55 protein-coding genes (2 of these 55 cut by a window edge) are annotated in these 54,677 nt (G+C 73.4%); 30 read left to right on the top strand and 25 right to left on the bottom strand.

What is annotated here, in order from left to right; all coding sequences use genetic code 11:
• Positions 1-432, bottom strand: the start of a protein-coding gene (locus tag ACIBQ6_RS06085) for a LysR family transcriptional regulator (protein WP_397210462.1). Its footprint begins 465 nt before the window's first position; the window shows 432 of its 897 coding nt (coding positions 1-432); the start codon lies at positions 430-432; its stop codon lies beyond the left edge, outside the window.
• A 105-nt stretch (positions 433-537) separates the two neighbouring features.
• On the opposite strand from ACIBQ6_RS06085, the gene ACIBQ6_RS06080 reads away from it, so the two are divergent.
• From ACIBQ6_RS06080 to ACIBQ6_RS06070, 3 genes are all read left to right on the top strand, one after another.
• Positions 538-966: a hypothetical protein gene (locus tag ACIBQ6_RS06080; protein ID WP_397210461.1), complete on the top strand. Its 429-nt coding sequence runs from the start codon at positions 538-540 to the stop codon at positions 964-966.
• Positions 959-2,569 carry a multicopper oxidase family protein gene (locus tag ACIBQ6_RS06075; RefSeq protein ID WP_358294996.1) on the top strand — a complete coding sequence of 537 codons (1,611 nt, stop codon included), beginning with the start codon at positions 959-961 and terminating at the stop codon, positions 2,567-2,569. The genes ACIBQ6_RS06080 and ACIBQ6_RS06075 overlap by 8 nt, the downstream gene beginning before the upstream one ends.
• A 100-nt stretch (positions 2,570-2,669) precedes the next feature.
• The gene (locus ACIBQ6_RS06070) at positions 2,670-3,929 is read left to right on the top strand and encodes an NAD(P)/FAD-dependent oxidoreductase (protein WP_397210460.1); all 1,260 of its coding nucleotides are present in this window, start codon (positions 2,670-2,672) and stop codon (positions 3,927-3,929) included.
• 16 nt (positions 3,930-3,945) lie between these two features.
• Here the strand turns inward: ACIBQ6_RS06070 and ACIBQ6_RS06065 are convergent, their stop codons facing one another.
• A complete protein-coding gene (locus tag ACIBQ6_RS06065) occupies positions 3,946-6,234 on the bottom strand; it encodes a polysaccharide lyase 8 family protein (RefSeq protein ID WP_397210459.1) in 2,289 nt (762 codons plus the stop codon).
• A gap of 190 nt (positions 6,235-6,424) precedes the next feature.
• On the opposite strand from ACIBQ6_RS06065, the gene ACIBQ6_RS06060 reads away from it, so the two are divergent.
• Positions 6,425-6,655, top strand: a complete 231-nt coding sequence (locus ACIBQ6_RS06060; RefSeq protein ID WP_397210458.1) for a DUF6289 family protein — start codon at positions 6,425-6,427, stop codon at positions 6,653-6,655.
• Positions 6,656-6,683: 28 nt separating this feature from the next.
• Here ACIBQ6_RS06060 and ACIBQ6_RS06055 read toward each other — a convergent pair whose 3' ends face one another.
• Both ACIBQ6_RS06055 and ACIBQ6_RS06050 read right to left on the bottom strand, forming a co-directional pair.
• Positions 6,684-7,688, bottom strand: coding sequence for an NAD(P)-dependent alcohol dehydrogenase (locus ACIBQ6_RS06055; protein ID WP_397210457.1), 1,005 nt, complete (start codon positions 7,686-7,688; stop codon positions 6,684-6,686).
• 8 nt (positions 7,689-7,696) lie between these two features.
• Positions 7,697-8,080 (bottom strand): nuclear transport factor 2 family protein, encoded by a 384-nt coding sequence (locus tag ACIBQ6_RS06050; RefSeq protein ID WP_358294991.1) that lies wholly within the window; start codon positions 8,078-8,080, stop codon positions 7,697-7,699.
• A gap of 91 nt (positions 8,081-8,171) precedes the next feature.
• Here ACIBQ6_RS06050 and ACIBQ6_RS06045 point away from each other — a divergent pair, with 91 nt between their 5' ends.
• Positions 8,172-8,735: a TetR/AcrR family transcriptional regulator gene (locus ACIBQ6_RS06045; protein ID WP_397210456.1), complete on the top strand. Its 564-nt coding sequence runs from the start codon at positions 8,172-8,174 to the stop codon at positions 8,733-8,735.
• A gap of 32 nt (positions 8,736-8,767) precedes the next feature.
• Here the strand turns inward: ACIBQ6_RS06045 and ACIBQ6_RS06040 are convergent, their stop codons facing one another.
• The 6 genes from ACIBQ6_RS06040 to ACIBQ6_RS06015 form a co-directional block, all read right to left on the bottom strand.
• Complete coding sequence (locus ACIBQ6_RS06040; RefSeq protein ID WP_397210455.1) at positions 8,768-9,640, bottom strand: MaoC family dehydratase N-terminal domain-containing protein; 873 nt, start codon at positions 9,638-9,640, stop codon at positions 8,768-8,770.
• Between the two features lie 96 nt (positions 9,641-9,736).
• Entirely contained in the window at positions 9,737-9,943 is a 207-nt protein-coding gene (locus ACIBQ6_RS06035; protein WP_358294988.1) for a hypothetical protein, read from the bottom strand.
• Positions 9,944-10,024: 81 nt separating this feature from the next.
• Complete coding sequence (locus tag ACIBQ6_RS06030) at positions 10,025-12,025, bottom strand: sensor histidine kinase (RefSeq protein ID WP_397210454.1); 2,001 nt, start codon at positions 12,023-12,025, stop codon at positions 10,025-10,027.
• Between the two features lie 96 nt (positions 12,026-12,121).
• Positions 12,122-12,487, bottom strand: a complete 366-nt coding sequence (locus ACIBQ6_RS06025; protein ID WP_397210453.1) for an antibiotic biosynthesis monooxygenase family protein — start codon at positions 12,485-12,487, stop codon at positions 12,122-12,124.
• 79 nt (positions 12,488-12,566) lie between these two features.
• The gene (locus tag ACIBQ6_RS06020; RefSeq protein ID WP_397210452.1) at positions 12,567-13,469 is read right to left on the bottom strand and encodes a TIGR03620 family F420-dependent LLM class oxidoreductase; all 903 of its coding nucleotides are present in this window, start codon (positions 13,467-13,469) and stop codon (positions 12,567-12,569) included.
• A 135-nt stretch (positions 13,470-13,604) separates the two neighbouring features.
• Positions 13,605-13,919, bottom strand: a complete 315-nt coding sequence (locus ACIBQ6_RS06015; RefSeq protein ID WP_397210451.1) for an ArsR/SmtB family transcription factor — start codon at positions 13,917-13,919, stop codon at positions 13,605-13,607.
• 216 nt (positions 13,920-14,135) lie between these two features.
• On the opposite strand from ACIBQ6_RS06015, the gene ACIBQ6_RS06010 reads away from it, so the two are divergent.
• Together ACIBQ6_RS06010 and ACIBQ6_RS06005 are read left to right on the top strand one after the other, a co-directional pair.
• On the top strand, positions 14,136-15,359 hold the full coding sequence (locus tag ACIBQ6_RS06010) for a cytochrome P450 (RefSeq protein WP_358294978.1): 1,224 nt from the start codon (positions 14,136-14,138) through the stop codon (positions 15,357-15,359).
• 71 nt (positions 15,360-15,430) lie between these two features.
• Positions 15,431-16,096: a helix-turn-helix domain-containing protein gene (locus ACIBQ6_RS06005; protein WP_358294976.1), complete on the top strand. Its 666-nt coding sequence runs from the start codon at positions 15,431-15,433 to the stop codon at positions 16,094-16,096.
• Here the strand turns inward: ACIBQ6_RS06005 and ACIBQ6_RS06000 are convergent.
• Both ACIBQ6_RS06000 and ACIBQ6_RS05995 read right to left on the bottom strand, forming a co-directional pair.
• Entirely contained in the window at positions 16,016-16,600 is a 585-nt protein-coding gene (locus ACIBQ6_RS06000) for a phospholipase (RefSeq protein ID WP_397210450.1), read from the bottom strand. The two genes, ACIBQ6_RS06005 and ACIBQ6_RS06000, sit on opposite strands and share 81 nt — an antisense overlap.
• 161 nt (positions 16,601-16,761) lie before the next feature.
• Positions 16,762-17,286 carry a hypothetical protein gene (locus ACIBQ6_RS05995; RefSeq protein ID WP_397210449.1) on the bottom strand — a complete coding sequence of 175 codons (525 nt, stop codon included), beginning with the start codon at positions 17,284-17,286 and terminating at the stop codon, positions 16,762-16,764.
• A 350-nt stretch (positions 17,287-17,636) separates the two neighbouring features.
• On the opposite strand from ACIBQ6_RS05995, the gene ACIBQ6_RS05990 reads away from it, so the two are divergent.
• Together ACIBQ6_RS05990 and ACIBQ6_RS05985 are read left to right on the top strand one after the other, a co-directional pair.
• Positions 17,637-17,942 (top strand): hypothetical protein, encoded by a 306-nt coding sequence (locus ACIBQ6_RS05990; RefSeq protein ID WP_397210448.1) that lies wholly within the window; start codon positions 17,637-17,639, stop codon positions 17,940-17,942.
• Positions 17,939-18,433: a hypothetical protein gene (locus tag ACIBQ6_RS05985; RefSeq protein ID WP_397161846.1), complete on the top strand. Its 495-nt coding sequence runs from the start codon at positions 17,939-17,941 to the stop codon at positions 18,431-18,433. The genes ACIBQ6_RS05990 and ACIBQ6_RS05985 overlap by 4 nt, the downstream gene beginning before the upstream one ends.
• Before the next feature lie 24 nt (positions 18,434-18,457).
• Here ACIBQ6_RS05985 and ACIBQ6_RS05980 read toward each other — a convergent pair whose 3' ends face one another.
• From ACIBQ6_RS05980 to ACIBQ6_RS05965, 4 genes are all read right to left on the bottom strand, one after another.
• Positions 18,458-18,904, bottom strand: a complete 447-nt coding sequence (locus ACIBQ6_RS05980) for a hypothetical protein (RefSeq protein WP_358294966.1) — start codon at positions 18,902-18,904, stop codon at positions 18,458-18,460.
• Positions 18,905-18,958: 54 nt separating this feature from the next.
• On the bottom strand, positions 18,959-20,221 hold the full coding sequence (locus ACIBQ6_RS05975) for an alpha/beta hydrolase (RefSeq protein WP_397210447.1): 1,263 nt from the start codon (positions 20,219-20,221) through the stop codon (positions 18,959-18,961).
• A 160-nt stretch (positions 20,222-20,381) separates the two neighbouring features.
• Positions 20,382-21,947 (bottom strand): sulfatase, encoded by a 1,566-nt coding sequence (locus ACIBQ6_RS05970; RefSeq protein ID WP_397210446.1) that lies wholly within the window; start codon positions 21,945-21,947, stop codon positions 20,382-20,384.
• A gap of 373 nt (positions 21,948-22,320) precedes the next feature.
• Positions 22,321-22,893 carry a TetR/AcrR family transcriptional regulator gene (locus tag ACIBQ6_RS05965; protein WP_397210445.1) on the bottom strand — a complete coding sequence of 191 codons (573 nt, stop codon included), beginning with the start codon at positions 22,891-22,893 and terminating at the stop codon, positions 22,321-22,323.
• A gap of 94 nt (positions 22,894-22,987) precedes the next feature.
• Between ACIBQ6_RS05965 and ACIBQ6_RS05960 the strand changes: the two genes are divergently transcribed.
• The 11 genes from ACIBQ6_RS05960 (at position 22,988) to ACIBQ6_RS05910 (ending at position 36,293) form a co-directional block, all read left to right on the top strand.
• On the top strand, positions 22,988-23,398 hold the full coding sequence (locus ACIBQ6_RS05960) for an organic hydroperoxide resistance protein (RefSeq protein ID WP_397210444.1): 411 nt from the start codon (positions 22,988-22,990) through the stop codon (positions 23,396-23,398).
• A gap of 70 nt (positions 23,399-23,468) precedes the next feature.
• Positions 23,469-25,706: an immune inhibitor A domain-containing protein gene (locus ACIBQ6_RS05955; RefSeq protein WP_397210443.1), complete on the top strand. Its 2,238-nt coding sequence runs from the start codon at positions 23,469-23,471 to the stop codon at positions 25,704-25,706.
• A gap of 114 nt (positions 25,707-25,820) precedes the next feature.
• The gene (locus tag ACIBQ6_RS05950) at positions 25,821-26,492 is read left to right on the top strand and encodes a hypothetical protein (protein WP_397210442.1); all 672 of its coding nucleotides are present in this window, start codon (positions 25,821-25,823) and stop codon (positions 26,490-26,492) included.
• A gap of 65 nt (positions 26,493-26,557) precedes the next feature.
• Complete coding sequence (locus tag ACIBQ6_RS05945; protein WP_352355886.1) at positions 26,558-27,088, top strand: PadR family transcriptional regulator; 531 nt, start codon at positions 26,558-26,560, stop codon at positions 27,086-27,088.
• Positions 27,085-27,765, top strand: a complete 681-nt coding sequence (locus ACIBQ6_RS05940) for an ABC transporter ATP-binding protein (protein ID WP_358294952.1) — start codon at positions 27,085-27,087, stop codon at positions 27,763-27,765. Before ACIBQ6_RS05945 ends, ACIBQ6_RS05940 begins: the two co-directional genes overlap by 4 nt.
• The gene (locus ACIBQ6_RS05935; protein WP_397210441.1) at positions 27,762-29,981 is read left to right on the top strand and encodes an FtsX-like permease family protein; all 2,220 of its coding nucleotides are present in this window, start codon (positions 27,762-27,764) and stop codon (positions 29,979-29,981) included. Before ACIBQ6_RS05940 ends, ACIBQ6_RS05935 begins: the two co-directional genes overlap by 4 nt.
• Positions 29,982-29,988: 7 nt before the next feature.
• Complete coding sequence (locus ACIBQ6_RS05930; protein WP_397210440.1) at positions 29,989-32,301, top strand: penicillin acylase family protein; 2,313 nt, start codon at positions 29,989-29,991, stop codon at positions 32,299-32,301.
• Between the two features lie 42 nt (positions 32,302-32,343).
• On the top strand, positions 32,344-33,126 hold the full coding sequence (locus tag ACIBQ6_RS05925) for a hypothetical protein (protein ID WP_397210439.1): 783 nt from the start codon (positions 32,344-32,346) through the stop codon (positions 33,124-33,126).
• Positions 33,127-33,208: 82 nt separating this feature from the next.
• Positions 33,209-34,546 carry a PP2C family protein-serine/threonine phosphatase gene (locus tag ACIBQ6_RS05920; protein WP_397210438.1) on the top strand — a complete coding sequence of 446 codons (1,338 nt, stop codon included), beginning with the start codon at positions 33,209-33,211 and terminating at the stop codon, positions 34,544-34,546.
• Positions 34,547-34,629: 83 nt separating this feature from the next.
• On the top strand, positions 34,630-35,613 hold the full coding sequence (locus tag ACIBQ6_RS05915) for a GlxA family transcriptional regulator (protein ID WP_397210437.1): 984 nt from the start codon (positions 34,630-34,632) through the stop codon (positions 35,611-35,613).
• A gap of 71 nt (positions 35,614-35,684) precedes the next feature.
• Positions 35,685-36,293 (top strand): cysteine hydrolase family protein, encoded by a 609-nt coding sequence (locus ACIBQ6_RS05910; protein ID WP_358294943.1) that lies wholly within the window; start codon positions 35,685-35,687, stop codon positions 36,291-36,293.
• A 17-nt stretch (positions 36,294-36,310) separates the two neighbouring features.
• On the opposite strand, the gene ACIBQ6_RS05905 is transcribed toward ACIBQ6_RS05910, so the two are convergent.
• The gene (locus ACIBQ6_RS05905) at positions 36,311-36,748 is read right to left on the bottom strand and encodes a hypothetical protein (protein ID WP_397210436.1); all 438 of its coding nucleotides are present in this window, start codon (positions 36,746-36,748) and stop codon (positions 36,311-36,313) included.
• Between the two features lie 235 nt (positions 36,749-36,983).
• Between ACIBQ6_RS05905 and ACIBQ6_RS05900 the strand changes: the two genes are divergently transcribed.
• Positions 36,984-37,370, top strand: coding sequence for an STAS domain-containing protein (locus ACIBQ6_RS05900; protein WP_397210435.1), 387 nt, complete (start codon positions 36,984-36,986; stop codon positions 37,368-37,370).
• 28 nt (positions 37,371-37,398) lie between these two features.
• Here the strand turns inward: ACIBQ6_RS05900 and ACIBQ6_RS05895 are convergent, their stop codons facing one another.
• From ACIBQ6_RS05895 to ACIBQ6_RS05885, 3 genes are all read right to left on the bottom strand, one after another.
• Positions 37,399-37,761 carry a cupin domain-containing protein gene (locus tag ACIBQ6_RS05895; RefSeq protein ID WP_352360762.1) on the bottom strand — a complete coding sequence of 121 codons (363 nt, stop codon included), beginning with the start codon at positions 37,759-37,761 and terminating at the stop codon, positions 37,399-37,401.
• A gap of 124 nt (positions 37,762-37,885) precedes the next feature.
• Positions 37,886-39,424: an alpha/beta fold hydrolase gene (locus tag ACIBQ6_RS05890; RefSeq protein WP_397210434.1), complete on the bottom strand. Its 1,539-nt coding sequence runs from the start codon at positions 39,422-39,424 to the stop codon at positions 37,886-37,888.
• Between the two features lie 154 nt (positions 39,425-39,578).
• Entirely contained in the window at positions 39,579-42,689 is a 3,111-nt protein-coding gene (locus tag ACIBQ6_RS05885; protein ID WP_397210432.1) for a S8 family serine peptidase, read from the bottom strand.
• Between the two features lie 122 nt (positions 42,690-42,811).
• Between ACIBQ6_RS05885 and ACIBQ6_RS05880 the strand changes: the two genes are divergently transcribed.
• From ACIBQ6_RS05880 to ACIBQ6_RS05870, 3 genes are read left to right on the top strand one after another with little or no spacing between them, the layout of a single operon-like run.
• On the top strand, positions 42,812-43,396 hold the full coding sequence (locus ACIBQ6_RS05880; protein WP_397161828.1) for an RNA polymerase sigma factor: 585 nt from the start codon (positions 42,812-42,814) through the stop codon (positions 43,394-43,396).
• The gene (locus ACIBQ6_RS05875; RefSeq protein ID WP_397210431.1) at positions 43,389-44,510 is read left to right on the top strand and encodes a CU044_5270 family protein; all 1,122 of its coding nucleotides are present in this window, start codon (positions 43,389-43,391) and stop codon (positions 44,508-44,510) included. The genes ACIBQ6_RS05880 and ACIBQ6_RS05875 overlap by 8 nt, the downstream gene beginning before the upstream one ends.
• Positions 44,511-44,569: 59 nt before the next feature.
• The gene (locus ACIBQ6_RS05870) at positions 44,570-45,229 is read left to right on the top strand and encodes a transglutaminase domain-containing protein (RefSeq protein ID WP_397210430.1); all 660 of its coding nucleotides are present in this window, start codon (positions 44,570-44,572) and stop codon (positions 45,227-45,229) included.
• A gap of 17 nt (positions 45,230-45,246) precedes the next feature.
• Here the strand turns inward: ACIBQ6_RS05870 and ACIBQ6_RS05865 are convergent, their stop codons facing one another.
• From ACIBQ6_RS05865 to ACIBQ6_RS05855, 3 genes are all read right to left on the bottom strand, one after another.
• On the bottom strand, positions 45,247-46,335 hold the full coding sequence (locus ACIBQ6_RS05865; RefSeq protein ID WP_358294933.1) for a serine hydrolase domain-containing protein: 1,089 nt from the start codon (positions 46,333-46,335) through the stop codon (positions 45,247-45,249).
• A gap of 122 nt (positions 46,336-46,457) precedes the next feature.
• Positions 46,458-47,195 carry a 3-keto-5-aminohexanoate cleavage protein gene (locus ACIBQ6_RS05860; protein ID WP_397210429.1) on the bottom strand — a complete coding sequence of 246 codons (738 nt, stop codon included), beginning with the start codon at positions 47,193-47,195 and terminating at the stop codon, positions 46,458-46,460.
• 89 nt (positions 47,196-47,284) lie between these two features.
• A complete protein-coding gene (locus tag ACIBQ6_RS05855; RefSeq protein WP_397210428.1) occupies positions 47,285-48,271 on the bottom strand; it encodes an aldo/keto reductase in 987 nt (328 codons plus the stop codon).
• 132 nt (positions 48,272-48,403) lie between these two features.
• Here ACIBQ6_RS05855 and ACIBQ6_RS05850 point away from each other — a divergent pair, with 132 nt between their 5' ends.
• The 6 genes from ACIBQ6_RS05850 to ACIBQ6_RS05825 all read left to right on the top strand — a co-directional run bounded on the left by ACIBQ6_RS05850 (position 48,404) and on the right by ACIBQ6_RS05825 (position 53,482).
• The gene (locus tag ACIBQ6_RS05850; protein ID WP_397210427.1) at positions 48,404-49,192 is read left to right on the top strand and encodes an SDR family NAD(P)-dependent oxidoreductase; all 789 of its coding nucleotides are present in this window, start codon (positions 48,404-48,406) and stop codon (positions 49,190-49,192) included.
• Positions 49,189-49,767: a TetR/AcrR family transcriptional regulator gene (locus ACIBQ6_RS05845; protein WP_397210426.1), complete on the top strand. Its 579-nt coding sequence runs from the start codon at positions 49,189-49,191 to the stop codon at positions 49,765-49,767. The genes ACIBQ6_RS05850 and ACIBQ6_RS05845 overlap by 4 nt, the downstream gene beginning before the upstream one ends.
• A gap of 203 nt (positions 49,768-49,970) precedes the next feature.
• On the top strand, positions 49,971-50,729 hold the full coding sequence (locus ACIBQ6_RS05840) for a fluoride efflux transporter FluC (RefSeq protein ID WP_397210425.1): 759 nt from the start codon (positions 49,971-49,973) through the stop codon (positions 50,727-50,729).
• Positions 50,726-51,091, top strand: coding sequence for a fluoride efflux transporter CrcB (crcB, locus tag ACIBQ6_RS05835; protein WP_397210424.1), 366 nt, complete (start codon positions 50,726-50,728; stop codon positions 51,089-51,091). Before ACIBQ6_RS05840 ends, crcB begins: the two co-directional genes overlap by 4 nt.
• A 110-nt stretch (positions 51,092-51,201) precedes the next feature.
• Positions 51,202-51,657 (top strand): ATP-binding protein, encoded by a 456-nt coding sequence (locus tag ACIBQ6_RS05830; protein ID WP_358294920.1) that lies wholly within the window; start codon positions 51,202-51,204, stop codon positions 51,655-51,657.
• A 76-nt stretch (positions 51,658-51,733) separates the two neighbouring features.
• On the top strand, positions 51,734-53,482 hold the full coding sequence (locus ACIBQ6_RS05825) for a SpoIIE family protein phosphatase (RefSeq protein ID WP_397210423.1): 1,749 nt from the start codon (positions 51,734-51,736) through the stop codon (positions 53,480-53,482).
• 28 nt (positions 53,483-53,510) lie between these two features.
• Here the strand turns inward: ACIBQ6_RS05825 and ACIBQ6_RS05820 are convergent, their stop codons facing one another.
• Both ACIBQ6_RS05820 and ACIBQ6_RS05815 read right to left on the bottom strand, forming a co-directional pair.
• On the bottom strand, positions 53,511-54,359 hold the full coding sequence (locus ACIBQ6_RS05820) for a phosphotransferase (RefSeq protein WP_397210422.1): 849 nt from the start codon (positions 54,357-54,359) through the stop codon (positions 53,511-53,513).
• Positions 54,356-54,677, bottom strand: the final stretch of a protein-coding gene (locus ACIBQ6_RS05815; RefSeq protein WP_397210421.1) for an alpha/beta fold hydrolase. 1,574 nt of this gene lie beyond the right edge of the window; the window shows 322 of its 1,896 coding nt (coding positions 1,575-1,896); its start codon lies off the right edge, out of view; its stop codon occupies positions 54,356-54,358. The genes ACIBQ6_RS05820 and ACIBQ6_RS05815 overlap by 4 nt, the downstream gene beginning before the upstream one ends.

The raw sequence follows: 54,677 nt of genomic DNA, 5'->3' as shown, positions 1-54,677 counted from the left end.
CTGGGAGGCGACGCACAGGTCGAACTCCTGGGCGCGCAGGCGGCGGGTCATGTCGTCGGCGGGGGCCCAGTGGAGCTCGATCTCGGCGGCGGGATGGGCGCGCTTGTAGGCCGCGAGCGGCCCGGTGAGGGTCAGGAAGGTCTCCGAGGCCAGGCGTACGGTGCCGAACCCCTCGGCGGCCTCGGCGACGGCTCGCCGTCCGGCGTCGAGCTCGCCGAGCGCCCTTTCGACGAAGCCGCGGAACAGCGTGCCCGCGCCGTTCAGGCGGAGCCGGCCGCCGCGGTCGAACAGCGGCGTGCCCAGCTCGCTCTCCAGGCGGGCGATCGTCCGGCTCAGGGACGGCTGCGCGACGCGCAGCTCCTCTGCGGCGGCGCTGAGGTGTTCCAGCCGGGCCACCACCAGGAACTGGCGGAGGGCGTTCAGATCCATCATGCCTCCCAACGCATAACACCATAGCAATATAGATCTTGGACAAGATAACTCAGGAGCCATAGCGTCGGAGGCGTTCCACCAGGACGGACATGAGGAGGACCCCCGATGCTCAGCGTGGTCGACGGACCGCGAGCCGATGCCACGCGCCGCACGGCACCCGTGGGCTGGACGTTGCGGGCGACGGTCAGCGCCCACATGGCGGCGATCGCCGGGCAGCCGGTGTTCGCCGGCGTCTACCTGACCGGCGACTACGACAGCCTGCGCTGGCACTCCCTCGGCGCCGACGTGGTCACCTCCATCGGCTACCTGCAGCTGATCGTGACGATCGTGGTGTGGGCGCGCCTGCGCCGCAGCGGGCCGTTCCTGGCCACGGCGGCGGTGGTGGCGGCCGAGACGGCGCAGTACTTCGCCGGGCTCGACGGCGCTTTGTGGCTGCACATCCCGCTGGGGGTGGCGACCGTCGCCGCGCTCACGGTGCAGTTCATCGACGTCTGGCGCCGCCCCTTCCCGCGTCGGGCGGCCCGCGATGCCTGAGCTCGACCGGCCGGCGCGCGGCGTGACCAGGCGGCAGGCGCTCGGCATTGGCGGCGCGCTCGGGCTGATGGCGGCCACCGGGCTGGGCGCCTCGGCCGCGATGGCCCGGCGGCCCTCGATCACCGGCGCCGAGCTGCGCAGCGACCTGCCGCTGCCGCCGCCGTTCCAGGTGCCGTTGCCGATCCCCGCCGTGCTGGCGCCGTCCGGCACCGCGGGCGGCGCCGACCGTTACGAGATCGTCCAGCGCGAGACGACCCTGGAGATCCTGCCCGGCGTGCGCACCCGGGCCTGGACGTACGGGGGCACCTTCCCCGGGCCGACCATCGAGGCCCGCCGGGGCCGGCCGATCACCGTGACGCACCGCAACGACCTGCCCGTGCCGACCGTCGTCCACCTGCACGGCGGGCGCACCCCGGCCGCCTCCGACGGCTACCCGACCGACCTCGTGCTGCCCGAGGGCTGGACGGAGCCCACCATGCACATGGCGCACGGCTCCGGCATGGGGAACATGCGCGACCCCCGGGCCGTGCTGAGCAGGCGGACCAGGGACTACACCTTCCCGCTGGACCAGCGGCCGACGCTGCTGTGGTACCACGACCACCGGATGGACTTCACCGCCCCCGCGATCTGGCGCGGCCTGGCCGGGCTGCAGATCGTCCGCGACGACGCCGAGCAGGCGCTCGGCCTGCCCGCGGGGCCGCGCGAGCTGCCGCTCATGATCGCCGACCGGGCGTTCACCGCCGAGGGCGAGCTCGCCTACCCCGCCCTCGACCCCACCCTGCGGGAGCGGCCTGGCGTGCTCGAACCGTACCTGGCCGGGGTGCTCGGGGACGTGATCCTGGTCAACGGCGCCCCCTGGCCCGTCCACGAGGTGGACGCGGCCCGCTACCGGCTGCGCCTGCTGAACGCCTCCAACGCTCGCCACTACGAGCTCGAAGCCGTGCTCGACGACGGGCGGCGGCTCGACCTCGTGCAGATCGGCGCCGACCAGGGGCTGCTCGCGGCCCCCGTCACCCACCAGGTCCTGCCGATCGCGCCGGCCGAGCGCTACGACGTGGTCGTGGACTTCGCCCGCGTCCCGGTCGGCGGGCGGGTCCGGATCGTCAACCGGCTCGGCTCGGGCCGCACCCGGGACGTGATGGCCTTCCGGGTCGCGCGCGCCGCGGCCGACGACAGCCGGGTCCCGCGGGTGTTGTCCACCGACCTGCCGGAGTGGCGGCGGGCGGACGCCGTCCGGGTGCGCGAGCTGTCCTTCCGCGCCGGCCGGATGCACGACGGCCGCGGCTGGCTGATCGGCGGGCTGCCGTTCGACCCCGCCCGGTCCGACGTCACCGTGGGCCTCGGCGACGTCGAGGTGTGGCGGATGGTCGCCGACGTCCACCACCCCGTCCACCTGCACCTGGTCGGCTTCCGGGTGCTCGCGCGCAGCGGCCGGCCGCCGTTGCCCCATGACGCTGGGCTGAAGGACACCGTCTCCCTGCGTCCGGGCGAGTCGGTGGAGATCATCACCCGGTTCGACGGCTACCGCGGCCGCTACCTCTTCCACTGCCACAACGCCGAGCACGAGGACATGGCCATGATGGCCAACCTCCAGGTCGTCTGACACCCCCGCGCCGGCCTCCAGGTCGTCTGACATCCCCGCGCCGGCCTCCAGGTCGTCTGCCCTCCGCGCCACCCCGGTCCCGTTCACAAGGAGTGTCTCCATGCCCGCCGATCCCGGCATCGTCATCATCGGCGCGAGTCTCGCCGGCGCCCAGGCCGCGCGGGCCCTGCGGCTCGACCACGGCTACGACGGGCCGCTCACGCTCGTCGGCGCCGAGCACCACCTGCCCTACCAGCGTCCCGCGCTGTCCAAGGGCTACCTGCTGGGCACCACCGAGGCCGCCGAGCTCGACGTCCTGGACCCGCGGTTCTACGCCGCCCAGGACGTCGCCCTCGCCCTCGGCGCCCCCGCCACCCTGCTCGACCTCGACGGCCGGCGGGTGAAGCTGGGGCGCAACGTGGAGTTGCCGTTCGGGCAGGTGCTGATCGCCACCGGCGCCCGCCCGCGCCGCCTCCGGGTGCCGGGCGCCGACCTCGACGGCGTCCACTACCTGCGCGACCGCGAGGACAGCGAACGCCTCGGCGCGGCCCTGCGCGCGGCCTCCGCCGTCGTCGTGGTCGGAGCCGGCTGGCTCGGCTGCGAGGTCGCCGCCGCCGCCCGCGCGCTCGGCGTGCGCACGACCGTCGTCGACCCGCTGCCCACGCCGCTCTACCACGTGCTGGGCGACCGGATCGGCGGCGCCGTCGCCCGCCGGCACCTCGACCACGGCGTCGAGCTGCTCACCGGCGACGGCGTCGAGGCCGTGCTCGGGACGCGCTCGGTCGAGGCGGTGCGCACGGTCGCCGGGCGGCGCGTCCCGGCCGACCTCGTCGTGGTCGCCGTGGGCGCCGTCCCCCGCACCGAGCTGGCCGAGGCGGCGGGGCTGCGCGTCGACGGCGGCATCGTCACCGACGGCTGCCTGCGCACCTCGCACCCGGCCGCGCTGGCCGCCGGCGACGTCGCCCGCCACCGGCACCCGCGCTACCTGAAACCGGTCCGGATCGAGCATTGGGACAACGCCGTCGTCCACGGGACCGCCGCCGCGGCCACACTGGTGGGCGAGCCGGTCACCATCGACCACGTCCCGTACTTCTTCTCCACGCAGTACGGGTCCACCCTCGAATACGTCGGCCTGCCCACCACCTCCGACCGCGTCGTCACCAGGGGCGAGCCGGGGGAGCCCGGGTTCACCGCCTTCTGGCTCGACCGCGGCGTGCCGGTGGCCGCCCTGACCATGGACGGCCAGACGGACGGCCAGGACGCCGCCGGCCACCTCCGGGCCCTGGTCGCCGCCGGGCACACCGCCGATCCGCGCCGGCTGGCCGACCCCGGCGTCCCGATGACGGAGCTCCTGCCGCACGCCCCCACCGGCGTCTCCTGAACGGCGACGCCCCTGCTCAGACGCGCAGGACCGCCGCGCGGGTGTGCCCGCGGCTGCCGCCGACCTCGACCTTGACCGCCCGCTTGGACCGGCGCACCCCCCGGTCGCCCTCCTTGACCGACCTGACCGGCCACGGCAGCTTGATCCGCACCTCGTCGGCGGTCCTGGACGGGTCCGCGACGGCCAGCCGGACCCGGTGACGGTCGTGGCGGAGCAGCACGGCGCACGGCCCGTCGGCGGCCAGCGGCCCGTGCGGGGTCTCGACGGTCCCCGCGCGCCAGAACACGGCGGCGATCAGGTCGTCCCGGCTGACGGCCTGCACCGTGCGGGAGTTGGCCAGGATCTGGACCCGGTCGCGGTAGGCCGCGGTCTGCTCGGCGGTGGCGTCGGGCAGCACGGCGTAGGCGTAGCGGGCCCGGCGCGGATCGACGCCGTGGTCCACCAGGATCGTCGTGTAGTGCCGGGTGACGGGGGTCCGGTCGCCGCCGGTGGTGGCGCCGGTGTCGATGTCGCGCCAGCGCCCGGTGCGCCGCTCGCGGATCACCTTGGCCTCGGCGCCGTCGAGCAGCGCGTACCCGGCCACGCCGGACAGGTGGATCCAGCCGTCGCCGCGGGTCAGCGGGGGATGGGCGCCGTGGGTGTTGCGGTTCTCCACGACGGTCTCGACGCGGCGGCCGTCGGAGGCGGTGATGCCGGCGCCGAGGGCGATCACGCCGTCGTCGAGCAGGAACCACGCCTTCCTGGCCCGCAGCGAGGAGCCGTCGGCGATCAGCCTCATCGCCGCCACGCCGTACTCGCCGTCGAGCGCCGCGCCGCCCGCCCACGGGGTGGGCGGCAGGCGGCGCGCGCCGTGCGGGAGGTCGGCGCGCCCGCGGGTGTCGACCGTGGTGCCCGGCAGCCGGTACGGGTCGATCGTCGGCCACAGGTCGTCGTTCCAGTGGGTCAGGTCGGCGGTGTAGAGGTACGTCATGCCGTCGCCGGTGTACCAGCCGTGCAGGTTCTCCTGGTTCATGCCCTCGGCCGCGCCGATGCGCTCCGAGCTCATCGCGATCGCGTACGCCCAGGTGGGACGCCGGTGCACGACCCGGTCCATGTCGGCGAAGACGTACGTGCCGGTCGTGCGGGGGCCGACCGGCACGGACGCGTCCGCCAGCAGCGCCTCCGCCCGCGCGACGCTCGCCAGCGGGGCGACCGCGGCGTACGGGACGGCCTGGTTGCGCGTGAGCCAGCCCTTCAACATCGGCCGCCAGCGCCGGGCGTGGCGCTCGGGCGCCGTCTCCAGCAGCGTCAGGATGGCCTCGACCGCCTTCTGCCCGGAGTGGTGGTCGCGGTGGCCCTGCACCGAGATCTGCCGGCCGCGCACGCAGTCCATCATCAGCCCGTCGAAGATGAACGGCGTGAACGAGCGGTCGACGATGTCGTAGACGTTCCCGACGTCGCGGATCTCCCACGGCGACCTGGCCAGCATGGCGATCAGCTTGGCCACGCTCTCCAGGTAGTCCACGCCGTAGCTGCCGTTGTAGGGGAACACGCCGTGCTGGATGAAGGAGCCGTCGCGGTAGAAGCCGTCGCCCGGCCCGCCGGTGCGGCGCAGCAGGTCGGAGACGGCCTTCCTGGCCCGTTTGAGCAGGCGGGCGTCGTGGGTGAGCAGCCCGCGCATCGCCACCGCCATGGCCTTGCTCGCCCGGTTGGCGCCGGTCTCGACCACGCCGGGGTGGCTGACGCGGCGCTCGGGGTCGGGGCACCAGTGGCGCAGCGGGCGCAGCCAGCGGCGCAGGTCGTCCTTGGGCAGGCCGTCGTAGAGCAGGGCGCAGGTGTCGGTCAGCGCGCGCGGGACGCCGATCTCCCACCAGTACCAGTTGCTGCCGCGGCGGTCGAGGCCCTCGCGGTAGGCGTGCTCGTACAGGAAGTCCAGAGCCCTGGCCGCGGTCTCGGCGACCCGCTGGTCCCGGTGCATGTCGGTGCCCGGCGTGGCCCAGCCGAGCGCCAGCGTGCGCATGCGGTTGTAGGCGCGGTTGAAGTTGCCCGTACGGGGGTCGTCGAGCGGCAGGTCGGGCCACAGGCTCGGCCGGCCGGGAGCGGGGTCCATCTTGCGCAGCACCGCGTTGGCCGAACCCTCGACGGCCTGCGTCTTGTCCAGGTACGCCGGGTCGTACGTGGCGCCGGCCAGCAGGCTCACCCATCGCTCCCGGGCCGCGTCGAACGCGGCGGCGCCGGTCGCCTCGGCCGGCTTCTCCCACAGGGCGATACCGGCCACGGCCGCGGCCCCCAGCAGGGCGGACCGGCGGCTGAGGGGGTGGGTCATGGAAGCCTTTCGACAATCGGCCATCTACCAGATGAAAAGATCCTATGTCGGTGACAGGGGCGATCATTTCGCCTTCGCGACGGGTACCCGGCATCTGGTGCATTGAACTGTGATGAACCGTATTGAACTGTTCGCTCCGGCGATCGATCATCAGGGGCAGTAGCGCTTCCTCGCGTCAGAGAGGATCTCCATGATTCGTCGCGCATCGCTCGCCGTCATGCTCGCCCTCGGCACGCTCACCGTCGTCGGCTCCCCCGCCCAGGCCCGCGCCTGCCAGATCGACTACCACTGCGAGACGTACTACTACAGCGACTCCACCCGGACCACGGTGGTCGGCGTCAAGTACGAGAACTGCGTGGGCGACGTGACGTGGGTGGGCACCCGCGGCTCGTACCCGGAGTTCCACGAGACCCCCTGCTAGGGCGAAGTCGCGCGCGGCTCCAGCAGGCTCACACCGTGATCACGACCTTGCCGAACGGGCTGCCCGACGCGTAGTGGCGGTAGGCGTCGGGCGCCTGGTCGAAGGGGAAGACGCGGTCGATGACCGGGCGCAGCCGGTGGGCCTCGATGAGCCGGTTCATGGCCAGGAACTGCGCGCGGCTGCCGACGGCGATGCCCCGCAGCGTGGCTCCGGCACTGAAGACCGCCCGCGCGTCGAGGGGCGGCGGGTCGCCGAGGACGAACCCGACACTGGCCACCTGGCCCCCGATCGCGGTGGCCGCCAGCGACCGCCCGAGGTCGCCGGCGACGTCGATGACGTGTTCCGCGCCCTCGCCCCCGGTCAGCTCGCGCACCCTGACCGGCCAGTCGGGGGTGGCCCGGTAGTCGACGACCTCGTCGGCGCCCAGCGCGTACAGGCGTTCGGCCTTGGCCGGGCTGCTGGTCGTGGCGATCACCCGGGCGCCCAGCGCCTTGGCGAACTGCAGCGCGAACAGCGACACCCCGCCGGTGCCCTGGGTGACGACGGTCCGGCCGGGCACCGGGCCGGTGCCGTCGCCGGTCAGGGCGTTCCAGGCGGTGACCGCGGCGCAGGGCAGCGTCGCGGCCTCCTCGTAGGACAGGTGGGCCGGGATCGGCACGAGCGCGTGCTCGTCGAGCAGCGCGTACTCGGTGAGCATGCCGTCCAGCGAGCCGCCGAGCTGCGGCAGGTGCCGCAGCGCGAACGGGCCGTCCTGCCAGCTCGGGAACAGGGTGGCGGTGACCCGGTCGCCGACGCCGACCGACTCGACGCCGGGGCCGGTCGCGACGACCTCGCCGGCGCCGTCGGAGACCGGCACCACGTCCGGTTTGACCGGGAGCACGTAGGCGCCGCGCAGGATCATCAGCTCGCGGAAGCTGAGGGAGGTGGCCCGTACCGCGACCACCACCTGCCCGGGGCCGGGAGTGGGGACGGGGTGTTCCTTGATCGACAGGCCCTCGATGCCGGCTCCGCTGTCGACGTGGTAGCTGCGCATGACGTTCATCAGGCGGTCGCCAGGGGAACTTCGCCGGCGGTCTTGCTGAAGCCGAGCGCCTCGACGATCTGCCCGTCGCGGACGCGCATGAGGTTGACGCCGCTGACCCAGTCGGAGGGGCCGGTGCCGTAGCGGTAGTGCCAGTGGATGGTGGCGCGGTCACCGGCGACGATGACCTCCTGCGGCTCGAACGCGCTGGTCAGGTCGTCCACGAGCGCGCCCCACCAGTCCAGGCACGCCTGGCGGCCGGTGACGCGTTCGCCGGTGGGGGCCGGCTGCACGGACTCCATCACGCAGTCCTCGGCGACCAGGTCGTCGAGCAGGTGGCGGTCACGCTCGACGAAGGCCCGGTTGAAGCGCTCCATGACGTCGGCGGTGGATGGGAAGGACACGGTTCCTCCAGAAGAAAGCGGGTAGATCGATCGGTCTATCTATGTATATCGACCGGTTGATCTACTCGTCAACCCGTGGCAACCTGAATCCATGACTGTTCGTACGGGGCCGGGCCCCCGGGAGCGCCTGCTGACGGCCGCCGACCAGCTGATCTACAGCCAGGGGGTCAATGTCGGCGTCGACGCGCTGCTCAAGGCGGCCAACGTGGCCCGGCGCTCGCTGTACGAGCACTTCGGCGGCAAGGACGGCCTGATCGTCGAGGTGCTCAGGTCAGCCGCCGACTCCGACGCCGCCGACTACCGCCGCACCATGGACGCCGCCGGCCACGACCCGCGCGAGCGCCTGCTGGCCGTCTTCGACCGCATCGGCGAGATCGTCGCCACGCCCGGCTTCCACGGTTGCCGCTACCTGGCCGCCGACCTCGGCCTGACCGACCCCGCCCATCCCGCGCACGAGATCACCCGCGACTACCGCCGGCAGGTGCACGAGCTGCTGGCGCGCGAGCTGACCGCGCTCGGCCACCCGCGCCCCGGCCACGCCGCCGACCAGCTCCTCATCCTCATCGACGGCACCCTCGCCGTCGGCGCGACCCGCCCCGGCACGAACCCGGCCGCCGCCGCCCGCGAGCTGGCCGAACACGTCATCACCCCCTGACGGGCGGTCGCGGCGCAGCCCCCGAGCGGCGCCTACCGGGCCGTCACGGTCAGGGTGGTGTGCGGGCCGGTCGTCGCGGCCGCCGGGCCGGTCAGGTCGAGCGCGAAGCCGTCCGCCGTCCTGCGGCCGAGCAGCCGGGCCCGCTGTCCGCAGAACAGCGGGCGGTTGTTGCGATGCGCGATGCGCGTCACCCGCTCGGGACGCCCCTCCAGCCGCAGCGTCTCGGCCAGGGCGAGGGTCATCAGCGGCCCGTGCACCACCAGGCCGGGATAGCCCTCCACGCGGGTGGCGTACGGCCAGTCGTAGTGGATGCGGTGGGCGTTGGCGGTGGCCGCCGAGAAACGCATGAGCAGGGTCGGATCGGTGTCGAAGTGCCACTCCCAGGCGCCCGCCCTGCGGAACGGGGAACCGGCGGCCCGCGCCGCCACGGCCTCCTCGGCCGCCGCCGCCGCCGGGCCGGCGGGCGCCACGGCCTCCCGGTAGATCAGGTCCTGCCGCTCCTCCAGCCCGGGGCTGCCGTCCTGGCCGGTCAGCCGGGTGCGCACGACCACCACGACCAGCCGTCCCGACCGCCCGGACTTCTCGGTGACCGACTCCACCGCGCTCTGCCTGCGTACGGTCTCGCCGACCCGCAGCGGCCCGTGGAAGACGACCTCGCCCCCGGCGAACATCCGCCGCGGCAGGCCGACGGGCGGCAGGAACGAGCCGCGTACGGGATGCCCGTCGCCCCCCAGCACGGACGAGACGGGCCAGCGCGCCAGCGCCGCCCAATGCCACAGCGGCGGCAGCTCCGAGCCCGGTCCCGGCGCCGGCACACCGTCGTCGAACAGGGCCGCGAGCGCGGCGACCGGCGTCGGGTCGACCAGTTCGTCACTGACGACAGTGGACGGCTCCCACCCCTGCACGTTGCTCCCGCCCTCCGCCGTGACCGCCGCGAACCACGGTACGCCCCGGCCGGGCCCGCAGGGCGGTGCGCGGTCGCCCCGGGGGGAGGGCGAGCGTCAGCGGGCGGAGATGATGCCGCCGGGCAGCAGGGCGCCGAGGGTGGACGTGTCGTTGACCATGTTGAACACGTCCAGCACCGGCTGGAGCAGCGCGCCGACGGGCCCGCCGGCGGCCAGCGAGTCGGCCGCGGCCGGAGTGGTGAGCGCGACGGTCAGCAGCGCGCCACCGGCCACGGCGCAGGTGAGACGGCCCTTGAGCTTCATGGACACCTCCATGGGAGTTACCGAGAGTGATCGTCCAGCACTCTACGTGACAGGAGGGTGTCCGGCCGGTAAGGCGCACGGTCAGGGCTGGACGGGGAGCATGACCTCCACCGTGGTGCCCGTCCCCGGCGCGCCGCCGACCAGGCAGATGCCGCCCAGTTCGGCCGTGCGCTCGCGCATCGAGGTCAGGCCGACGCCGGAACGGTGCTCGGGCGGCAGGCCGCGGCCGTCGTCGGCGACCAGCAGGCGCAGCGCGCCGGGCTCGCGGCGCAGCTCGACCCGGACGCGGGTGGCCCGCGCGTGCCGCCGCACGTTCGTCAGCGCCTCCTGCGCGATCCGGTAGACGGCCACCTCGACGGCGGCGGGCAGGCCGGTCAGGTCGCCCTCGGCGATCACCTCCGCGGCCGGGCCGTCCGGCGCGGCCAGCGCCCGCACGGCGGCGGCCAGGCCCAGGTCGTCCAGGGCGGGCGGGCGCAGGCCGTAGACGAGCTGCCGCAGGTCGCCGGTGACGGCGTCCATGCCGGTACGCAGCTCGCGCAGCAGCCCGTCGGCCGCCTCCGGCGAGCTCTTGAGGCTGAGACGGGCCATGTTGACGGTCATCGCCAGCCCGCTGAGCGTCTGGCCGAGGCCGTCGTGCAGGTCCCGGCGCAGCCGGCGGCGCTCCTCCTCGCGGGCGGCCAGCAGGCGTTCGCGAGAACGTTGCAGGTCGGCGGCCAGGCGGACCGCGTGGGCCACGTCGGCCGCGTACGGGACCAGCGTGTCCAGCACCCGCTCGTCGTGCGCGGCGGGGAAGCGCCGCGCGGCGGGCGGGCCGACCAGCAGCCGGCCCACCCATTCGCCGTGCCAGATCAGGGGCACCTCGCGCGGTGAGTCGCCGAGCTGCCCGCGGTCCGTGCTGGCCACGCTGACCGGGTTGCCCGGCTCGCCGCTGGTCACCTCGACGGCGACGCCGCGTACCGCCAGGCCCTCGCGCAGCACGCCGATCACCGCCGCCAGCGCCTGCGCCGGATCGCCCCGGCGCACCTCCTGCGCCAGCCGCTCGGCCAGCATGCGCGGATCGCCCACCGGCCCGTAGAGCAGGCGGTCGACCGCGCGTTGCAGCGCCCGCCGCAACGGCTGGAAGAACGCGCCCGTGAGCAGCGCGGAGGCGAGCCCGGCGACCTGGTGGTACCCCGACACCAGCAGGCTCGACAGCGTGGCCACCCCGAAGTAGACCCCGCCGACCACGGCCAGCAGCCCGGCGGCGACGAACGTCCGGCTGACGACGGTGTCGATGCCGTAGAGCCGGTAGCGGGTCACCGAGATCACCATCGACACGGGGATGACCGCCGCCCACCCGATCGACAACCAGTACAGCTCCGGCACGACGACGCCGGCGAGCATGAAGACGATGTACCCGCCGAAGGAGAACAGCGGCCAGCCGATCTGCCGCCGCACGACCGGGTCGGCCCGCCGGAAGCGCAGCAACATCGACCACGCCGCCAGCGGCAGCGTCGAGAGGATCCCGGTCCAGGCCACCACCGTGACCACCGGCCAGATCGGCGCCAGCTCCGGGACCTGTAACGGGTTGGGGATGACCGCGGGCAGCGGATAACCCTCGGCCGGTGGGTCGGGACGCAGGAACATGTGGGCCAGCTCCACCGCGGTCGACACCGCGCCGAGCAGCACCACCAGACGCCAGCGCCGCGAGGGCAGCCTGCCGTCGGGGGAGTACAGCGGCAGCAACATCTCCAGCAGCAGCCCGGACACCGCCCAGCCGACCTGCGCGGGGAACCTCAGCAACCCCGCCAGCGGGAGATCCCCGCCCGCCGCGGCGGCCAGCATCGCCGACTGGCAGAACGTGTTGACCGCGCCGCCGAGACCGCCCGCGCACATCAGCCACGCCAGCCTGAGCCGCGGCCGGTGCACGATGAGGAACGCGCTGAAGGCCGGGAAGGTGACGCCCGCCGCGGCCAGCGGGCTGAAGATCTCCGGCAGCCGCCACTCCGGCGGCAGCGCCGCGTACATCAGGACCGCCGCGAGCACCAGCACCGGCGAGACCACGGCCAGGACGACGGCGACCACCCGGGCTGCCCACGCCATCCGTCCCCGCCTTCCGGCTGCCGTTCCCGCCCGACCCTAGCGTGCCCGCGGAACGGTCCGCCATGAGCGGGCCGGCCGGCCGGATCGACCGGCGGGTCAGCGCAGCGACCGCAGCAGGGCGCCGCGGTCGAGGGCGTCCACGGGCCACGTGCGGGAGCGCAGGGTGCCCCGGTCGCGATAGGCGCGCATGATGGCGACGTGGTCGGGCAACCGGACGAACCCCCGCAGGTCCTCCTCACTCCGCCACACCGACAGCGAGCCGACCCGGCGGCCGGTGAGGTCCGCCCAGAGCCACATGCCCACCGCGCCGGGCAGGCCGGGCCAGTGGCGGCTCAGGGACCGGCCGTGCCGGGCGATGCCGGGCAGGTCGAGCAGCCGCCGCATGCGGAAGTCCGTCAGGGCGGCGACCAGCGGCCCCGGCCGGTCGCTCTCGGGGCCGGGGATCCAGCGTGAGGTCAGCATGCGGCGCACCGGCCGGACTCGGAGGTCATGCCGTCAAACTATATTAACGACCGATCGTTTGTATATCTGAGGGGTGCGGTCAGTCACGGCCGGGGGAGAGGGCGGCGGCCAGCTCGCGCCAGTGGGGCATCGCCGTCCGGCCCGGCTCGATCCCGATCACCTGCACGGCGACGTGGTCGGCGCCGGCGTCCACGTGGGCGCGCAGCTTGCCGATGACGGTGTCCAGATCGCCCCAGAAGACGAAGTCGTCCACCAGGCGGTCGCTGCCGCCGCCGGTGATCTCGTCCTCCGCGTACCCGAGCCGCCGGAACTTCGCCACGTTGTACGGCGTGCTCAGGTAGGGGCGCAGGTGCTCGCGGGCGGCGGCGCGGGCCTTGGCGGGGTCGGTCTCGAACAGCACCGGATGCTCGACGGCCAGGAACGCGTCCGGGCCGAGGAGCTGCCGTGACTCGGCGGTGTGCGCGACGTTGACGTGGTAGGTCTGGGCGCCCGCCGCGCGGTCGCGGGCCAGTTCGAGCATCTTGGGCCCGTACGCGGCCAGCAGGCGGCGCACGCCTGACTTCGGAGCCGGGTTGACGGTCTCCAGCTCGTCCAGCTCGTCGAGGTAGGTCCGCATGGCGGTCAGCGGGGTCGTGCCGGGGCGGGGGGCGCCGCCGAAACCCAGGCCGAGGACGTGCCGGTCGGGGTAGGCGTCGGCCAGCAGCAGGGCGGCGCCGTACGTCCACCTGGCCTCGCGGGCCCAGATCTGGGCGATGCCGTTCACGATGTGCATCCGCCGCGTGCACGACAGCAGGAAGCCGGCGTGCGTGAGCGCCTCGCGCCCGAGCAGCTCGGGCATCCAGAACGCCCGCCACCCCTGCTCCTCCAGCTCCTGGATCGACTCGCGCATCTGCGCGGCCGGCACGTGCTCGAAGTCGAACGTGTAGATCCCGAACGTGCCGAGATCCAGGCCGTCGATGCTGCCCATGGGACGTCCCCTCATCGTGTGTCGATCCTCAGGTACATAGACATATCGCAAAATGTCGATACATGGAAACCGGCCGGCCTCTTTCGCGGGAGGGTGCCGCCTCTACGGCGTGCTGCTTCTACGGCGTGCTGCTTCTACGGCGTGCTGTCTCTACAGCGTGCGGCTGAGGGTGGCGACGAGCTGGGCGATGCGCCGCTCGTCGCGCTTGTAGTGCGTCCACTTGCCCACGCGCGTGGCGCGTACCAACCCCGCACGCTGCAGCTCGCTCAGGTAAGCCGACACCGTGGACTGCGCCAGCCCCACCCTGGCCTGGATGTGCGTCACGCACACCCCGACCTCCACCGGGTCGGCGATCGCCCCCTCCAGCGAGAAGTGGCGCTCCGGCTCCCGCAACCAGGTCAGCAGTTGCAGCCGGGTCGGGTTCGCCAGCGCCCGCAACGCGTCGGACAGCTCGGAATCGGTCATCAGTGGAGCTTCCGCCATGGATGCCAGCATAGTGAGCCATCGACGTATCGGGGTAATTCGATGCATGCCAGCTCGGCGCCCGCGCGGGTCCCCAAGGGGAGGCAAGGCCTCGGTAGATTTCTCGCACTCGAAGTAATCCATCCAGTCAAGACGATTGCCTCAAATAAGTCGATCGCCTTATATTCCGAAGTGTCGGGCTTTCAAGCTGGAGGACGCATGACCGCTGACGCGATCCCCGATTTCCCCTTCGACCGCCCCACGGCGCTGGAACCGCCGCCGCAACTCGCCGACCTGCGGGAGAAATGCCCCGTGGCCCACGTGCGCCTGCCCAGCGGCGACGTGGCGGCCCTGGTGACCAGGTACGACGACGCCCGCGCCGTCATGGCCGACCCCCGCTTCAGCCGCAACCTCGCCCGCGAGGGCGCCGCCCGGCTGTCCACCACCGAGGACGGCGGCCTGTTCAACCGCCGCAAGGACGGCGCCGGCGACATCGGCGAGGGCGAGGGCCACATGCGGTGGCGACGCCTGCTGAGCCGCTGGTTCACGGCCCGCAAGATGGAGGTCTGGCGCCCCCGCGTCCAGGCCATGGCCGAGGACCTCCTCGACTCCATGCTGGCCAAGGGCTCCCCGGGCAACCTGTCGTCCGGCCTGGCCCTGCCCCTGCCGGTACGGGTCATCTGCGCGCTGGTCGGCGCGCCGAGCTCGGACCAGGACAAGTTCGCGCACTGGTCGCGCACGATGCTGACCCTGACGCGCAACACGCAGGAAGAGGTCGACACGGCCTACCGGGAGTTCAACGCGTACGTGTCGGACCTGATCGACCGCAACCGCGCCGACCCCGGCGACGACCTGCTCAGCGAGCTGACCCAGATCACCGACGCCGAGGACGGCAGGCTCAGCCAGGACGAGCTCATCGCCACCGTGCGCGGGCTGCTGCTGGCCGGCCACGAGACCACGTCCAACATGATCGCCATCATGACGGCGATGCTGCTGTCCGACCGCCAGCGCTACGAGGCCGTGATCGACGACCCCGACCTGATCCCGGGCACCGTGGAGGAGGTCCTGCGGCTGGACAGCACGTTGTCGGCCATCGGCGGCGTGCCCCGCTTCATCACCGAGGACGTCGAGCTGAGCGAGATCACCGTGCCCGCCGGCAGCACGCTGATCCCCAACATCCCGGCGGCCAACCGCGACCCGGCCAAGTTCGCCGACCCCGACCGGTTCGACCCGCGCCGGGAGAACAGCGGCCAGCACCTCACCTTCGGCGCCGGCCGGCACTACTGCCTCGGCCAGCCGCTGGCCAGGGTGGAGCTGCAGGTCGTCCTGGGCCTGCTGGCGCGGCGGCTGCCCGGCCTGCGGCTCCGCGACGACCCCCGCGAGCTGCGGCTGCGCACGGGCGGCCTGTCCGGCGGCCTCCAGGACGTGTGGGTCACCTGGTGACCCGCTGACCTCAGCCGGCGGCATGGGATAGCGTTCGGGGACGGTGGTGGAAACAAGATCGAGGACAGGTCATGGACGTCAGTACGGCGGTCGCCGCGCCGTCTCCCCGCTCGATCCGGGCCAAGGACAGGATCATGCAGACCGCGGAGCGGCTCTACGCCGAGCACGGCTTCGCGCACGTGTCGATCAGGATGATCCGCGAGGCCGCGGGCCAGCGGAACAAGTCCGCCGTCCAATACCACTTCAGCACCCGTGACGAGCTGATCCACGCGATCCTGTCCCGTCACGCGGCCGCCGTCGACCGGCACCGCCTGCCGATGGTGGCCGCGCTGGAGACCTCGGGCGAGGTGTCGCTGCGCGACTGGATCACGTGCGCGATCGCGCCGAGCATCGAGCACCACATCGAGCTGGGCACCCCGTCCTGGTACGGGCGGTTCCTCGCCCAGGCCGTCGTGGAGCCGTCCCTGCGCGAGTACGCGGCGCGGGCGACGTTGAGCACGCCCTCGTTCCGCCGGCTGGAGCTGCTGCGCCCGCCGTCGATGCGCGACCGGGAGCACGAGCTGTCCGAGCGGCAGGCGGCGATGATCCGGCTGCTCGTCGTGCACATGAGCGCAGAGCTGGAGGCCGACCTGGCGGCCGGCCACGCCGCCGCCGGTTCAGTCGAAGAATCCTGGCGGGCTCTGGGCGAACATCTTGTCACCGCCGTCTGCGGACTCAGCGGCGCCCTGCTGTCTTAGAGCGTCCCTGTCCGGTACGCGCACGATCTCCCCGCCGGTGCCGCGAGGGGCGCCGTAGTGGCGGACCGCCTGGTAGTACAGCTTGGCCAGCGCGTTGCAGCTCGGCTGACGGAAGATCGAGTACTGGGTGCACACCTGCTTGAGGTCGAAGAAGAACGCCTTGTCGATGCGCTCCTTGTTCGCCGGGAAGTCGCCGACGGCCTGGTAGTTCCGGTAGCCGAAGTCGTGCCGCCGGCACGAAATCGAGAAGTCGAAGCCGAGCGGCTGGTCGGGGCTGCTCGTGCAGCCGTCGCTCGACCAGTCGAAGTCGAAGTCGGACCACGAACCCCGGTCGGCCCAGGCGTCCCGCCAGGCCGCGGCGCTGGACGTGGTGGGTTGCGTCAACTCCGAGAGCGCGGCGAGCTTCTCCTCCAGCGTCACCGCCTGGGCCGGCGGCGCGACCGCGAGAACGGCGACCAGCGAGAGAGCGAGCGGGACCGGCGCCCCGAGAGCCCGTCTGACCATGGGAACCTGCCTGTTTCGACCGGGACGGGAACATGTCATGGTCAGGTTCGCCCGCCGGCCCGCCGCGACCTGGGAATTCCGGGAAAACCCGTGGCAAAGGTCGGGTCCGGTTTCCGACGGGAGACGCCGCCGGCGGCCCGTCCGGCGTTCTGGCGCGGGCGTCAGCCCAGGCCGTCGGCCTGGTTCATCTCCTCGGCCCGGGCCAGCGCCTCGGCCAGGGGCGGGACGTCCCAGACCGTGCGTTCGGCGTCCGTGGTGACGGGGTCGACGCGGTAGAGGGACCAGCGGCCGCCGATGTCGACGTACTGGGTGCCGTACCGCTGGGGCAGGCCCATCTGCAGCAGCCACCGGTCGAGGGCCGAGGCCGCCAGCCCGCGGGCGGGCCGGCAACCGGCGTCGGCCGCCCGCCGCGCCAGCTCGAAGGCCAGGTGGTAGTGCTCGGCCAGCCCGCCGTGCTGCATCACCGCGGCCAGATGGTAGTAGTCGCCCGGCGAGCGCACCTCTCCGGCCGCGAACTTCTCCATGCAGCGCGCCCGCCGGGCCAGGCCGCGCTCGCCGCCGTCGCCGGGCACGCCGTCGCGCCGGTCGTCCTGGTCGCGGTCGAACAAGTCACGCAGCTCCGGATCGCCGGGCGTCTCGCGGTCGGGGTCGGCGAGCTTGGCGAGGATTTCCGGAAGGCTGAACATTTGGCTGCGCGGCGCGGCCGACCATCTGCGCGCCGCTCGCGCGCGGCCCTTTCCAGTACGGTTATCCGCCACGTCTGCCAGCGTGCCGGGACAACCCGGGGCGCGCAAGACGGCGCCACGCCGCAATATAGGGAAAATGTAGGGCCGTCGCCCGTTGACGCTTTATTGGGCCGGGGCGATGATGGCCGCGAAAGGGGCGCCCGCGCCTCCGCCGGAAATGAGGGAATGCGTGACCCTGCTTAAGGATGTGAATACTCGACACCCCGGGGCGCCCGCCGGCGTGCCCACCGAGCGCCGGTACACGGCCGTGAGCTGCGGGTTCTTGGCGGGTGGTGGCAGGGGCTGAGCAGATGAAGCCCGCGCCCGGCACCACGGCGCTCCTGCGCGCCGGCCGGCCCGAGTTCGCCGCCGATTTCCGGGCGCATGAATTCATGCCCTTCGGTCCGGAGGTCCGGTCCATTGACTCGGGGTGGTGCAGAATTCTAGAACGGTCATCGCCGGGAAGCGTTTCCGACGCGGCCGGTGATAACGCGCGGCGGATGCGGATCGCGATATTACGCATAAGCCCCGAGTGCAAATGGCCCGGCCGCGCCGAGTGGGCGTACGAGGAAGCGCGTGGCATTCTGGGCCCGCCGCTCATCGGCGGCGCGGCATGAGCGATCTCGTCGCCTCCGCCGCGGACGCCCTGCGCGCGCTCGACGAGGCGCTGCTCGGCCTGCTGAAGGCGCTCCCGCCCGAGGACCCCGGCGCGCGGGCGGAGCTCCGGGCCGAACTCGAACGGGCGGGCGTCACGGACGAGGTCGCCGGCCGCTGCCTGCGCGTCCTGCGGATGGTGTTGTCCGGCGAGCACGCGCGCCCGAGCGACTGGATCGGGGTGACGGCGGTGTTCCAGTGCGGTTTCTGCGGCTCGGCGCCCGACCCCGCCGATCTCGTCGTCGGCAAGTCGGTCTCGATCTGCCTGGGATGCGCGCTGCTGGCGACGGCCGGGGCGGTGCGGGGCGAGCGGGAGCCGGTGGAGCGGCCGTGCGCGTTCTGCGGCGCGCGGGCCGTGCCCGCCCACCTGGGCGCCGACGGCGACAGGACGGTCTGCCGCGCCTGCGGCGAGCTGGTGCTCTACATCATCGCCAGCAAGAAGCGCGCCGATTGACGCCCGGGGCCGGCGGGACGGGCGTCAGCCGCCCTGGGTGTAGATCGTCCGCCACCGCGAGCACCGGCCGACGGGCCGCGCGCCGTTGCCGCGGCACACCTGCGCCCGGATCTGCAGCGCGCCGCCGACGTTCTTGCGGAAGGAGCCGGTGCCCGGCAGGCAGTTGTAGACGCCGTGCGTGCGCCAGCGGCCGTTGCTCGCGCTCTGGTACCTGATCAGGAGCCACGAGCAGCCCTTGCCGCGGTCGTCGTCGAGGGTGCCGGTCACGGCCAGCCCCGACTGGCCGGCCACGACCTTGCCCCGGGCGGTCGCCAGGCCGTCGGCCGAGTGCAGGGCGCCCCACCTCCAGCTCGCGGGGTCGGCGGCGGTGTCGGCGGCGGTGTCGGCGGCGGCCGCCGTGCTCAGCGCGGTCAGCGTGAGGACGGCGGCGCCCAGGGCGGTCAGGACGCGGGTCGGAAGATGGTTCGTCACCGGTCCAGGACTACCGGCCGGTACTTGTGGCCGACTTGGAAGCGGGCTGAGGCGTCAGAGTGCGGGGCAGCGGGCGGGGGCGGTGCCGTAGGCGTACCGGAGGAAGTCGACCAGGTAGGCCGACCAGGCGTTCCAGTCGTGGCCGCCCCTGCTGTAGCAGTAGCGGTGGCCGACGCCGAGGCCGGTCAGCGTGGCGTCGAACTCGCTCGCGTACGCGCCGAGGATCGGCTCGCTGACGCTCGCGGCGTCGTCGCTCGCCCTGGTGTCGTAGCCGCACGCGGCGGGGGCGGGCTCGGCGCCGTCCGGGACGTCCGGGAGGCTCGCGCAGCCGCCGGCGTACAGGGCCAGCCGTCCGTCATAGGGGGCGTACCTGCCCTGGGTGACCAGGTCGGCGGGGTTGGCGGCGGGCCAGTCGTCGACCGTGCGGCCGTGGAAGACCGTGGTGGTGTGCGGGCCGAACAGGGTGTCCAGGCGGTAGCGGCGCTGCACCTCCTGGTCGAGGACGGGCAGCGGGCTGCCGCTGTCGTACTTGTTGACGCGGAACTCGCCCAGGTCGGTCAGCTCGATCGCCGCGCCCGACTGCCACATGGAGTCGGAGATCGTGCGCTGGGCGGGCCTGGCGCGCAGGTCGATGCCGGGCGAGAACGCGCCGATCACCGAGAAGACGCCGGGGTGCGCGGCCGCGTACCGCAGGGTGCCGTAGCCGCCCATGGACAGGCCCGCCAGACCGCGTCCTGACCGGTCGGCGACGGTGTTGAAGTTGCTGTCGATCCACGGGATGAGCTGGTCGATGTGGTACGTCTCCCACTTCGGTGCGAAATATCCGTCCGTACGGCCGGCCCAGTCCGCGTACCAGCCGGTCATCCCGCCGGTCGGCATCACCACGATGCCGTCGAAGGAGCCCGCGGTGCGGACGAGGGAGACGAGGTCGGCCTTGACGGTCCACGAGTCGTAGTTGTCGCCGCCGCCGTTGAGCAGGTAGAGCGCCCGGTAGGGGGTGGCCCGCGAGGGGTCGTAGTCCTTCGGCAGGTAGACGCGGACGGTGATCGGGCGCGTCAGCGGGTCGATGACCGGGGCGCCGCCGGACGCCTGGAAGATCGCCGTCGAGGTCATCGTGACGTCCCGCAGCTCCGAGCCGTCGCTCTGCGGGCGACGACGTACGTCGACGCAGGTGATGCCATGACCGTCGGGGCGGGGCAGCACGGCCGCGCACCCCGTCGTCCCAGTGGTCGTCCCGGTGGCCGCCTGCGCCGCTCCCGTGCCTGCGAACGTGCCTGCGACCATCAGTAATCCGGCAAGGGCGGACGTGAACCGCATCTCTCTCCTTCGGTTCGGGCTCCCGACCGCCCCAATGTACGGGGGGACCGGCGGCCGGGGCGTCAACCGCCGGACCGAAGGAGGTCAACTTCTGCCGTACGCCTCAGCTTCTGCCGTACGACTCTGCTTCTGCCGTATGCCCCAGCTTCTGCCGTACGAGTCAGTGCAGGTGCGCGGCCGTCCAGCAGTCGGGCGCGCCGGGTTTTCCGCACGTCGTCAGCCCGCGCAGCACCCCGGCCAGGGACGCCGTCCGGGCGTTGCCGGGGTCGTTGGACTCCTGGCGGGGGTCGGCGACGGTGTTGTAGTACTCCGGCTTCGGGTCGTTCTCGTACTCGACGTACAGCTCTCCCGCAGTCCGCACGGCGTTGTAGGTGGGCGGCTGCGCGTTGCCCTGCCTCAGCCGGTCGGCGTCGGGGTCGGGCCTGCCGGGCGTCCGCGGGTCGGGCTTGACGTGCTCGACCAGCGCCGCCTGCCGCCAGTCCGCGACCTGCCGGCCCTGGACGAGGGGGAGCAGGCTGCGGCCGTCCCGGCTGTCGCGGATCGCCGGGGCGACGCCGGCCATGTCGAGGAAGGTCGCGAACAGGTCCACGTTCTGGGCGATGGCGCCGGTCACCAGCCGGTCGCGCTCTCCGGTGACCGGCCGCCTGACCAGCAGCGGGACCCGGACGTCGTGGTCGTAGGCGGTGGACTTGCCGCGGACCAGGCGGTGCTGGCCGAGGTGGAAGCCGTTGTCGCTGGCGAACACGACGTAGGTGTTGCGGCGCTCCGGCTCGGTGAGCGTGGACAGCACCCGTCCCACCATGTCGTCGACCGACTGGACCATGCGGATCCGGTCACGGAAGTCCTCGCGCAGCTCCTCGGCGCGCTTCGCCTCGATCGGGGCCCGGCGCACCCAGGACGGCTTGTCGGCGGTGTCCTCGTCGTAGGAGGGCAGGGTGGTCACGTCGATGCCGGCGCAGTCTGGGCCGCCGCAGTCGCCGTGCGGGAACTCGCCGTCCGGGAAGCGGTCCTTCGGACGGTCGCGCGGGGCGGGCGGGAAACGCGGCTCGGTGTCGCCGGGCCGGACGTCCACCCGGTTGTGCGGGGAGAAGGGCGAGACCTGGAGGAAGAACGGCCGGCCGGGGGCGTGCTCGCGGGAGCGCTCGATGAAGCCGGTCGCCCGCTGGGCCAGCTCGTCGACCAGGTAGTCCCCCTTGGAGGGGGCGATCGGGCGCCGGTCGCCCGACTCCTCCCTGATGTAGCGGGTGAGCTGGTACCTGAACTCGTTGTAGCCGCCGCCCGCGGAGACGTGCCACTCGTCCCAGCCGTCCGGCACCTGGTAGCCGGGGCGGGCGGGGTACTCGTTGATGTATTTGCCCAGGTAGCCCGTGCGGTAGCCGGCCTGGTGGAGGGGGACGGCGTAGGTGCGGCCCTCGTGCCGGGCGAACGCCTCGTAGCCGCCGCGGTCGTAGCCCTGGTTGGTCCGTACGCCGGTGTTGTGGGGGAACTGGCCGGTGAACATCGAGGCGCGGGAGGGGCAGCAGAGCGAGTCGGACACGTAGTAGTCGGTGAACGTGGTGCCGCCCTCGGCGAGCCCGCGGACCGTGTCCATGTAGGGCAGCAGGTCGGCGGACAGGTCGTCCACCAGGAAGAAGATGATGTTCGGCCGGGTGGGGGTGGCGGCGGACGCCGGGGGCGCGGGGGAGGCGATGAGCAGAGCGAGGATCGCGGCCACCGCCGCAGCCAAGCTTCTCCTGATATTTCGGGACAACGACATGACTGCCTCGTAAGCGGTGGTAGGGGAGCAACGGCGCTGCCCACTAATACCAGACAAACTACCCACAAAGCACAAAACCTCCCACACCCACCCCACCCATCACCGCAGCTCAGCAGCCTCAGGCGCGAAGAGCGAAGGGGTGAGGGAGGGGGGAAGGCCCGGAGGGCGCGGAAGGCGCGGAGGGCGTTATGGGTGCGAAGGGGTGAAGAGGGAAGGCGCGAAGGGCGCGGAGGCTGCGGAGGGTGCGAAGGGCGAAGAGGGGAAGGCCCGCAAGGTGCGGGAGGGTGGGGAAGCCGAGGGTCGTCGAAGGCGAAGGGGTGTCGCCGTTCCGGGGGTGGGTGGGTCAGGGGGTGAGGACGCGGGTCAGGGTTTCCTGGACGGTGGCGTGGACGGTGGCCGGGTCGTCCAGGTCGAAGCCCACCACCAGGCCGTCCCTGACCAGGAGGAGGATGTCGGCGGTGCGTTCGGCGTCGGCGTGGCCGTCGGCGGCCAGCAGGTCGCGGTACAGGTCGCGGTGCCAGCGCCGGTGCTCGGCGATGGCCTGCCGTACGGGATGCGCCGGATCCGGGTACTCGGCCGCCGTGTTGACGAACGGGCAACCGCGGTAGCCGGAGCCGGACCCGAACTCGCACATGAACGCGAAGACGGCCGTCAGCGTCTGCCGGGGTGAGTCCGCGCGCAGCGTGTCCACCATGGCCCGCTGCACCGCGCCCTGCTCGGCGATGTACGCCCGGACCAGCTCGTCCTTGCTCGGGAAGTGGTGGTAGAAGGTCGCCTTCGCGACGCCCGCCGCCGCGATGATCCGGTCGATCCCCACCGAGTGCACGCCCTCGGCGTAGAACAGCCGCGCCGCCGTCTCCAGGATCCGGGTGCGGGCCGGGCTCGGGCGGGGCTCCTTCGCCGTCTCTGCGCTCACCCCTTGACGTTACCAGACAGACCTGTCTAGCCTCAGGCTCAACGAACCAGACAGACAGGTCTGTCTAGTTAAATGAAACGAAGGGCAACCGGTCATGAGCATGTACACCGCCATCGCCACCTCGGCGGGCCGCGACGGGCGCGCGGTCTCCTCCGACGGCAGGCTGGACGTCAAGCTGGCCCTGCAGAAGGAGCTGGGCGGCGACGGCGAGGGCACCAACCCCGAGCAGCTCTTCGCCGCCGGCTACGCAGCCTGCTTCGCCTCGGCCATGCGGCTGGTGGCCGGGCAGAAGCAGATCGACGTCTCCGACGCCTCCGTCACGGCGGAGATCGGCCTGTCGCCCAACGGCGCGGGCGGCTTCCAGCTGGACGCCACGCTCCGCGTCGAGCTGCCCGACGAGATCGCCCCCGAGGTCGCCCGCGAGCTGGTCGAGGCCACCCACCAGGTCTGCCCCTACTCCAACGCCACCCGCGGCAACATCCCGGTCAACCTGATCATCGAGTGACGGGATCCGCGTCCCGGAAGATCGGCCGGAGGTAGAGACGGGAGACTTGAAGTGTGACATGTTACATGCCATGCGAATCACTCTCTCCGCGGCGGCCGCCCTCCTGGCGATCGCCGCGCTCGGCGTCCCTTCCGTCTCCGCCGCGGCGGCGGAGACCGCGGCGCCGCCCGCGAAAAAGGTGAGCAGGGAGATCTCCCCGCTCAGCCCGCAGCAACGCGAGCAGGCGGCGCTGCGCAGGCAGGCCGTCGAAGGCGTCTTATCCCCGGACGCGGCGACGGCCAAGGCGCGGCCCGGCCGCTCGGTCAAGGTGGGCCACCGCTACGTCGAGCTCGCCCAGGAGCGCAAGGACCAGGTCTTCGTCGTCCTGGCAGAGTTCGGCGACAAGGTGGACAACGAGACGAAGATCGACGGCCAGGTCAAGTACGGCGGCCAGCCGGGCCCCCGCCACAACGCGATCCCCGACCCGCGCGGCACCGACGACAACCACACCCTCTGGCGCCCGGACTTCGACCGCGCCTCCTACGCGAAGTCCTACTTCGCGACCGGCGGCAACTCCCTGCGCGACTACTACCGCCTCCAGTCCTCCGGCCGCTACGACCTCGACGGCTACGTCAGCGACTGGGTACGCGTGCCGTACAACGAGGCCCGCTACGGCAGCGACCGGTGCGCCCCCGAGGAGGGCGGCATCTGCTGGAACAACTGGGACCTGGTACGCGACTCGGCCAACGCCTGGTACGAGGCCGAGAAGGCCAAGGGCAGGACGGTGGAGCAGATCCGTGCCGAACTGGCCAAGTACGACGTCTGGGACCGCTACGACCACGACAACGACGGCGACTTCGACGAGCCCGACGGCTACCTGGACCACTACCAGGTCGTGCACGCCGGCGTGGACGAGACCTGGGGCGGCGGCGCGCAGGGCGCGGACGCCGTCTGGGCCCACCGCTACTTCGCCTACTGGCCCGAGCGCGGCCAGGCCGGCCCCGAGGGCAACCGCAACGGCGGCACCCAGATCGGCGACACCGGCATCTGGGTCGGCGACTACCTGACGGTCGGCGAGAACAGCGGCGTCGGCCTGACCGCCCACGAGTTCGGCCACGACCTCGGCCTGCCGGACCTGTACGCGGGCGGCGGGGACAACTCGGTCAACTTCTGGTCGCTGATGTCGTCCGGCTCCTACCTGAGCTCGCGGACCGGCCCGCTCGGCGAGTACGCCGGCGACCTGGACGCCTGGAGCAAGCTCCAGCTCGGCTGGCTGGCCTACGACCGGGCCCGCGCGGCCACCCCCTCCACGCACACCCTCGGCGTCGGCTCCTACAACACCCGCGATCCGCAGGCGCTCGTGGTGGACCTGCCGGCGCGTGAGATCAGCACTCCGCTGGGCAGGCCGTACCAGGGGGAGTGGCAATGGTGGAGCGGCAAGGGCGACAACCTTGAGCAGACGCTCACCCGGCAGATCGACCTCTCCCGGGCCACGGAGCCGACGCTCAAGGCGCACGCGGCCTACGCGATCGAGCAGGGCTACGACTTCCTGTACGCCGAGGTCTCCCGCGACGGCGCGGCCTGGACGCCGGTCGGGCAGCCGCTCACCGGAAGCTCGGACTGGCGGGAGATCGCCTACGACCTGAGCCCGTACGCGGGCGGCAGGATCTGGTTCCGCTTCCGCTACTCGACCGACTCCAACACCTCCGAGTCCGGCTTCCGGCTGGACGACGTCCAGGTGCCCGGCGTGTTCGCCGACGACGTCGAGCAGGGCGAGGGCGAGTGGACGGCGGTGGGCTTCGCCCGCAGCGGCGAGGTGGGCGTGCAGCGCTTCTCCCGGGCCTACCTCGCCGAGAACCGGCGCTACACCGGGTACAACGCCTACCTGCGGACCGGGCCGTACAACTTCGGGTGGACCGGCAGCCAGCGGGTCGAGCACTACCCGTACCAGCAGGGCGTGCTCATCTGGCTCTGGGACGCCTGGTACGGCGACAACACCACCCGCGACCACCCCGGCGAGGGCATGATCCTGCCCGTCGACGCCCGGCCCGAGCCGCTGCGCTGGGCCAGTGGGGCGGCGGCCGGGGCACGGCTGCAGGTGTTCGACGCGCCGTTCGGCAACGCGCGCACGGACCGGCTGCGGCTGCACTCGGCGGGCGTGCCCGCCGTGTTCCCGGCGCGTCCGGGCGTTCCGGTGTTCGACGACCACCGTGGCGTCTACTGGCACCCCGATCTGCCGCAGCTCGGCGTGAAGGTGCCGGACACCGGCACCCGGATCGCCGTCCTGCGTGACGGGGACCGCGCGCTGGTGCGCGTCTCGGCGTCCTAGCGGCACCCGCGGCCCGCGCGCGGAGGCGCGGGCCGCAGGTCGATGGGCGTTTACGACCGTTTTAGGTGGTTCTGGGCAGAGTTGTGGTGTTGTCTCCCATGGAGAGGAAAGATCATGACCTCTGGGCCTGACGGATTCGGCAAGGCGGAGACCCTGGAGAACGAACCGCCCAGGCGCCGATTCCCCCGCTCCGTACTGCTCGCCGCGACCACCGCGGTCGTCCTGGCCACCGGCGCCGGCGTGGCCGCCGCCTCGGCGCTCTCGCCGGCGCCGTCGCCCACCGGGACGCCCCCGCCCGCCGCGAGCCCGTCGGCCGTCCCGTCGGGCTCACCGTCCGACAAGGGACGCGGCTGGGGACGCGGGTTCGGCGGCCCGCCCGTCCACGGCGAGTTCGTCGTCCCCGACGGGCAGGGCGCGTACGTGACGGTGGCCACCCAGTACGGCGAGGTCACCGCCGTCGGCCAGGACTCCGTCACGGTCAAGAGCGAGGACGGCTACACCAAGCAGTACGCCGTCAACGCCGACACCCGGGTCAACCGCGACCAGGGCATCGACGCGATCAAGGCCGGCCAGAAGGTCATGGTCAGCGCCAAGGTCACCGGCGGCACGGCCACCGCCGTCACCGTCCACGACGTGACCGCCCGCGACGGCCGCGGCCGGCACCCCCACGGCGACGACCACTGGGGCGACAGGAACAACGACGGGAACGGCGACAGGAACGGCGGCATGGGTGGCCCCCGGCACGGCGACCACCAGCCGACGCCGTCACCCAGCGCCACCTCCTGAGGGACGCCGGCCGAATCTACGCGGTTATGCCCCCCGTATATACCCTCGGTATATAGTGCGGGGGCATGAGCGTTCCTCTTGCGCTGCTCGGCCTCCTTGAGCGGGAGCCGAGCCACGGCTACGACCTGAAGCGCGACTACGACACCTACTTCGGCCGCGGCAAGTCACTGCCCTTCGGCCAGGTGTACTCAACCCTCGGCCGGCTGGCCAGGGACGGCAAGGTCACCGCCGGGGAGAGCGAGCCCGGCGACGGCCCCGAGCGCAAGCGCTACGCGATCACCCCCATCGGCGCGCGTGAGGTCGAGGCGTGGCTGAGCGAGCCGGTCGCGGCCGAGCCGTACCTGCAGACCGTGCTGTTCACCAAGGTCGTGCTGGCGCTGATGCTGGGCCGCGACGCGGCGGCCTACCTCGACCTCCAGCGCGCCACCCACCTGCGGCGCATGCGCGAGTTCGCGCAGATCAAGCGGGGGGACTCGCTGGCCGACGCGCTGCTCGCCGACCACGGCATGTTCCACCTGGAAGCCGACCTGCGCTGGATCGACGTCACCCAGGCGCGGCTGGACGCGCTGGCCGAGCTGGTGCGGGGGTCGTCGTGATCCTGGAGGCCCGCGGGGTCAGCCGCTCCTTCGGCCGCACCCCGGCGCTGCGGGAGGCGAGTCTGGAGGTGGCGGCCGGGGAGATCGTGGCGGTCATGGGCCCCAGCGGCTCGGGCAAGTCGACGCTGCTGCACTGCCTGGCCGGGATCTTCACCCCCGACAGCGGCGAGGTGTGGTTCGACGGCAGCCGCCTGGACACCATGAGCGACGACCGGCGCACCCGGCTGCGGCGCACCGCGTTCGGCTTCGTGTTCCAGTTCGGGCAGCTCGTGCCGGAGCTCACCGCGGCCGACAACGTCGCCCTGCCGCTGCTGCTCGCGCGTACCGGGCGCAAGGAGGCGTACCGGCGGGCGGCGGGCTGGCTGGAGCGGCTGGAGCTGGCCGAGCTGGGCGGGCGGCGCATCGGCGAGCTGTCCGGCGGGCAGGCGCAGCGGGTGGCGATCGCCAGGGCGCTGGTGACCGGGCCGCGGGTGCTGTTCGCCGACGAGCCGACCGGCTCGCTCGACTCGCTGACCGGCGAGCACGTCATGGAACTGCTGGTCGGCCTGGCGCGCGAGGAGGGCACGACCGTGCTCGTGGTGACCCACGACGCCCGCGTCGCCTCCTGCGCCGACCGGGAGGTCATCGTCCGCGACGGCCGGCTCACCGACCCCTTCGCCGGTCAGGTCGCACGGTGATCGCCCTCGGCCTGCGGCTGTCGCTGGCCGGAGGCAGGGAGGCGGCCGCCCGGCTCGCGCTGATCGTCGCCGGCGTGGCGGTCGGCGTGGCGGTGCTGCTGGCCACGCTCTCCCTGTTCAACGCCTTCCAGACGGCCGGCGAGCGCACCTGCTGGGAGTGCACCCGCGGCACCGCCCCCAGCGGCTGGGCCCTCGACGCCACCGCCACCGGCGCCCTGTGGAACTACCACGAGGACTACTACGCCGGACGCCCGATCAGGCGGCTCGACGCCGCCGCGCTCGGCGGCCGGGCGCCCGTCGTCCCCGGGCTGTCCCGCATGCCCGCGCCCGGCCAGTACTACGTCTCCCCGGCGCTGGCCGAACTGCTGGACTCGGCGCCGCGCGCGCAGCTCGCCGACCGTTTCCCCGGCACGAGGGCCGGGACGATCGGCCGCGCCGCGCTCACCGGCCCCGACGACCTGACCATCGTGATCGGCCGCACGCCCGAGCAGGTCGCCGCCCTGCTCGGCACCCGGCAGGTCGACACGACGGCCGACGAGCCCGCCGTCGACGGCGACGCCGACATCTACCACTTCGGGTTCGCGATCGCGGCCGTCGGGCTGCTGCTGCCGCTGCTGGTGCTGGTCAACACCGCCACCCGGCTGGCCGCCGCCCGCCGCGAGGCCCGCTTCGCCGCGATCCGGCTGGTGGGCGGCACGTCCCGGCAGGTCAACCTGTTCGCCGCGGTGGACTCCGCGCTCGGCGCGCTGACCGGCGCCCTCGCCGGGATCGTGCTCTTCCTCCTGGTACGTCCGGCCGTCGCCGCCGTACGCGTCACCGGCTCCCGGTTCTTCCCCGACACGGTGGCCCCGGCCGCCTGGCAGTACGCGGCCGTGCTCGCCGGCGTCCCGCTGCTGGCCGGGGCGAGCGCGCTGTGGTCGCTGCGCCGCGTCCGGATCTCGCCGCTGGGCGCGCTCAGGAAGGGCGCCCCACGGCCGCCGCGGGCCTGGCGGGCGATCCCGCTGCTGGCCGGGCTGGCGCTGTTCGCGGTGCCGATGTTCCAGACCGACGACCGCAAACCGAACGCCGGTCCGGCCTCGGCGGGCCTGGCGCTGATCATGATCGGGCTGATCCTGGCCGGCCCCTGGCTGACGATGCTGGCCGCCCGCCTGGCCGCCCGGCTGACCGGCGGAGCGGCGACGCTGCTGGCCGCCCGGCGGCTGGCCGCCGACCCGAAGGCCGCCTTCAGGTCGGTGAGCGGGCTCGTCCTCGCGGTGTTCATCGGGACGGCGATCGCCGGGATCGTGCCCGCCGTGGTGGACGGCCAGCGGGCGGTGGCCGGCGGCACGCTGTCCGGCGTGCTGCGCGCGCCGCTCGGCGACCTCGGCGGCGGCGGATTGTCGCCGCGGGCCGGGGCCGAGCTGGTGGCCCGGCTGCGCGCCTACCCGGGCGTCGGCGTGCTGCCGATCCACGCCGCGAAGGAGGAGGAGAACCGGGTGATCGACCCCGAGCGGCCGCCGCCGCCCCGGGCGGTCGTCGAGTGCGCCGACCTGGCCCGCTTCCCGGCGCTCGGGCAGTGCCCGCCGGGCGCGCGGGCGGTCGCCGGACGGTTCGACCGGGTGGTGGAGGCCGACAACCCGCTCACCATCGACAAGCTGATCCCCCTCGCCGGGCCGGACAGCGAACCCGTCTCCGCCGACGGGCTCAACCTGTCCTCCGTGCTGGTCACCATGGCCGACCCGGCGACCCTGGAGGAGATCCGCACCCTGCTGGCCGGGCAGAGCACCGGCCCGCCAATGACGTTCGACGAGGTCGCCCAGGTCCGGGCGGCGCTCTACACGCAGGCCGAGAACATCGCGCTGGCCATGGTCACGCTGACCCTGCTCGCCGGCGGCTGCAGCCTGCTGGTGGCGGTCGGCGGCGGGCTGGTGGAACGCCGGCAGCCGTTCACGCTGCTGAGGCTGGCCGGCACGCCCGGCCGCACCCTGGGCGCGGTCGTGCTGCTGGAGTCGGCGTTGCCGCTCGTCCTGGCGGCCGTCGTGGCGGCCGGGGCCGGGTTCGGGGTGGCGGCGCCGTTCATCGACGCCCTCGCCATGAAGGGGGCCTCCCTGGCGATGCCGGGGCCCGCCTACTTCGCCGGCGTCGGCGGCGGGCTGGTCGCGTCCCTGCTGGTGATCTCGACCGTCCTGCCGCTGCTGCGGCGCATGACCTCGCCCGACAACGCGCGTTTCGAATAGGAGCCACATGAAGCTGCGAAAGCCCTGCGCGGCGATCGTGCTCGCGCTGGTCGCCGGCCTGCTCACGGCCCCGCCGGCCGTGGCCGCCGACGGCCGCTACTCGGCCGAGATCCGGCGCACCGAGTACGGCATCCCGCACGTGTCCGCCAAGGACCACGGCGGCCTCGGCTTCGGCTACGGGTACGCCTTCGCCCAGGACAACCTGTGCGTGCTGGCCTCGTGGGTGGTGACGTTGCGCGGCGAACGATCCCGCCACTTCGGCCCGCAGGCCCGGTCCGACGACCCGGTGCGCCCGGTCGCCAACCTCACCAGCGATCTCTACCACCGCAGCGTCGCCGACTCCGGCGTCGTCCGGCGGCTGCTGGCCCGGCCCGCCCCCATCGGGCCGAGCGCCGAGCTGCGCCAGCTGGTCGACGGGTACGTGGCCGGCTACAACCGCTACCTCGACGACACCGGCGTGGCCAACCTGCCCGACCCCACCTGCCGCGGCAAGTCGTGGGTCGGCCCGATCACCGCCGAGGACGTCTGGGCCAACCTCCTCGACCTCGGCCGCATGTCGGGCAGCTCGGCGCTCAAGGAGGCCATCGTCGGCGGCGACGACGGGGACGACGACGGGGACGACGGCCCGCGCCGCGCCCCCGGCAGCAACGGCTGGGCGCTGGGCCGCGAGGCCACCCGCGACGGCCACGGCATGCTGCTGGCCGACCCGCACTTCCCGTGGAACGGCGTCCGCCGCTTCTACCAGGTGCAGCTCACCATCCCCGGCGTGCTCGACGTCGCCGGCGGCAGCCTGTACGGCACCCCCGTCGTGCAGATCGGCCACAACAGGACCGTCGCCTGGACCCACACCGTCTCCCACGCCCAGCGGTTCACCCTCTACCGGCTCCAACTGGCCCAGGGCGACCCCACCACCTACCTGGTCGACGGCCGGCCCGAGCCGATGGGCCGACAGGAGGTCGTGGTGCCGCTCCAGGACGGCACCCTCGTCCCGCGCACCCTGTTCACCTCCCGCTACGGCCCGGTGCTGGCCGCCGGGCGCGGCGAGGAGTACGCGTACGCGCTGGCCGACGTCAACGCCGCCAACCTGCGGGCGGCCGACGAGTGGCTGGCGATGGCCAAGGCCGGCGTCCTGCGCGGGCTGCGCGCCGCCCAGGACGCCCACCAGGGCCTGCCGTTCGTCTACACGCTGGCCACGGACGTCGGGGGGACGGCGTCCTTCGCCGACGCCTCCGTCGTCCCGCACGTCACCGACGCCCAGGCCCGCCGGTGCGCCAAGCCGTCGCCCGACCCGTCGATCGACGCGTTCGTCCTGGACGGCTCGACCTCGGCGTGCCTGTGGGGCAAGGACGCCGACGCGGTCGTGCCGGGCATCTTCGGCCCCCGCAACCAGCCCGGCCTGACCCGCGCCGACTACGTCGCCAACTCCAACAACAGCCCGTGGATGACGAACCCGGCCGCGCCGCTGACCGGCTACGACCAGGTCTGGGGCGCCGTACGGACCGACGTGGAGCTGCGGCCCCGGGTCAGCCTGGACATGATCGACCGGCGGCTCAAGGGCGCCGACGGGCTCGGCGCACCCGGCTTCACCCTGGAGACGCTCCAGGCCACCGCGCGGAGCAAGCGCAATCACGGCTTCGAGCTCATGCGTCCGGACCTGAAGGCGTTGTGCCGGGAGCATCGCGAGCTGCGGGCCTCCTCGGGGGAGCGGGTCGACGTACGGGACGCCTGCCGGACCCTGACCCGCTGGGACGGACGCGCCACCCTGGACGGCGAGGGGGCCGTGCTGTGGCGGCGGTTCTTCGACGGGCTCCAGGCCCCGGTCAAGCCCGGGGAGCCGCCGCAGAGCTGGTGGCGGGTGCCGTTCGACCCGGCTCAGCCCCTCACCACGCCGCGCGGCCTCAAGCGGGACGACCCCGGCGTGCGGCGCGCCCTGGCCGACGCCGTGCTGTTCTTCCGCGACAACCGCCTGCCCCTGACCCTGACCACCGGCCAGGCCCAGCACTACGCGTCGGTCCCGATCCCCGGCTGCACCGAGGGGGAGGGCTGCTTCGACCGCGTCCGCAACTCCGGCCCGCTCGGCAAGGACGGGCGCTACGGCGACGTGAACACCGGCTCCAGCTTCATGATGGCCGTCGAGCTCACCCCGGACGGGCCGCGCACCCGCACCGTCCTGACCTATTCCCTGTCCGCCAACCCGAACTCCCCCCACCACACCGACCAGACCGCCCTGTTCTCCCGGGGAGGCTGGGTCACGGAACGCTTCACCGACGCCGAGATCCGCAGCGCCCCGCAACCGAACGTCACCACCGTGAGCGGCTGACCGGCTTGTGGAGGCCGGGTTATGCCCCTATTGTCACCCTTCGTGAAACCCCTCATGATCTTGACGATGGCGGGCGTGCTCACGGCCTCCCTGGCCGGCACGGCCGCCGCCGAGAGCGCGGCCTACCCGGTCAAGCACCCCAAGCTGATCGCCAACCCCCTCTACGAGGCGGGCCCGCTGCCCACGACCACCTGCGCCGAGCCGCAGGTCAAGCGCCGCAACCTCAAGCAGGCCCGCGCCTACGTGGACGCGGTCGTCGCCTGCCTGGAGACCACCTGGCAGCAGCACCTGACCGCGGCCGGGCTGCCGTACGAGCCGGTGAAGGTCCGGCACATGAACCGCATCCCCAAGAAGTACTGCGGCCTGGCCGTGAACGACGACGACTCGCAGACGTGGTACTGCGACAAGACCCGCACGCTGGTCTTCCAGATCGGCAAGGAGTGGACCGACGACCCGAGCGACCTGTGGCTGTTCCACACGACGGCCGGGATGTACGCGTACCACGTGCAGAACCTCGTCGGGATCTCCGACGCCTACGACGTGATCCCGTACCCCACCAAGGCGGAGGGGCGTGAGCAGGACCGGCGTAGGAATCTCCAGACCGAGTGCCTGGGCGGCGCCTTCGTCAAGAGCGTCTGGCCCCTGGAGGGCAGGTCGAAGAAGGACTGGGACTATTTCCTCACCCTCCCCGTAGGGAACAAGGAGGGCAAGTACAGCTCGTACGGCACGACCGGCGCCATCCGCTCCTGGATCAGGCGTGGCTTCGCCACCGGCGACCCCGCCTCCTGCAACACCTGGGCGGCTGCCTCCTCCAAGGTGCTCTGAGTCGTCTCCCGCAGTGCCCGTGACCAGGTGTCATGCCGGTGACCGGGGGCATGACCTGGGCGAGGGCATCTCGGGGGGTGGGGTGGGCGGACAGCGGCCGGAGGGCGGCGCGTACGGCGGGGACCTGGGGCCGTTCGGCGCCGAGAAGCTCCGGCGGCTGCAGGCCAGCCTGACGCAGATCGAGGATCTGCACGGCCGGATGGCGCGCCTGCTGGAGGCGGTCCTCGCGATCAGTTCCGAGCTGGAGCTGAACACCGCCCTCCGCACGATCGTGGAGGTCTCGGCCGACCTGGTGGACGCCCAGTACGGCGCCCTCGGCGTGCTCAACGACGAGGGCGAGTTCGCCGACCTGTTCACCTACGGCGTCTCCGAAGACGTGCACGAGGCCATCGGCCGCCTGCCGACCAGCCACGGCCTGCTCCAGGAGCTGATGGCCCGGCCGAGGCCGCTGCGCGTGGACGACGTGCTCGCCCACCCCGGCTTCCGCGAATACCCTGCCGGCCATCCGGTGATGCGCACCCTGCTGGGCACGCCGATCCTGGTCCGCGGCACCGTGTACGGCAACCTGTACTTCGCCGACAAACGGTCGGGCCTGCCGTTCACCGGCGACGACGAGCGGATCGTCGCCGCGCTGGCCAGCGCGGCCGGCGTCGCCATCGAGAACGCCCGCCTCTACGAGCGCATCCGCCGCAACACCGAGGAGTTCCAGCGCAGCCTGCTCCCGTCGCTGCCCGACCTGAACGGCCTGTGGGCCTGCGCCCGCTACCTGCCCTCCAGCACCGTCCCGCGCATCGGCGGCGACTGGTACGACGCGATCGTCCTGCCCGACGGCGTGCCCTGCCTGATGGTCGGCGACGTGATGGGCCACGACCTGCGCTCGGCCACCGTCATGAGCCAGATCAGCAACATGCTGCGGGTGCTCGCCTACGAGCACTGCGAGCCGCCGTCCCGCATCCTGCGCCGCCTCGACGAGATCCTGCACGCCCTGCACGGCGGCCCGATGGCGACGGTGCTGCTGGCCCGCCTGGAGGAGTACGGCGGCACCGACTGGCGGCTGAGGTGGGCCACCGCCGGGCACCTGCCCCCGCTGCTGCTCCCCGTCGACGGCCCCGCCCGCTACCTGCGGGCCGAGGGCGGCCACCCGCTCGGCGTCACCCCCGACCTGCCCCGGCCCGACCACGAGCAGGTCATCCCGGCCGGGTCCACGCTGCTGCTCTACACCGACGGGCTCGTCGAGGACCCCGCGCACGGCCTCGACCGGGGCATGGAGAGCCTGGTCCGCACCGCCTCCCGGCTACGCCACCTGCCCCTGGAGGAGATGTGCGAGCTGCTGCTCGTCCACCGGGGCGACCGCTTCACCGACGACGTCGCCCTGCTGGCCCTGCGGCTCGGCGAACCGGCCGGCCTGCACGCCGGCTGACCGGTTCCGTCGCCTGGTCGATGGCCAGATGTGCCAGATAACTGTCGTTGCGGACATTCCGCCAGTTCGGTGAGAATCGGGTCATGCCCGCTGCCCACCGCGTCGTCATCGCGCTCTTCCCGGACGTCGACCTGCTCGACGTCACCGGCCCGGCCGAGGTGTTCGCCCTGGCCAACCGGGTCGCCGGTCGCGCCCTGTACGACGTGCGGCTGGCCGGGCCCCAGGGCGGCCAGGTCACCACGTCCGCCGGGGTGCGGCTGGTCGCCGATCTGACGTTCGACCAGGTCGGCGACCAGGTGGACACCCTGGTGGTGCCCGGCGCGGTGACCGTCACGCCCGACGGGCCCCGCGCCCTGACGGACGCCGAGGTGGTCGCCTGGGTACGGCGGACCGCTCCGGGCGCCCGCCGGGTGGCCTCGGTGTGCGTCGGCGCGCACATCCTGGCCGAGGCCGGCCTCCTGGACGGCCTGACCGCCACCACCCACTGGTCCACGGCCGGGCAACTGGCCGCGGACCACCCCAGGGTCACCGTCGACCCCGACCCGATCTTCCTGCGCTCCAGCGGCCGGATCTGGACGGGCGCGGGCATCAGCGCCTGCCTCGACCTGACCCTCGCGCTGGTGGCCGAGGACCACGGCGAGGAGACGGCCCTCGCGGTGGCCCGCGAACTGGTCGTCTACCTCAAGCGTCAGGGCGGACAGAGCCAGTTCAGCGTCCCGCTGACCCGGGCCGCCTCGGGCCGCCGCGACATCGACGACCTGCGCCTGTGGATCGCCGAGCACCTCGCCGAGGAGCTGACCACGGTCGAGCTGGCGGCGCGGATGGGGCTGAGTCAGCGTCAGTTCACCCGGGTGTTCCGGCAGCAGACCGGCTTCACCCTGGCCGCGTACGTCGAGTCGGCGCGCGTCGAGGTGGCGCGCCGGCTGCTGGAGACCACCGACCTGCCGCTGCCCCGGGTGGCCGCCGACAGCGGGCTCGGCTCGGTGGAGACCCTGCACCGCGCCTTCCGCCGCCGTCTGGGCACCGGCCCCGGCACCTACCGCCGCCGTTTCCGCACGGTGGCCTGATCCCCTCTCTCCGCGCGTACGCCGTCCGAGCCGGGCGGCGGCGCGAGCCTGTCCGAAAGGAAACCCCTGCCATGAGCAGCACCGTCTCGCCCACCCTGCGCCAGGTCGTCGGCCTGCCGGCCGAGCCCGCCCGGCTGGCCGACTCGACCCTCGTGCTGATCGACTACCAGAACACCTACAGCACCGGCGTCATGGCCCTGCCGGACGCCGGACAGGCCCTCGCGGCCGGCGCCCGCCTGCTGGAGCGCGCCCGCGCCGCCGGGGCCCGCGTCGTGCACGTCGTCAACGACGGCGGCCCCGGCAGCCCGTACGACGTCCGCGCCGAGATCGGGGCGATCAGCGCGCCGGTCGCGCCGCGCGAGGGGGAGCCGGTGGTGGTCAAGACGTTCCCCGACGCCTTCCACCAGACCGAGCTCCAGGACGTCCTGGCGGGCATGGAGGCCGGGCCCGACCTGGTCCTGGCGGGGTTCATGACCCACATGTGCGTCACCTTCACCGCTCAGGGGGCCTTCCGGCTGGGCTACCGGCCCACGGTCGTCGCCGACGCCTGCGCCACCCGCACACTGGCCGGCCCCGGCGGCGCGCCCCTGCCCGCCGACGTGCTGCACGAAGCCGCCCTGACGACCATCGGCGACCTGTTCGGCCTGGTGGTCCCCACGACCGACGCCCTGCCCGCCTGACCCGTCCGGGCCCGGGGTCAGCCGGTGGCCGGGCGGCGGCGGCCGGCGACCAGGCGGTCGGCCGGCGTCCGGTGCCGCGCGGCGGGGGCGGAGTCGGGCTGCCGGTCGGCGGTGCGCCCGGTGGCCACCAGACGGTCGGCGGGCCGGTCCGCCGTGCGGCGCTCGTCCTGGTCCGTGGCGGGCTGGTCGTCGGTGCGCTCGGCCAGCAGGCGGCGCAGCTCGCGGCGCCGGGCCAGCCTGCGGCCCGTCCCGGCGGCGATCAGGAAGGCGCCGAAGATGAACGCGGCCGCGGTGGCGGCTCCCGCGGCGAACAGCTCCAGGTCACCCACCCGGAAGGTGACGCCCATCAGCGTCAGCGCGGCGGTGGCGGTGGTCGTCGTCTGGGTGAACAGGACGACCACGGCGGCCGACCCGGCGACCATGAGCAGCAGGCCGAGCAGGACCATGGTTCTCACTCTCCTCGAACGTCGGCGATCACGTTTCGTTGCCGCTGCCCAGCATTTCTTTACTTATGTACGGGCGTGCGCCCGGCGTCGAGGAAATGGCCGCGCATTCGCATCGGGAATGGCCGCGCGGAGCATCGCTAATTGCTTCGCGAAAAAATCCGCATTGAGCAGCGGCGCTGCGTCCGGCGGGCAGGTCACGGGGTTTGTCGGCCGATGACCAGGGGAGAGCGGACCAAGAGGGGAAGTGATAGCAGTGAAAGTGGACACTTTCCGGCTCCTGGCCAACTCCGCAGGAGAAACGGTCGTGCTGCATCCGGCCGGGGACCTTGACCTGCACACCGCCGACGCCATCGAGCGTTGGGCGACCGGCTATCTCGACGGCACGCCGGCCGCCGTCACCTTGATCGACCTGTCCGACGTCGGCTTCATGGATTCGGCCGGACTCGGCGCGCTGATCGGCGCGTGGAAACGCATCACCGCCACGGGACGGACGGTGATGGTCGCCGCGCCGACCCCGCAACCGGCCAGACTGATGCGCATCACCGGCCTGGAAGGACGTCTCGGCGTACGCGCCACCGTCGCCGAGGCGCTGGAGGAGATCATTCCCAGACGGACGCACGCGCCCGCCTAGCGGCGCCCCGTCCGGAGCGCGCGCGGCGTCAGCCGTTCCTCGCCTTGGCGTAGTCGGCGGCGCCGCCCGCGAAGTCGTACAGGACGACCTGTTCGTCCCCGACCACCCAGGCGTCGTGTCCGGGCGGGCAGACGAAGACCTCGCCCGGCCCCGCCTCGGCCTCGGTGCCGTCGTCCATGCGCAGGCGCATCCGGCCCGAGACCACGAACCCGTTGTGATGCACCTGGCAGGACGACGTGCCGGCGATCGGCCTGACGGACTCCGACCAACGCCATCCCGGCTCGAACGTGGCGACCCCGAAGGTCAGGCCGCTCAGCTCGCAGATCTCCAGGTGGCCCTTCGGGAAGTCGCGCCGTTCGTCGGGCTTGTCGATGCTCTTGACCTCAATCATGGCTCACCCCCTCGTCAGCTACCTTCTTACGCTGAATTGTCCATACCGAGGGGTTGGCCAGGGCAAATATCCCTTTGTGGGGACGGGCACGGCCCGCGGTGGGGCCGTACCCGTGCCGTGCGGACTATCCGGCCCAGGGCAGCGAGTCGGACGGCCACGCCCGCTTCGTCTGCTTCTTGAGCGTCTCCTCAGGCGTGCCCACGGCGCATCGGGTGCCCTGCGGCGGCACCTTCAGGTCGATGAGGTACTGGTCGATGATGTCGGTCTGGCACTTGTCCTTGCCGTAGATGCGGTGACCCCAGCCCTCGTACGTGAGCAGCACGGCCTTCGGGCCGAGCTGACGGGTGGCGTTGGCCGCCCAGATCCACGGCGTGGCCGGGTCGTGGATGGAGTTGCCGAGCAGCAGCGGGGCCTGGCCGGTGTACCGCAGCGAGTGCGGCGGGTTGGCGGGGGCGCCCGAGTTGAGGCAGATGGGCAGGTCGTCGGTCGGGTACGGGTGGTACTTCGTGTCCGGCGCCAGGAGGCCGGCGGTACGCATGAGGTCGGCGTACTCGGCGTAGCTGTTCACCTTGAGGTTGTAGTCCTGGCAGAGGATCCGGGTCGGCAGTTCGGCGACGTCGCCCTCCACCGGGCCCCGGCCGGGCAGCGGCGGCACCCACTCGGGGGCCGGGCCGCCGTTCAGCCAGTTGATCACTTCGCTCAGCGTGCGCCAGTCGGGTCCCTCGTTGCCCAGCGCGGCGTTGTAGATGACCTGCAGCTCGGTCATCCGCTGACCGGTGCTGGGGTAGACCAGCTCGCCGCGGCGGGCCTTGTCCAGCAGGCTCTTCCAGATCGCGCGGATGTCGCGGCCGTTCAGCACGCAACTGGTGTCCTGCTCGCACCAGCCGACGAACTGGTCGAAGCCGTCCTCGACGGCCAGGGCCTCGGTGGCGAAGAAGCCCTTCACGCCGAGGCTGTGGTCCATGTTGCTGTCGAGGGCGAGCGCCCGGATGCGGCCGGGGAACAGCTCGGCGTACATCTGGCCGATCAGGGTGCCGTACGAGATGCCGTAGTAGGTGAGCTTCTCCTCGCCGAGGGCGGCGCGGAGGGCGTCCATGTCACGGGCCACGGAGACGGAGTCCACGTGGTCGTAGAGCGGGCCGGTGCGGGCCCGGCAGTCCGGGTGCAGCTTCTTGGTGAAGGCGTTCCAGGCGTCGAAGTCGGCCTGGCTGCGCATGACGGTCGGCGGCATCTGGTTGTAGACCGACGCCGAGCAGATGACCGGGTGGCTGCGGCCCACGCCGCGCGGGTCGAAACCGACGATGTCGAACCGCTGCTGCAGTTCCTCGGTGTAGGACCCGGGAGCGCCGTAGACGGCCTCCACGCCGGACCCGCCCGGACCGCCGGGGTTGATCACCAGCGAGCCGACCCTGGCGGCCGGGTCGGTGGCCTTGCGCCGGGCGACCGCGAGGTCGATCGAGGGCCCGCTCGGCTGCGCCCAGTCGATGGGCACGGTCAGCTTGCCGCACTCGGCGCTGGGCTCCTCCTCGCAGGGCGCCCAGGTGATGGTGTTCGTCGTGGTGGTGGCGGGCTTCGCGGTCGTCGCCGCGTTCGCCGCCGGAATCGGGATCAACGCCGCCAGCGCCACGAAGGCGGTGGCGAACAGTGGGAGTCTTCTCCGCAAAATGGGGCTCCAATCAACGGTCGGTGCGCCCCCCGTGGGCATCCGGCCGACCTTGATCATCGCGGTTTGTGGTTGGAAATGACGGCAAAATCGGAAATTTCCCCAAAGTTACCCAAGCGCTCCACGCGCCCCGCGCCCTTCACCGGCCGGTGGGTCACCTGATCCGGTAGGCGCGGATCACCGTCTGCTCCACGGTGTTGCCTCCGGTGTCGGCGGCGCGGGCGCGCAGGGAGACGAAGCCCGCCCCGGCCGGATGGCGCAGCCGTACGGCGCCGCCCGCGACCTTCGCCGCCCGCCAGGTGCGGCCGTCGTCGTAGGAGACCTCCACGGCCGGCTCCCGCGCCGCCCCCGCCTGCCCGCGCACGGACACCGGCACCGCGAACGCCCGGCCGGCGGGCGCGCCGCTCGCCGGGTCCAGCGGGGGCGAGAAGACGACGACCGGCAGCGGCAGCGCGCCGTCCCGGCCACCGGCTGAGCGGAACGTCCAGGCGACCGCCGTACGGGTGGAGAGCAGCTCCGGGCCGCGCTCGGCCGTCACCTCCAGCCGGTAGGCCGCCTCCCCGGCCGGCACGCCGAACCGCGCCCCCAGAGCGGGCTCCTCCGCCACCAGCTCGCCGTCCCGGTAGAGGGCGATCCGCGCCCTGGACACGCTCGACATCCCCGGATGACCGGCCCCGTCGGCGTACAGCAAGGGGAACGCGGAGATCACGTCGCCCGCGCGGGAGACGGGAGGAGTGCCCTCCTCGGTGACCGGCGCGGGACCGAAGACGCCGCGGTTCCAGGTCTCGTCGTAGGCGTGTCCCGCCTCGTACCTGCGGGGGGTCGAGATCAGGTCGGCTCCCCAGGTCGGGCCCGTCTCCGTGTACATGTTCTGCCAGCGGAGACCGCCGCCGGTGTTGACGTACTCGGTGTGCGTGAAGGGGGGCCGGAAGTCGGTCACGAACATGATGCTGAAGAACCGTCCCTCCGCGGGCCAGGCGGCGCTCGCGGCGCTCGCGTCCGCGCCGGCCGCCGGCGCGCCGTAGTCCCTGCGGATCGTGGCCAGGTCCGCGCGCCCGACCCGGCGGCTGAAGCCGGTCGGCACCTGGCCCTGGACGAACCACGCCAGCCGGTACGCCTGAGCGCTGCCCGCCAGGTCGCCGTCCGGGCCCGGCACCGCCCACTGGCCGGCGACCTTGGTCAGCAGGTCGTACCGGCCGGCCCCGACCTGCGCGGTGCGAATGCCCGGCGCGGCGTCGAACATGGTGGCGTCCGCGCCCAGGTAGTAGGGGGAACCGTCCCGCGTGCGGCCGCTGTAGGTCACCTCGGTCATCAGGTGCTTGGCCGCCGGGTCGGGCGGCGCGATGGACACCGGCCGCGCCTGAGCCGGGTCCAGCCGCAGGGACTGATCCCGGTCCAGGCGCAGGCCGGGATGGACGAGCATGGTCAGACCCTCGCCGTCCGTGGACCGGCTGTCGACGACGTAGGTGCCCTTGGCCAGCCGCAGCGTGACCCTGCCGCCAGGCTGGACGGTGACCGGGTTCCAGTCCTTCCGGTCGACGTCCGTCCGGTAGAGGGTGGTCAGCGCGTCCGCGGCGCCCGGCCGGTCGAGGGTCAGGTCGTAGCTCTCGCCCTCCTTGACCACGGCGAGCGGCGTGCTCACGGTCGTGCCGTCCCCGGCGGTGGCCTCCAGGTAGCCGCCGAGCGGCCCGTCGGCCACGTCGCCCCGGGTGTCGGCGGTGACGGTCGCCTCCGCCCGGCCGCCCGCGGGGACGGTCAGCGTGCCGGGCGACACCTCGAACACGTCCGCGCCGGCCCGCGCCGACAGGCGCAGCGTCACCGGCTCAGGACCGTCGTTGCGGTAGGCCAGCTTCCTGGTGACCGGCTCGTCGTCGTCGTGCGGCCAGGCGAGCACGCCGAAGCTGACCGACGCGGGGGAGGCGGTCACCGTCTGGCCGATCGCGCGGCCCACGTCGAGGCGGCCCGCGCCCTGGGCGTAGATCCCGGTGCCGGGCTGCGGCCGGGCAGTGGCCATGAGGGCGGCCTTGAGCTGCTCAGGCGTCCAGTCCGGGCGCAGCCCGGCCAGGATCGCGGCCGACCCGGCGGCGTGCGGGGCCGCCATGGAGGTGCCCGACATCTCGGCGTACGGGCCGTCGCCGGGGGAGTCCTTGCCACGCGCGGCGCGGATGGCGACGCCCGGCGCGGTGATGTCGGGCTTCAACGCCGAGTCGCCTGTGCGGGGACCGGTGCTGGAGAAGACGGCCAGGCGGTCGGCACGGTCCACCGCGCCGACCGACAGGGCCGCGTCCGCGGTGGAGGGCGAGGCGACGGTGCCCGGCTTGCCGTAGTTGCCGGCGGCCACGACGAACAGCACGCCGTACCGCTCGGTCAGCGTCCGGACGGCCTCCTCCAGCGGGTCCAGGCCGGGGGCGTCCGGCGAGCCGAGGCTGAGGTTGGCCACCTTGGCCCCCTGCTCGGCGGCCCACTGCATGCCGGCCAGGATCGCCGACTCCGCGCACCAGCGGTCGGCGCACACCTTGGCGTCCAGCAGGGTGGCGCCCGGCGCGACACCGCGGTAACGCTCGCCGGTCCCGGCGATGGTCGAGGCCACATGGGTGCCGTGCCCGGTGAGGTCGGCCGCGGTGTCCGTGTCGGTGAAGTTCCGGCGGGCCGCCACCTTGCCGGCCAGGTCGGGGTGGGTGTCGTCGATGCCGGAGTCCAGGACGGCGACCTTCACCCCGGCGCCCGTGTAGCCCTTCTCCCAGGCGGCGGGGGCGCCGATCTGCTTGACGCTGGCGTCCAGCGACAGGGACGCCCGGCCGTCGAGCCAGATCTTTCCCGTGCCGGAGGCGAGCGAGGCCCTGAGGTCCGGCCAGGAGCCGGCGGCGGCGTCGAACCGTACGGCGGCGCCGTTCACGGCGGGCAGGTCGCGGGTCACCGCCATGCCATGGGCGGCCAGGCCCGGCCGGCGGGCGGCGTCCGGGCCCGCGACGATGAGGGGCAGGGCGCCGGGGGCGTACTCCAGCAGGGTCGTCACGTCGAACAGGCGGGGGTCGAGCCGGCCGGCGGCCAGCAGGGGGACGGCGTCGCCGGGGACGACGCGGAGCCGGTCGCCGATCTTCTCCGTGCTGAAGACGACGCCCGTACGGCCCTTGCCGGGCGCGACGCGCACGCCGTCGGCGACGAGGCTCACCCGGTCTCCCGTGATCAGCGTCACGGTACGGGCGGGGCCGCCCGGCGGGGCCGGCAGGCCGGAAGGGACGGCTCCGAGGAGCGCGATGGTCACTGAGACCGCTGTCGTTCTGAGGATCACATGTCTTCTTGGCGGAATGCCCGCCCCCTCTTCACAGGCTGAGAGGGCGTGAAGAAGGACGGGCGCTCCCGCCAAGTAGGGGTGTGACACAAACCATGACGGTCGAGGACGAGCAGGCGATCGCCGAGTCCCTGCGCCTCCCCGAGAGGTTCGGGGTGCTCTACGACCGCTACTTTCCCGAGATCCACCGGTACGTCGCCGGCCGCCTCGGCACCCAGGCCGCCGACGACCTCACCGCGGAGATCTTCCTGGCCGCCTTCCACGGCCGGGCCGGCTTCGACTCCGGCCGTGGCGTGGTCCGCGGCTGGTTGTACGGCATCGCCACCAACGTCGTCGCCCAGCACCGCCGGAGCGAGCTGCGCCGGTTGCAGGCGATGCAACGGGCGCCGGAAGGGACGCTCACCGGCGAACAGGCCGAGGACGGGCACGAGGACCTGGTCGCCGGACGGCTGGCGGCGGCGGGCGTCAAGGACGACCTGGTGGCGGCCCTGCAGGCGATGCCGGACGCCGACCGCGACGTCCTGCTGCTCCTGGCGCTGGCCGACCTGAGCTACCAGGAGATCGGCCAGGCCCTCGACATCCCGTCGGGAACGGTCGGTTCCCGGCTGAACCGCATCAGAAGGAAGCTTCGCGCCGCCCTGGGCGGCGTCAATCCCCTGCTTGGAGACTCCCGTGGATGACCTGAACCAGGACCTGACCCTGATCCGCGACCTTTACGCGGCCCCGCCCCCCACCCCCGAGGTGCTGGCCGACGGCCGCGCCCGCCTCGCCGACGCCTACGCCTCCCCCATGGACGCCGGCGTCCGCGGGGAGGAGCGGCGCCCGGCGCTGCGGGCACTGCCGGACGGCGGGAGGCGTCGGCGGCGCTGGCCGCTCGTGGGGGCGAGCCTGGCCGGGGCGGCCGCCGTCACCGTGGCCGCCACCTTCCTCACCGCCCCCTCGACGCCTTCGACACCCGCGGCATCCGCGGCGCCCGCCCGGCTCTCGGCCGGTGACATCCTGCTGGCCGCCGCCGGCTCGGTCACCCCCGTCGCAGGCGACGGCGCGTACTGGAGGCGCGACGGCGTCATCGGCCGGTACGAACGCGCGCCCGGCGGCCACTACACCCTCAAGACCACCCGCTCGATCGAGCTCTGGCTCCCCAAGGCGGCCGACCGCCCCACCTGGGTGATCCGCCAGGACCTCGGCGCCGAGCCGGCGACGCCCGAGGACGAGACGGCCTGGCGCGCCGCCGGCTCCCCCCGGACCTGGACCCTGAGCGGGGGCACGCCCCCGGTGAAGCTGCAGGCCGGCCCCGGCGAGCGCGACGCCGTACGCGACGACAGCGGCAAGACGCTCACCCTGCTGGGCACGCCTATGACGCCCGCCACCCTGAACGCCCTGCCGACCACCCCGGAAGGGCTGCGCGACACCCTCGAACGCGTCGTGTCCAAGGGGTACGGCAAGGAGCGGGTGGACATGAACGCCCAGCTCTTCGAGACCGGCGTGCGGCTCGTCATGAACTTCCCGACCTCGCCGGAGGTGCGGGCGGCGACGTACCGCATGCTGGCCGCGCTCCCGGGGGCGAGCGCGGAGAACGAGGCCACCGACCCGCTCGGCCGTAAGGGCCAGGCGGTCAGCCGGCCGGCCGGGCCGGGTGAGCGATACCGGTTCGTCGTGGACACCGCCACCGGCCTGCCGCTGGCCCTGGAGTCGACGATCGGCCAGGACCGCTCGTACGAGGCGATCAGGACGGCCGCCTGGACCGACGACGAGCCCCGGCTCCCGGCCCTGCGCCGTGACATGAACCGCTGACCCACGTCGCGACGGGGGCGGCGGCACGTTCCCGAAGGGGGCGGGCTACCGTGGCGGGCATGAGTGAAGGGGGACTATTCGGCACCGCCGCCACGGCCATCCTCGATTGGCATCACCCCCGCGTCACCGCCCTGGCCGCGCGACTCCCCGGAGAGGGGACGCCGCCGCGCGCCCTGGTACGCGCCGCGCACAGCCTGATCAGCCGGACCGTCCGCCCGGTGTACGCGATGAACGACGAGCAGCCGGTCTCCGTGACCGTCGCCCGCGGCCGGGGTTCGTGCAGCCAGCGCATGGCCGTGCTGGAGTCGCTGGCCCGCGCCCGGGGGATCGCCACCCGCGTCAGGGGCCGGGTGGTCGACGGCGCGTTCTGGCACTCGCGCTTCCCCCGGATGCGGGCGCTGGTCCCCGACGACGTCATCCTGGCCTGGCCGGAGTTCCTGCTCGACGGGGCCTGGGGGCCGATCTCCGAGCTGTTCGACGGCCTGTGCGTCACCTCCGGCTTCGGCAACGACGGCCCCGAGACCCTCTTCGACGCCGTCACCCGGACGGTCGTGGACTGGGACGGCACGTCCTCACCCAAGTGCGATCTGTCCGCCCGGGTCCGCGCGGACCTGGGCTACTTCGGCTCTCGGGACGAGCTGTTCCGGAAGCACGGCCAGACGTCGTGCCCGGCGGCCCGGCTGGTCGCCGATCCCGTGCTGAGCCGGCGGTCCGCCTAGCGGGCGCGCGGGGCCGGTCAGCGGGTGCACAGGGCGGTGTCGAAGGCGGCGATCAGGAGATCGCGGGCCTTGCCGCCGTTGGCCGAACCCGTGGCGTAGACGGTGACCGTGCGGCCGTCGCGGTCGCGGCCGCTGAAGGTGGACACGCCCGGGACGTCGCCGCCGTGCCCCCACAACTTCCCGCCGCAGCTCAGCGGGATCTCCATGACGCCGTAGCCGTAGCGGGCGCCCTTGGGCCAGCCGGGCCGGTCGACGTCGACGTACGAACCGGATGTGACGGACTGCGCCCGCCAGAACGTGCTCAGGTCGCGCGGCGTCGAGACCAGCCCGCCGCTGGCGCCGAGCGCGTGGCCGGGCAGCCGGGTCACGTCGACGACGCCGTCCTTCGGGTGCAGCGGGTGCACGCCGTAGGTGTGCGCGTGCGGGCCGCGGATGCCGGTCTCGCCCTCGGCCGGCCAGTACGTGTCCCGCATGCCCAGCGGCTTCAGCACCAGGTCGCGGCTGACCACGCGGAAGTCGCGCCCGGTCACCGCCTGCGCGACCAGGCCGAGGACCATGTAGTTGGTGTTGGAGTAGGCGAACCGGCCGCGCGGCGTCGGTTCGAGGGAGAGGGCCAGCTTGAGCAGGTCCTGCTTGCCGATCTTCGACCAGTCGGCGACGGGGGTGAAGTCCGGCAGGCCGCTGGTCTGCTGCAGGAGCATCTTCACGGTGATGTCCCGTCCGTCGATGCCCTTGCCGCGGATGACCCCCGGCAGGTACGTCTCGACCGGCTCGTCCAGGTTCACCTTGCCCTGGTCGGCCAGCTTCAGCACGGTGGCCGCGATGATCGACTTGCTCACGCTGGCGATCCTGAACCGGCCGTCGGCGCCGGGCATGGGCTGCTTCGTGCCGCGCCGCGCGGTGCCGGAGACGACCGTCGTGGTCCGGCCGTCCGGGTGGCGGATGTAGGCCACGGCGCCGGGCACGTCGGGGGAGGCGGTGAGGGCGTCCAGCCGCGACTGCACCGACGGCGCCCGCTCGGCGGCGAACGCCGGAGCCATCGGTGCGAGCGCCAGCGGGACGATCACGAGCAGGGCGAGTGCGCGCCGGGCGGCGGAGGAAGGCATCGGGACTCCTTGTCGCGTCGATCAAGCTATGTCCCGACTGTGGCGAATCGGCGGCTTCGCCACAGTCACGGCACCACCCACCCTCATCCGGGGGCTGTCCCTACCACCCGGCGCGCTGCCTTCTACCCGCCGGGGCGGGCGATGGCCAGGACGTGGCCGACGAGGGCGGCGTTGTCCTCGGCCGGGCCGCCGTCCGGGTCGAGCAGCGTGTCCTCCAGGCCGATCCGGGTGGCCAGGCCCCGCCGTACGGCCTCCGCCACGAGCGGCCACGTCGCCGGCCCCTCGCCGTGCAGCAGGCGGGGGGCGGGCGACCCGTCCAGGCGGTCCAGAATGGCCGCAGCCCGGGGGACGGCCTCCTCGGACGGCGCGTCGATCACCTCGACGAGGATGCGCGTCATCCGTCCGGCCAGGCCCGAGGCGGTCAGCGTCGCGGCGTCGGCCGGCGTCCACACCCCCGCCTCCACCCCGATCCCGGCCGCCAGCAACGTCCGCGCCAGCTCGCCGAACCCCGGCTCCGACAGGTTCACCGAGGCGAAGTCCGGACGGGCGCCGGCGGGCAGCTCCGCCCAGGCGGTCACCGCGTCCAGGCGGGCCGCGGCGTCGCCGCCCGTGATCCACAGGCCGGTGGACACGCCCACGGGCAGCCCAGGCGCCGCCGCCCTGACGGCCGACGTCGCCGCCCCGACGTCGGCGGCGCCCAGCGACTCGTGCCCCGCCGCGTCCCGCGGATGGACGTGCACCGCCCCCGCCCCCGCCCGCCGCACGGCCACGGCGTCGGCGGCCAGCTCGGCGGGCGTCAGGGGCAGCCGGGGGTGCTCGCCCGCCGCCCGGCTTCCGTTCAGACACGCTTTGATGAACATGAGCCCCATCCTTACCCGGGCGAATCGGGCTCAGGCACGGCGTCCCGGCCGCTTCCCCGAGCCCTATGCGGCATCGGGCGGGCGGGGTTTCAGTGGGCGGCGTCCAGGCGGGCGCGCTGGTCGTCGGTCAGCTCCAGGTCCACGGCGGCCAGGCTCTCCTCAAGCTGGGCCACCGACGACGCCCCGACCAGCGGGATCACCGGGAACGCCGAGCCGATCTGCCAGGCCAGCACCACCTGGTTCAGGCTCGCCCCGCACTCCTTCGCGACCTCGCGCAGCACCGCCATGCGGGCCGGGGTGCCGGGGTGGTCGTAGTCCGGCGGCACCTGCTTGTCCTGCCGGGTGTAGGCCCCGCCGAGCAGCGGCGAGTAGGCGACCAGGGTGAGGGCGGGCTCGGCACGCAGGTAGCTCAGCAGCTCGGCTCCGGCGTGGCCGAGGCTGCCGTCCTGGAAGATCGACTCCGGCACGTCGAAGCGCGGGCGCAGCAGGCTGTGCTGGTACTGCAGCACCTCGTACCCGGCCACCCCCGAGGCGGCGGCCAGGGCGCGGGCCCGCTCCACCCGCCAGATCGCGTGGTTGCTCGCCCCGAGCAGGCCGACCGTGCCCTCGGCCACCAGGACGCCGAAGCCCTCGACGGTCTCGGCCACCTCCACCGTGCGGTCCTCGATGTGGGCGTAGAGCAGGTCGATGCGGTCCACGCCGAGGCGTTCGCGGCTGCGCTCGGCCGACTCCCTGATGATCTTGGCGGACAGGCCCTCGGCGTTGTCGACGTAGCTGGTGCCCGGCGCGAGCGGCCGCGCGCCCAGCTTGGTGGCGATCACGATCTCGTCCCCGGCGCCGCTGCTGCGCCGCCAGCGGCCGAGCAGCTCCTCGCTCTGCCCGCCCTGGCCGCCGTCCACCCAGAAGGCGTAGTTGTCGGACGTGTCGATGAACGTCCCGCCGGCCTCGGCGTAGCGGTCGAGGATGGCGAACGACGTCTTCTCGTCGGTCACCGACCCGAACAACATCGCCCCGAGGGCGAGCGCGCTCACCTCGCGGCGGGTGTCCGGGTTCGTGCCGATCGTCCGGTACTTCATGCTGTCTCCCCAGTTCGTCACGTTCTGTACGAGGCCCCGGAACGGGAGTCTGGGGGCTGGAGCGAACTCCAGGTCAAGCCGGACCGGCCATCTTCTTGAAATTAGATCATTTCTCTAGAAAAATGCTCTGATATGTCGATCATGGTGGTGACCGGCGGCAACCGGGGCATCGGGTACGCGGTGTGCGAACGGCTGGCCGGCGACGGGCACACGGTGCTGCTGGTCGCGCGGGACGCGGATCGGGGCCGGCAGGCCGCCGCGCGGATCGGGGGCGACGTCCAGGCCGTGACGGGCGACCTCACCACGGCCGAGTCGGTCCGGCGGCTGGCCGGCGACCTGCTGGACCGCTGCCCGCGCATCGACGTGCTCGTCCACAACGCCGGCCTCTGGCCCGCCCGCCGCGTCCTGACCGAGGACGGGCTGGAGGAGTCGTTCGCGGTCAACCACCTGGCGCCGTTCCTGCTCAACCACCTGCTGGAGGACCGGCTCGGACGCGTGGTGCAGGTCACCGCCGGCCTGTACGTCAAGGGCCGGGCCGAACCCGGACGCACGGCCGTGGGCGCAGCCTTCTCGCCGATGCGCACGTACGCCGACACCAAGCTGTGCAACCTGCTGACCGTGCCCCTGTTCGCCGAACGCTGGCGGACGGCCGGGATCACGATCGACGCCGTGCACCCCGGCGTCATCCGCACCGGGCTCGGCGACCGCCGCGGCCCGCTCGGCTGGCTGCTCAAGGCCGCCAAGCGCAGCTGGGCCGCGCCCGAGGAAGGAGCGCGGCACGTCGTCTCCCTGACCGGGGCTGCCGGCACCGGCCGGTACTTCGACCAGGGCCGCCAGGTCCCGTTGCAGGGCCCGGCGCTGGACGCCGACCTGGCCCGGCGCGTCTGGGACGAGGCCGAGGCGCTGGCCGCGGTGCGATGACCCGGCACCGGCGCAGCGAGGAGACCGTGCGCAGGCTCCTGGACACCGCCCTGGAGGTCTACCCCGCCGACTTCACCCTCCGGGCGGTGACCACGCGCAGCGGCGTCAGCATGGGCAGCGTCTACCACCACTTCGGCAGCCTGGAAGGGCTGGCCGCCGCGCTGTACAGCCGGTGCATGGACGAGCTGCTCGACACGCTGGTCGCCGTCACCGAGCAGACCGCCGACGCCCGTGACGGCGTGCGCCACGCCGTGACGGCCTACCTCGGCTTCACCGCTTCGCACCCAGGCAAGGCCCGCTTCATCCACGCGGCGCCGTACGCGCTGGACCTCGGCCCGTACGCCGAGCGCATCGCCGCGGCCAAGGCGTCCCGGCTGGCCCGGCTGAACGCCTGGATCGGGGCGCGCATGGCGGAGGGGACGGTGGCGCGGCTGCCGGCGGCGCAGGTGGAGATGCTGTTGATCGGGCCGGTGGCCGAGGTGAGCAGACGGTGGCTGGCGGGCGCGCCGGACATCGACCTGGACGAGGCGGCCCGCGTCCTGCCCGACCGCGTCTGGTTGTCGCTCGGCGGTTGACGCCGGGGGCCGGTTGCCTGTGGGGGACACCTCTCGGCGGTGGGGTGTGGGGTGGTCGCCGGTATGATGGGGGCGGCTTCCCGTGCCGGGAGCCGCGGCGGTGGGGCCCGCCGCCTCCCGCCCGTCCGGGGGTAACCGCGGTGTCGCCGCCAACGGTCCCTGCCAGAGATGTGCCACGCTCATGTGCTGGTAGGAGATGCCTCATGACCCATGCCCGTCCCCCCGAACCCGAACCTGAACCCGGCCGCGCGCACGCCGCCGCCGAAGGGGCGGCGGCCGGATCCCCGCACGCCGCCGAAGGGGTGGAGGCCGGTGGCGCGCATGCCGCCGGAGGCGCCGGCGCGCAGGTCGATCCGCGGGCCGCGGTCGATCCCGACGTCGACCTCCACGTGCCCGCCCAGCGCGGCGAGCTGGCCCGCGCCCCGGTCGCCACGCTGGCCGTCATCGCGGCCGGCGGCGTGCTGGGCGCGCTCGCCCGCTACGCCGTCCTGACCGCCTTCCCGGTGCCGCCCGGCGGGTTCGCCTGGCCGACGCTGGCCGTCAACGTCACCGGCTGCCTGCTGATCGGGCTGCTGATGGTGGCCATCACCGAGGTGTGGCGGGCCCACCCGCTGACCCGGCCGTTCCTGGGGGTGGGGGTGCTGGGCGGGTTCACCACGTTCTCCACCACCATCGCCGACGCCCACGGGGCGCTGGCCGCGGGGCAGCCGCGCACGGCGCTCGCCTACCTGGCGGTCACGCTGCTCGCGGCACTGGCCGCGGTCTTCCTGGGCCAGGTGCTCGGCCGCGGGCTGTTCGGCCGGTTCGCCACTCCCGCCGAGACCACCCCCGCCGAGACCACCCCCGCCGAGACCACCCCCGCCGAGACCACCCCCGCCGAGACCACCCCCGCCGAGACCGGTCCCGACCGGGCCGCGCCCGACCGGGCCGCGCGGGCTCCGCGCGGCGGGAGGCGTCCGTGACGACGTTGCTGCTGGTGGTGCTGGGCGCCGCCGTGGGCGCGCCCGCCCGCTACCTGATCGACCGCGCCGTCCAGGCCCGGCACGACAGCCTGTTCCCGTGGGGCACCTTCACCGTGAACGTGACGGGCTCGGCGCTGCTCGGCTTCCTGCTGGCGCTGCCCGCCACCGGCGCGGTGCAGGCCCTGCTGGGCACGGGCCTGTGCGGGGCGCTGACCACGTACTCGACCTTCGGTTACGAGACCCTGCGGCTGCTGCAGAACGGCGCCCGCACCTACGCCGCGCTCAACGCCGTGGCCGGCATCGCGGCCGGCCTCGGAGCGGCCTGGTGCGGCATCGCCCTCGCCCAGGCCGTCATCCCGTGAGCCCTCCCAGGAGCTCGACGGCGAGCGGCCGGCGCGTTTGACGATCGCTCGACGGGAAAGCTGAAGGGGGCCGGCGTACCCCTTCCCGACCTCCGACAGACGAGACGATCATGCTTGTGGAGTTCGAGCTGCGCTGTCCCATCAGCGCCGATCTGGCGTTCATCCGCGACCTGGTGCGCATCCACGGCCACCACAGCGGACTGTCCGGCGAGCGGCTGGAGGACCTGGTGCTCGCGGTGAACGAGGCCGTCACCAACGTCCTCGACCATGGCGGCTCGGCCGGCCTGGTCACCGCGACCCGGGACCCGATCGGCGTCTGCGTGGAGATCCTGGACACCGCGGGCCGCCTGACCCCCGACCACCTCGACACCGCGGGCGTCGACCCGACCGCGTCCCACGGCTTCGGCCTGTGGGTGATCCAGCAGCTGTGCGACTCGGTCGCGCTGGAGCGGACCGGCCTCGGCTCGCGGCTGCGGCTGCGCATGCTGGTGCCCTCGGAGACCCCCGGCGCCGCCGATCGCCGCCTCAGCAGCACCATGGCCGGCGGCGCCTTCCCCTGGTCCTAGCCCGGCCGGCGCCGGCCCGGCACGTTCCGGGGTACACGAAGTCGGCATGTCAGTAATCATCCGATAACGTAGTGTGATGATGGCTGATGGGGGCGACGCCGGACACCGGCCGGACGGCTCCGGTTCCGGCGCCCAGCCGGCGGAGTGGCTGCTGCGGGCGGCCTTCGACGGCACGGGCATGGGCATCTACCTCACCGATCTCGCCGGCCGCATCACGTGGGTCAACCAGGGGGCGACGGCCCTGCTCGGCTTTCCCGCCGACGAGCTGCGCGGCGCCGACGCGCACCAGAAGCTGCACCGCCGCCTCGACGGCAGCCTCCCGCCCCGCTCCGGCTGCGAGCTGGTGACGGTGTGCCGGCAGAACCGGTCCGTACGCAGCGAGTTCGCCACCTTCGCCACCGCCGGCGGCCGGCTGCTCCCGGTCGCCTGGCTGGCCTCGCCCATCCATCACGACGGCGAGCCGGCCGGCGTCGTCGTGGTCTTCATCGACGTCGTCGAACGCCTCGACGCGGCCGGCCGGCAGGCCGAAGAGCTCGTCCGCGCCCAGAAGCTGACCGAGCAGTTCCGCCTGCTGACCGAGATCAGCACCGTCCTCACCCAGACGCTGGACGTGCGCGAGGCGATGACGCGGCTCGGCCGGCTGCTGGTGCCGCGCCTGGCCGACTGGGCGGCGGTGGACATGTTCCTCGGGCCGCGCGAGCTGCGCCGCCTGGCCATGGCCTGCGCCGGGGCCACGCCGGTGGACCCCTCCTGGTTCGCCGAGCTGCCGTCGTTGCCGAAGGGCCCGTCGCGGTCGGCGCTGGTCCGGGTGCTGCGCGGGGAGCAGGCCCTGCTGCTGGGGCCCGAGCAGATCGCCGCGCCGCCCGACGGGCCGCTGGCCGCCGCCCACGACTCCCTGTTCAACGTGCTGGGCGGCTCGTCGGCGATCGTGGCGCCGCTGCGCACGCCGCGCCGCGTGCTGGGTGCTCTGACGGTGGCGCGCACCGACCCGGCGCGGCCGTACACGGAGGCCGACGTGGAGCTGGTGGCCGACATCGCCCGCACCGCGGCGCTGGCCGCCGACAACGCCTGCCTGTTCGGCCAGCAGCGCGACATCGTCGACACCATGCAGCGCCACCTGCTGACCGCGCTGCCCCAGGTCGATCACCTGCAGCTCGCCGCCCGCTACCTGGCGGCCCCGGCCGGGTCCCAGGTGGGCGGCGACTGGTACGACGCGTTCGTGCTCCCCGACGGCGTCACCGCGCTGGCCATCGGCGACGTCGCCGGCCACGACCTGGAGGCCGCCGGGCAGATGGCCCAGCTCCGCAACATGCTGCGCGCCCTGGCCTGCGACCACAAGGAGTCGCCCAGCCTGATCCTCGACCGGCTCAACAAGGTCATGGCCGTGGCCAGCGACGCCCACACGGCCTCGGCCATCCTGGCCAGGATCGAGCCGCCCCAGCCGGAAAGCGACCCGGACACGCGGATCCTGCGCTGGACCAGCGCCGGCCACCTGCCGCCGCTGCTGGTCACCGCGCACGGGCAGGCCCGCTACCTGGAGGAGGGCCAGTCGCTGCTGCTGGGCGTGCATCTCGACGACGTGACCCGCCACGACGCCCTGGCACCGCTGCCGCCGGGCAGCACGCTGCTGCTCTACACCGACGGGCTGGTCGAGGTGCCCGGCGTCAACCTGGACAACAGCCTGGCCCGGCTGCGCCGACACGCCGCGACGCTGGCCCGGCGCCCGCTCCAGGACTTCTGCGAGCAGGTGCTCGCGCTGGCGCCGTCGCCGCGTACCGACGACATCGCGCTGCTCGCCCTGCGCCTGCCGCCGCCCGGGCAGTAGGCGGACGCCGCCTCCGGGGCAGGGGCGGTCAGGGGGCGGTGAGCGCGGCGTCGATCGCCGGGCCGTGGCGCTCCAGCCACGCCTCGCGCCGCTTGATCACGTCGCCGACGCCCTCCTCCCACATCCGGGCCCAGCCGCCGCCCTGCTCCTCGGCGATCTGCCGCATCGAGAACCACGACCGCCGGGTACGCAGCACGGCCACCTCGACCAGGCGCGAACGGTCGACGCCGGACATCCCGTACGCGTCGGCGAGCAGGCGGCAGCGGCGCGGCACGTCCAGCCCGCGCAGGGGCGGGTCGGCGTCGGCCGGGTCGGCCAGCGGCGCCCAGTACAACATCGCGCTCATCAGCTCCTCGACCCGGGTGGCCGGCCTGGCGATGTCGAAGTCGATCAGCCCGGCCGCCACGCCGTCGCGGAACACGATGTTGTCCGGCGTGTAGTCCAGGTGCCCGACCAGCTCCGTCGGGTACGGCGGCGCGGGTGGCATGCCCGGCGGCTCGGTGAACCCGAAGTCCGCCCGCACGCCGTCGGGCGGGACGAACCCCGCCACCGCCTCGTGGTAGGCCCGGATCAGCCGGCCCACGGAGGCCAGCCGCTCCTCGTCGGCCAGCCACGCGGGCCGCGGCTGCCCGGCGACCTCACCGGGCACGAAGGTCAGCACCTCACGGCCGGCGGCGTCGATGCCGAGGAACCGCGGCGCGCCCGCGAACCCGGCCTCCTCCAGGTGCCCCAGCAGCGCGTGGACCAGCGGGGAGTTGGGCCCGACGGGGCGGCGTACGGTGTCGCCGACGCGTACGACGCCTTCGGTGACGTCGCCGCCGACGAGCGGGATCTCGGGTTGGGGCTCGGCGGGCTCGGTGTAGGTGACGGAGCTCATGATTCCCTGAGGTGGTGAGGAAGCGGGCCGGTCATGATTTCAGGCGTGGGCGGCGGAGGGCAATCGTCCACGACGGGCCGGAGGCGGACCTGGCGCACGATCTCCGCGACGGCGGCCGGGTGGGTGAGGTGCGGGTGGTGCCCGGCCCCCGGGATGACCGTCACAGGGAGGGGGCTGTCGGTCAGCGGGTCCAGCTCGCCGGCCACGAGGTGCACGGGGACGGGGCCGCCGAGCAGCCTGCGGAGGGCGGCGCGCTCGGCGGGGCGGTGCGCGGCGCGCAGCACGCGGCCGGTGCGCCGGGCGACCCCGGGACGGCGG

Source organism: Nonomuraea sp. NPDC049655, from assembly GCF_044465465.1.
GTDB lineage: Bacteria > Actinomycetota > Actinomycetes > Streptosporangiales > Streptosporangiaceae > Nonomuraea.
This window is presented reverse-complemented; position numbering and strand designations above follow the sequence as displayed.

What these genes read in the sequence shown, in the direction of transcription:
- ACIBQ6_RS06080 (WP_397210461.1), top strand. Translation starts at nt 538, where the DNA reads ATGCTCAGCGTGGTCGACGGACCGCGAGCCGATGCCACGCGCCGCACG.
- ACIBQ6_RS06075 (WP_358294996.1), top strand. Translation starts at nt 959, where the DNA reads ATGCCTGAGCTCGACCGGCCGGCGCGCGGCGTGACCAGGCGGCAGGCG.
- ACIBQ6_RS06070 (WP_397210460.1), top strand. Translation starts at nt 2,670, where the DNA reads ATGCCCGCCGATCCCGGCATCGTCATCATCGGCGCGAGTCTCGCCGGC.
- ACIBQ6_RS06065 (WP_397210459.1), bottom strand. Translation starts at nt 6,234, where the DNA reads ATGACCCACCCCCTCAGCCGCCGGTCCGCCCTGCTGGGGGCCGCGGCC.
- ACIBQ6_RS06060 (WP_397210458.1), top strand. Translation starts at nt 6,425, where the DNA reads ATGATTCGTCGCGCATCGCTCGCCGTCATGCTCGCCCTCGGCACGCTC.
- ACIBQ6_RS06055 (WP_397210457.1), bottom strand. Translation starts at nt 7,688, where the DNA reads ATGCGCAGCTACCACGTCGACAGCGGAGCCGGCATCGAGGGCCTGTCG.
- ACIBQ6_RS06045 (WP_397210456.1), top strand. Translation starts at nt 8,172, where the DNA reads ATGACTGTTCGTACGGGGCCGGGCCCCCGGGAGCGCCTGCTGACGGCC.
- ACIBQ6_RS06035 (WP_358294988.1), bottom strand. Translation starts at nt 9,943, where the DNA reads ATGAAGCTCAAGGGCCGTCTCACCTGCGCCGTGGCCGGTGGCGCGCTG.
- ACIBQ6_RS06030 (WP_397210454.1), bottom strand. Translation starts at nt 12,025, where the DNA reads ATGGCGTGGGCAGCCCGGGTGGTCGCCGTCGTCCTGGCCGTGGTCTCG.
- ACIBQ6_RS06025 (WP_397210453.1), bottom strand. Translation starts at nt 12,487, where the DNA reads ATGCTGACCTCACGCTGGATCCCCGGCCCCGAGAGCGACCGGCCGGGG.
- ACIBQ6_RS06020 (WP_397210452.1), bottom strand. Translation starts at nt 13,469, where the DNA reads ATGAGGGGACGTCCCATGGGCAGCATCGACGGCCTGGATCTCGGCACG.
- ACIBQ6_RS06015 (WP_397210451.1), bottom strand. Translation starts at nt 13,919, where the DNA reads ATGACCGATTCCGAGCTGTCCGACGCGTTGCGGGCGCTGGCGAACCCG.
- ACIBQ6_RS06010 (WP_358294978.1), top strand. Translation starts at nt 14,136, where the DNA reads ATGACCGCTGACGCGATCCCCGATTTCCCCTTCGACCGCCCCACGGCG.
- ACIBQ6_RS06005 (WP_358294976.1), top strand. Translation starts at nt 15,431, where the DNA reads ATGGACGTCAGTACGGCGGTCGCCGCGCCGTCTCCCCGCTCGATCCGG.
- ACIBQ6_RS06000 (WP_397210450.1), bottom strand. Translation starts at nt 16,600, where the DNA reads ATGGTCAGACGGGCTCTCGGGGCGCCGGTCCCGCTCGCTCTCTCGCTG.
- ACIBQ6_RS05995 (WP_397210449.1), bottom strand. Translation starts at nt 17,286, where the DNA reads ATGTTCAGCCTTCCGGAAATCCTCGCCAAGCTCGCCGACCCCGACCGC.
- ACIBQ6_RS05990 (WP_397210448.1), top strand. Translation starts at nt 17,637, where the DNA reads ATGAAGCCCGCGCCCGGCACCACGGCGCTCCTGCGCGCCGGCCGGCCC.
- ACIBQ6_RS05985 (WP_397161846.1), top strand. Translation starts at nt 17,939, where the DNA reads ATGAGCGATCTCGTCGCCTCCGCCGCGGACGCCCTGCGCGCGCTCGAC.
- ACIBQ6_RS05975 (WP_397210447.1), bottom strand. Translation starts at nt 20,221, where the DNA reads ATGCGGTTCACGTCCGCCCTTGCCGGATTACTGATGGTCGCAGGCACG.
- ACIBQ6_RS05960 (WP_397210444.1), top strand. Translation starts at nt 22,988, where the DNA reads ATGAGCATGTACACCGCCATCGCCACCTCGGCGGGCCGCGACGGGCGC.
- ACIBQ6_RS05955 (WP_397210443.1), top strand. Translation starts at nt 23,469, where the DNA reads ATGCGAATCACTCTCTCCGCGGCGGCCGCCCTCCTGGCGATCGCCGCG.
- ACIBQ6_RS05950 (WP_397210442.1), top strand. Translation starts at nt 25,821, where the DNA reads ATGACCTCTGGGCCTGACGGATTCGGCAAGGCGGAGACCCTGGAGAAC.
- ACIBQ6_RS05945 (WP_352355886.1), top strand. Translation starts at nt 26,558, where the DNA reads ATGAGCGTTCCTCTTGCGCTGCTCGGCCTCCTTGAGCGGGAGCCGAGC.
- ACIBQ6_RS05930 (WP_397210440.1), top strand. Translation starts at nt 29,989, where the DNA reads ATGAAGCTGCGAAAGCCCTGCGCGGCGATCGTGCTCGCGCTGGTCGCC.
- ACIBQ6_RS05915 (WP_397210437.1), top strand. Translation starts at nt 34,630, where the DNA reads ATGCCCGCTGCCCACCGCGTCGTCATCGCGCTCTTCCCGGACGTCGAC.
- ACIBQ6_RS05910 (WP_358294943.1), top strand. Translation starts at nt 35,685, where the DNA reads ATGAGCAGCACCGTCTCGCCCACCCTGCGCCAGGTCGTCGGCCTGCCG.
- ACIBQ6_RS05895 (WP_352360762.1), bottom strand. Translation starts at nt 37,761, where the DNA reads ATGATTGAGGTCAAGAGCATCGACAAGCCCGACGAACGGCGCGACTTC.
- ACIBQ6_RS05880 (WP_397161828.1), top strand. Translation starts at nt 42,812, where the DNA reads ATGACGGTCGAGGACGAGCAGGCGATCGCCGAGTCCCTGCGCCTCCCC.
- ACIBQ6_RS05870 (WP_397210430.1), top strand. Translation starts at nt 44,570, where the DNA reads ATGAGTGAAGGGGGACTATTCGGCACCGCCGCCACGGCCATCCTCGAT.
- ACIBQ6_RS05865 (WP_358294933.1), bottom strand. Translation starts at nt 46,335, where the DNA reads ATGCCTTCCTCCGCCGCCCGGCGCGCACTCGCCCTGCTCGTGATCGTC.
- ACIBQ6_RS05860 (WP_397210429.1), bottom strand. Translation starts at nt 47,195, where the DNA reads ATGTTCATCAAAGCGTGTCTGAACGGAAGCCGGGCGGCGGGCGAGCAC.
- ACIBQ6_RS05855 (WP_397210428.1), bottom strand. Translation starts at nt 48,271, where the DNA reads ATGAAGTACCGGACGATCGGCACGAACCCGGACACCCGCCGCGAGGTG.
- ACIBQ6_RS05850 (WP_397210427.1), top strand. Translation starts at nt 48,404, where the DNA reads ATGTCGATCATGGTGGTGACCGGCGGCAACCGGGGCATCGGGTACGCG.
- ACIBQ6_RS05845 (WP_397210426.1), top strand. Translation starts at nt 49,189, where the DNA reads ATGACCCGGCACCGGCGCAGCGAGGAGACCGTGCGCAGGCTCCTGGAC.
- ACIBQ6_RS05840 (WP_397210425.1), top strand. Translation starts at nt 49,971, where the DNA reads ATGACCCATGCCCGTCCCCCCGAACCCGAACCTGAACCCGGCCGCGCG.
- ACIBQ6_RS05830 (WP_358294920.1), top strand. Translation starts at nt 51,202, where the DNA reads ATGCTTGTGGAGTTCGAGCTGCGCTGTCCCATCAGCGCCGATCTGGCG.
- ACIBQ6_RS05825 (WP_397210423.1), top strand. Translation starts at nt 51,734, where the DNA reads ATGATGGCTGATGGGGGCGACGCCGGACACCGGCCGGACGGCTCCGGT.
- ACIBQ6_RS05820 (WP_397210422.1), bottom strand. Translation starts at nt 54,359, where the DNA reads ATGAGCTCCGTCACCTACACCGAGCCCGCCGAGCCCCAACCCGAGATC.